This is a genomic window from Polaromonas sp. CG_9.11, assembly GCF_015752225.1.
GTDB lineage: Bacteria > Pseudomonadota > Gammaproteobacteria > Burkholderiales > Burkholderiaceae_C > Polaromonas.
The window spans coordinates 1-54874 of record NZ_JADOVE010000001.1 but is presented as its reverse complement, the minus strand read 5'-3'; the positions used below and the strand labels follow the sequence as shown (position 1 = coordinate 54874).

The 54874-nt window shown below is 61.2% G+C and carries 61 protein-coding genes, 2 pseudogenes and 1 riboswitch (1 of these 64 cut by a window edge); of the genes and pseudogenes, 41 read left to right on the top strand and 22 right to left on the bottom strand.

Annotated features, from left to right (window positions below; all coding sequences use genetic code 11):
* From IWX85_RS00305 to IWX85_RS00250, 12 genes are all read right to left on the bottom strand, one after another.
* Positions 1-544, bottom strand: partial view of an NAD(P)H-quinone oxidoreductase gene (locus IWX85_RS00305; RefSeq protein ID WP_036810360.1) — the 5' portion only. Its footprint begins 443 nt before the window's first position; 544 of the gene's 987 nt are visible here — the first part of the coding sequence; it begins with the start codon at positions 542-544; its stop codon lies beyond the left edge, outside the window.
* A 78-nt stretch (positions 545-622) separates the two neighbouring features.
* Positions 623-2731, bottom strand: a complete 2109-nt coding sequence (gene pnp / locus IWX85_RS00300) for a polyribonucleotide nucleotidyltransferase (protein WP_196868359.1) — start codon at positions 2729-2731, stop codon at positions 623-625.
* A 276-nt stretch (positions 2732-3007) separates the two neighbouring features.
* On the bottom strand, positions 3008-3274 hold the full coding sequence (gene rpsO / locus IWX85_RS00295) for a 30S ribosomal protein S15 (RefSeq protein WP_029524379.1): 267 nt from the start codon (positions 3272-3274) through the stop codon (positions 3008-3010).
* A gap of 139 nt (positions 3275-3413) precedes the next feature.
* A complete protein-coding gene (locus IWX85_RS00290) occupies positions 3414-4634 on the bottom strand; it encodes a pyridoxal phosphate-dependent aminotransferase (RefSeq protein ID WP_370584159.1) in 1221 nt (406 codons plus the stop codon).
* 15 nt (positions 4635-4649) lie between these two features.
* Positions 4650-5915 (bottom strand): branched-chain amino acid ABC transporter substrate-binding protein, encoded by a 1266-nt coding sequence (locus IWX85_RS00285; RefSeq protein WP_036810354.1) that lies wholly within the window; start codon positions 5913-5915, stop codon positions 4650-4652.
* An 86-nt stretch (positions 5916-6001) separates the two neighbouring features.
* Complete coding sequence (gene tsaD / locus IWX85_RS00280) at positions 6002-7063, bottom strand: tRNA (adenosine(37)-N6)-threonylcarbamoyltransferase complex transferase subunit TsaD (protein WP_036813643.1); 1062 nt, start codon at positions 7061-7063, stop codon at positions 6002-6004.
* Between the two features lie 63 nt (positions 7064-7126).
* Entirely contained in the window at positions 7127-7924 is a 798-nt protein-coding gene (locus IWX85_RS00275) for a 3-oxoacyl-ACP reductase (protein ID WP_196868357.1), read from the bottom strand.
* Positions 7921-8964, bottom strand: a complete 1044-nt coding sequence (locus tag IWX85_RS00270) for an ABC transporter substrate-binding protein (RefSeq protein WP_196868356.1) — start codon at positions 8962-8964, stop codon at positions 7921-7923. Before IWX85_RS00270 ends, IWX85_RS00275 begins: the two co-directional genes overlap by 4 nt.
* Positions 8961-9740 carry an ABC transporter permease gene (locus tag IWX85_RS00265; RefSeq protein WP_196868355.1) on the bottom strand — a complete coding sequence of 260 codons (780 nt, stop codon included), beginning with the start codon at positions 9738-9740 and terminating at the stop codon, positions 8961-8963. The genes IWX85_RS00270 and IWX85_RS00265 overlap by 4 nt, the downstream gene beginning before the upstream one ends.
* Positions 9737-10489 (bottom strand): ABC transporter ATP-binding protein, encoded by a 753-nt coding sequence (locus IWX85_RS00260; RefSeq protein WP_196868354.1) that lies wholly within the window; start codon positions 10487-10489, stop codon positions 9737-9739. Before IWX85_RS00260 ends, IWX85_RS00265 begins: the two co-directional genes overlap by 4 nt.
* 48 nt (positions 10490-10537) lie before the next feature.
* Entirely contained in the window at positions 10538-11998 is a 1461-nt protein-coding gene (locus IWX85_RS00255) for an acyl-CoA reductase (RefSeq protein WP_196868353.1), read from the bottom strand.
* Positions 11995-13113 (bottom strand): long-chain fatty acid--CoA ligase, encoded by a 1119-nt coding sequence (locus tag IWX85_RS00250; protein WP_196868352.1) that lies wholly within the window; start codon positions 13111-13113, stop codon positions 11995-11997. Before IWX85_RS00250 ends, IWX85_RS00255 begins: the two co-directional genes overlap by 4 nt.
* 67 nt (positions 13114-13180) lie before the next feature.
* Positions 13181-13295, bottom strand: a riboswitch (TPP riboswitch).
* A 199-nt stretch (positions 13296-13494) separates the two neighbouring features.
* On the opposite strand from IWX85_RS00250, the gene IWX85_RS00245 reads away from it, so the two are divergent.
* From IWX85_RS00245 to IWX85_RS00230, 4 genes are all read left to right on the top strand, one after another.
* Positions 13495-14127, top strand: a complete 633-nt coding sequence (locus IWX85_RS00245; RefSeq protein ID WP_196868351.1) for an ANTAR domain-containing response regulator — start codon at positions 13495-13497, stop codon at positions 14125-14127.
* Between the two features lie 340 nt (positions 14128-14467).
* Complete coding sequence (locus IWX85_RS00240) at positions 14468-15712, top strand: CmpA/NrtA family ABC transporter substrate-binding protein (protein ID WP_196868350.1); 1245 nt, start codon at positions 14468-14470, stop codon at positions 15710-15712.
* Positions 15713-15759: 47 nt separating this feature from the next.
* On the top strand, positions 15760-16716 hold the full coding sequence (gene ntrB / locus IWX85_RS00235) for a nitrate ABC transporter permease (RefSeq protein ID WP_196868349.1): 957 nt from the start codon (positions 15760-15762) through the stop codon (positions 16714-16716).
* 28 nt (positions 16717-16744) lie between these two features.
* On the top strand, positions 16745-17569 hold the full coding sequence (locus tag IWX85_RS00230) for an ABC transporter ATP-binding protein (RefSeq protein ID WP_196868348.1): 825 nt from the start codon (positions 16745-16747) through the stop codon (positions 17567-17569).
* 129 nt (positions 17570-17698) lie between these two features.
* Here the strand turns inward: IWX85_RS00230 and IWX85_RS00225 are convergent, their stop codons facing one another.
* Positions 17699-18139 (bottom strand): CBS domain-containing protein, encoded by a 441-nt coding sequence (locus tag IWX85_RS00225; RefSeq protein WP_036810339.1) that lies wholly within the window; start codon positions 18137-18139, stop codon positions 17699-17701.
* Positions 18140-18289: 150 nt separating this feature from the next.
* On the opposite strand from IWX85_RS00225, the gene IWX85_RS00220 reads away from it, so the two are divergent.
* The 9 genes from IWX85_RS00220 to IWX85_RS00180 all read left to right on the top strand — a co-directional run bounded on the left by IWX85_RS00220 (position 18290) and on the right by IWX85_RS00180 (position 28783).
* A complete protein-coding gene (locus tag IWX85_RS00220; protein WP_036810336.1) occupies positions 18290-18484 on the top strand; it encodes a hypothetical protein in 195 nt (64 codons plus the stop codon).
* A gap of 180 nt (positions 18485-18664) precedes the next feature.
* Positions 18665-21136, top strand: a complete 2472-nt coding sequence (gene nirB, locus IWX85_RS00215) for a nitrite reductase large subunit NirB (RefSeq protein ID WP_196868347.1) — start codon at positions 18665-18667, stop codon at positions 21134-21136.
* Positions 21137-21301: 165 nt separating this feature from the next.
* Positions 21302-21724, top strand: coding sequence for a nitrite reductase small subunit NirD (gene nirD, locus IWX85_RS00210; RefSeq protein WP_036810330.1), 423 nt, complete (start codon positions 21302-21304; stop codon positions 21722-21724).
* A 37-nt stretch (positions 21725-21761) separates the two neighbouring features.
* Positions 21762-24782, top strand: coding sequence for a nitrate reductase (locus tag IWX85_RS00205; RefSeq protein WP_196868346.1), 3021 nt, complete (start codon positions 21762-21764; stop codon positions 24780-24782).
* Positions 24783-24825: 43 nt separating this feature from the next.
* Complete coding sequence (ybiB, locus tag IWX85_RS00200; RefSeq protein ID WP_036810324.1) at positions 24826-25731, top strand: DNA-binding protein YbiB; 906 nt, start codon at positions 24826-24828, stop codon at positions 25729-25731.
* A complete protein-coding gene (cobA, locus tag IWX85_RS00195) occupies positions 25728-26495 on the top strand; it encodes a uroporphyrinogen-III C-methyltransferase (protein WP_196868345.1) in 768 nt (255 codons plus the stop codon). Before ybiB ends, cobA begins: the two co-directional genes overlap by 4 nt.
* A 132-nt stretch (positions 26496-26627) precedes the next feature.
* On the top strand, positions 26628-27878 hold the full coding sequence (locus tag IWX85_RS00190) for an NAD(P)/FAD-dependent oxidoreductase (protein ID WP_196868344.1): 1251 nt from the start codon (positions 26628-26630) through the stop codon (positions 27876-27878).
* 117 nt (positions 27879-27995) lie between these two features.
* Entirely contained in the window at positions 27996-28208 is a 213-nt protein-coding gene (gene rpsU, locus IWX85_RS00185; protein WP_011484193.1) for a 30S ribosomal protein S21, read from the top strand.
* 113 nt (positions 28209-28321) lie between these two features.
* Positions 28322-28783, top strand: coding sequence for a GatB/YqeY domain-containing protein (locus IWX85_RS00180; protein WP_036810315.1), 462 nt, complete (start codon positions 28322-28324; stop codon positions 28781-28783).
* Between the two features lie 202 nt (positions 28784-28985).
* Here IWX85_RS00180 and pmbA read toward each other — a convergent pair whose 3' ends face one another.
* Entirely contained in the window at positions 28986-30395 is a 1410-nt protein-coding gene (gene pmbA / locus IWX85_RS00175; RefSeq protein ID WP_036810312.1) for a metalloprotease PmbA, read from the bottom strand.
* Positions 30396-30416: 21 nt separating this feature from the next.
* Between pmbA and yjgA the strand changes: the two genes are divergently transcribed.
* The 3 genes from yjgA (at position 30417) to IWX85_RS00160 (ending at position 32082) form a co-directional block, all read left to right on the top strand.
* Positions 30417-31010: a ribosome biogenesis factor YjgA gene (gene yjgA / locus IWX85_RS00170; RefSeq protein WP_231379430.1), complete on the top strand. Its 594-nt coding sequence runs from the start codon at positions 30417-30419 to the stop codon at positions 31008-31010.
* On the top strand, positions 31007-31597 hold the full coding sequence (gene mog, locus IWX85_RS00165) for a molybdopterin adenylyltransferase (protein ID WP_196868342.1): 591 nt from the start codon (positions 31007-31009) through the stop codon (positions 31595-31597). The genes yjgA and mog overlap by 4 nt, the downstream gene beginning before the upstream one ends.
* 98 nt (positions 31598-31695) lie before the next feature.
* Complete coding sequence (locus IWX85_RS00160) at positions 31696-32082, top strand: ABC transporter substrate-binding protein (protein WP_196868341.1); 387 nt, start codon at positions 31696-31698, stop codon at positions 32080-32082.
* Positions 32083-32110: 28 nt separating this feature from the next.
* On the opposite strand, the gene cysE is transcribed toward IWX85_RS00160, so the two are convergent.
* Together cysE and IWX85_RS00150 are read right to left on the bottom strand one after the other, a co-directional pair.
* Positions 32111-32893: a serine O-acetyltransferase gene (cysE, locus tag IWX85_RS00155; protein WP_196868340.1), complete on the bottom strand. Its 783-nt coding sequence runs from the start codon at positions 32891-32893 to the stop codon at positions 32111-32113.
* Positions 32894-32903: 10 nt separating this feature from the next.
* A complete protein-coding gene (locus IWX85_RS00150; RefSeq protein WP_196868339.1) occupies positions 32904-33731 on the bottom strand; it encodes an RNA methyltransferase in 828 nt (275 codons plus the stop codon).
* A 148-nt stretch (positions 33732-33879) separates the two neighbouring features.
* On the opposite strand from IWX85_RS00150, the gene IWX85_RS00145 reads away from it, so the two are divergent.
* Positions 33880-34866 carry an inositol monophosphatase family protein gene (locus IWX85_RS00145; protein WP_036810295.1) on the top strand — a complete coding sequence of 329 codons (987 nt, stop codon included), beginning with the start codon at positions 33880-33882 and terminating at the stop codon, positions 34864-34866.
* An 83-nt stretch (positions 34867-34949) separates the two neighbouring features.
* A complete protein-coding gene (locus IWX85_RS00140; RefSeq protein WP_196868338.1) occupies positions 34950-37184 on the top strand; it encodes an FUSC family membrane protein in 2235 nt (744 codons plus the stop codon).
* Positions 37185-37688: 504 nt separating this feature from the next.
* Here IWX85_RS00140 and IWX85_RS00135 read toward each other — a convergent pair.
* Entirely contained in the window at positions 37689-38375 is a 687-nt protein-coding gene (locus tag IWX85_RS00135) for an NUDIX domain-containing protein (protein WP_196868337.1), read from the bottom strand.
* A 273-nt stretch (positions 38376-38648) separates the two neighbouring features.
* On the opposite strand from IWX85_RS00135, the gene IWX85_RS00130 reads away from it, so the two are divergent.
* From IWX85_RS00130 to IWX85_RS00100, 8 genes are all read left to right on the top strand, one after another.
* Positions 38649-38909: a hypothetical protein gene (locus IWX85_RS00130; RefSeq protein ID WP_196868336.1), complete on the top strand. Its 261-nt coding sequence runs from the start codon at positions 38649-38651 to the stop codon at positions 38907-38909.
* 126 nt (positions 38910-39035) lie between these two features.
* Positions 39036-39410, top strand: coding sequence for a hypothetical protein (locus IWX85_RS00125; RefSeq protein WP_196868335.1), 375 nt, complete (start codon positions 39036-39038; stop codon positions 39408-39410).
* A complete protein-coding gene (locus tag IWX85_RS00120; protein ID WP_196868334.1) occupies positions 39407-39607 on the top strand; it encodes a hypothetical protein in 201 nt (66 codons plus the stop codon). The genes IWX85_RS00125 and IWX85_RS00120 overlap by 4 nt, the downstream gene beginning before the upstream one ends.
* Positions 39604-39774: a hypothetical protein gene (locus IWX85_RS00115; protein ID WP_196868333.1), complete on the top strand. Its 171-nt coding sequence runs from the start codon at positions 39604-39606 to the stop codon at positions 39772-39774. Before IWX85_RS00120 ends, IWX85_RS00115 begins: the two co-directional genes overlap by 4 nt.
* A 23-nt stretch (positions 39775-39797) precedes the next feature.
* A complete protein-coding gene (locus IWX85_RS00110) occupies positions 39798-39992 on the top strand; it encodes a hypothetical protein (protein ID WP_196868332.1) in 195 nt (64 codons plus the stop codon).
* Entirely contained in the window at positions 39989-40423 is a 435-nt protein-coding gene (locus IWX85_RS00105; protein WP_196868331.1) for a hypothetical protein, read from the top strand. Before IWX85_RS00110 ends, IWX85_RS00105 begins: the two co-directional genes overlap by 4 nt.
* Positions 40420-40545 (top strand): hypothetical protein, encoded by a 126-nt coding sequence (locus IWX85_RS20685; protein ID WP_255529357.1) that lies wholly within the window; start codon positions 40420-40422, stop codon positions 40543-40545. The genes IWX85_RS00105 and IWX85_RS20685 overlap by 4 nt, the downstream gene beginning before the upstream one ends.
* A 10-nt stretch (positions 40546-40555) precedes the next feature.
* Positions 40556-40870 carry a hypothetical protein gene (locus IWX85_RS00100; protein ID WP_196868330.1) on the top strand — a complete coding sequence of 105 codons (315 nt, stop codon included), beginning with the start codon at positions 40556-40558 and terminating at the stop codon, positions 40868-40870.
* 42 nt (positions 40871-40912) lie between these two features.
* Here the strand turns inward: IWX85_RS00100 and IWX85_RS00095 are convergent, their stop codons facing one another.
* Complete coding sequence (locus tag IWX85_RS00095; protein WP_196868329.1) at positions 40913-41128, bottom strand: hypothetical protein; 216 nt, start codon at positions 41126-41128, stop codon at positions 40913-40915.
* A gap of 122 nt (positions 41129-41250) precedes the next feature.
* Here IWX85_RS00095 and IWX85_RS00090 point away from each other — a divergent pair, with 122 nt between their 5' ends.
* The 11 genes from IWX85_RS00090 (at position 41251) to IWX85_RS00040 (ending at position 46742) form a co-directional block, all read left to right on the top strand.
* Positions 41251-41745, top strand: a complete 495-nt coding sequence (locus IWX85_RS00090; RefSeq protein WP_196868328.1) for a hypothetical protein — start codon at positions 41251-41253, stop codon at positions 41743-41745.
* A gap of 33 nt (positions 41746-41778) precedes the next feature.
* Positions 41779-42054, top strand: coding sequence for a hypothetical protein (locus tag IWX85_RS00085; RefSeq protein ID WP_231379429.1), 276 nt, complete (start codon positions 41779-41781; stop codon positions 42052-42054).
* A 127-nt stretch (positions 42055-42181) separates the two neighbouring features.
* Positions 42182-42460, top strand: coding sequence for a hypothetical protein (locus tag IWX85_RS00080; protein ID WP_196868326.1), 279 nt, complete (start codon positions 42182-42184; stop codon positions 42458-42460).
* A gap of 301 nt (positions 42461-42761) precedes the next feature.
* Positions 42762-43025: a hypothetical protein gene (locus tag IWX85_RS00075; RefSeq protein WP_196868325.1), complete on the top strand. Its 264-nt coding sequence runs from the start codon at positions 42762-42764 to the stop codon at positions 43023-43025.
* A 401-nt stretch (positions 43026-43426) separates the two neighbouring features.
* Positions 43427-43744 (top strand): hypothetical protein, encoded by a 318-nt coding sequence (locus tag IWX85_RS00070; protein WP_196868324.1) that lies wholly within the window; start codon positions 43427-43429, stop codon positions 43742-43744.
* Entirely contained in the window at positions 43741-43974 is a 234-nt protein-coding gene (locus IWX85_RS00065) for a hypothetical protein (RefSeq protein ID WP_196868323.1), read from the top strand. The genes IWX85_RS00070 and IWX85_RS00065 overlap by 4 nt, the downstream gene beginning before the upstream one ends.
* Before the next feature lie 136 nt (positions 43975-44110).
* Positions 44111-44677 carry a hypothetical protein gene (locus IWX85_RS00060; RefSeq protein WP_196868322.1) on the top strand — a complete coding sequence of 189 codons (567 nt, stop codon included), beginning with the start codon at positions 44111-44113 and terminating at the stop codon, positions 44675-44677.
* A 222-nt stretch (positions 44678-44899) separates the two neighbouring features.
* A complete protein-coding gene (locus tag IWX85_RS00055) occupies positions 44900-45325 on the top strand; it encodes a hypothetical protein (RefSeq protein ID WP_196868321.1) in 426 nt (141 codons plus the stop codon).
* The gene (locus IWX85_RS00050; protein ID WP_196868320.1) at positions 45208-45852 is read left to right on the top strand and encodes an IS630 family transposase; all 645 of its coding nucleotides are present in this window, start codon (positions 45208-45210) and stop codon (positions 45850-45852) included. Before IWX85_RS00055 ends, IWX85_RS00050 begins: the two co-directional genes overlap by 118 nt.
* Positions 45853-46071: 219 nt before the next feature.
* Positions 46072-46377 carry a hypothetical protein gene (locus IWX85_RS00045; RefSeq protein ID WP_196868319.1) on the top strand — a complete coding sequence of 102 codons (306 nt, stop codon included), beginning with the start codon at positions 46072-46074 and terminating at the stop codon, positions 46375-46377.
* Between the two features lie 11 nt (positions 46378-46388).
* On the top strand, positions 46389-46742 hold the full coding sequence (locus IWX85_RS00040; protein WP_196868318.1) for a hypothetical protein: 354 nt from the start codon (positions 46389-46391) through the stop codon (positions 46740-46742).
* An 83-nt stretch (positions 46743-46825) separates the two neighbouring features.
* On the opposite strand, the pseudogene IWX85_RS00035 reads toward IWX85_RS00040, so the two are convergent.
* The 3 genes and pseudogenes from IWX85_RS00035 to IWX85_RS20680 form a co-directional block, all read right to left on the bottom strand.
* Positions 46826-47419 (bottom strand): annotated as a pseudogene (locus IWX85_RS00035) (IS21 family transposase); the annotation flags it as partial.
* Between the two features lie 369 nt (positions 47420-47788).
* Positions 47789-49186: a hypothetical protein gene (locus IWX85_RS00030; RefSeq protein WP_196868316.1), complete on the bottom strand. Its 1398-nt coding sequence runs from the start codon at positions 49184-49186 to the stop codon at positions 47789-47791.
* Positions 49183-49317 carry a hypothetical protein gene (locus IWX85_RS20680; RefSeq protein ID WP_255529356.1) on the bottom strand — a complete coding sequence of 45 codons (135 nt, stop codon included), beginning with the start codon at positions 49315-49317 and terminating at the stop codon, positions 49183-49185. Before IWX85_RS20680 ends, IWX85_RS00030 begins: the two co-directional genes overlap by 4 nt.
* A gap of 401 nt (positions 49318-49718) precedes the next feature.
* Between IWX85_RS20680 and IWX85_RS00025 the strand changes: the two are divergent.
* The 4 genes and pseudogenes from IWX85_RS00025 to IWX85_RS00010 all read left to right on the top strand — a co-directional run.
* Positions 49719-49979, top strand: a pseudogene (locus tag IWX85_RS00025) (tripartite tricarboxylate transporter substrate-binding protein); the annotation flags it as partial.
* A gap of 175 nt (positions 49980-50154) precedes the next feature.
* Entirely contained in the window at positions 50155-51636 is a 1482-nt protein-coding gene (locus IWX85_RS00020) for an amidase (RefSeq protein ID WP_196868315.1), read from the top strand.
* 69 nt (positions 51637-51705) lie between these two features.
* Positions 51706-51960: a tripartite tricarboxylate transporter substrate-binding protein gene (locus IWX85_RS00015; protein WP_196868314.1), complete on the top strand. Its 255-nt coding sequence runs from the start codon at positions 51706-51708 to the stop codon at positions 51958-51960.
* 47 nt (positions 51961-52007) lie between these two features.
* Positions 52008-54155 (top strand): AsmA family protein, encoded by a 2148-nt coding sequence (locus tag IWX85_RS00010; protein ID WP_196868313.1) that lies wholly within the window; start codon positions 52008-52010, stop codon positions 54153-54155.
* A 323-nt stretch (positions 54156-54478) separates the two neighbouring features.
* On the opposite strand, the gene IWX85_RS00005 is transcribed toward IWX85_RS00010, so the two are convergent.
* On the bottom strand, positions 54479-54865 hold the full coding sequence (locus IWX85_RS00005; RefSeq protein ID WP_370584158.1) for an integrase core domain-containing protein: 387 nt from the start codon (positions 54863-54865) through the stop codon (positions 54479-54481).
* Between the last annotated feature and the right edge of the window lie 9 nt (positions 54866-54874).

Below are 54874 nucleotides of genomic sequence, written 5' to 3'. Positions count from 1 at the left end.
CGGCGCATTTTTCGTCAGTGCCCGCTGTCACCAGCACCATTGCGCCCATGGATTTGGCGATCTGGATCGCCGTCACGCCGATGCCGCTGGAGCCGCCCTGCACCAGCAGGGTTTCGCCTTTTTGCAGACGCGCGCGTTCAAACACATTGCTCCACACGGTGAAGAATGTCTCAGGCAGGGATGCTGCCTCTATATCGCTCAGTCCCTCGGGCACCGACAGGCATTGCCCGACAGGTGCCACGCACAGTTCCGCATAACCGCCGCCCGCCACCAGGGCGCACACCCGGTCGCCGATTTTCAGATCGGCCGCCGACATCGCGGATGCATCGCCGCCGACGATCTCTCCGGCGACTTCCAGTCCAGGAATGTCAGACGCGCCTGGTGGCACGGGATAGTTTCCCGTACGCTGCAACACGTCAGGGCGGTTGACACCACTGGCACGCACGCGGATCAGCACTTCGCCGGCAGCCGGCTCAGGGTCGGGACGCGTGCCCGCTTGCAGCACCTCGGGCGCGCCAAAAGAAGTGATTTCAATGACTCTCATGATGTTTCTTGGTCATTTGTGCCGCCAGCGCATATTCCATATGCACTGGCGGCTACAAAATCGATAGCAGATTACGAATCAACCCTGATGAACGGGACGGTCCAGCAACGCCTTCATCGACAGCTTGACACGCCCTTTTTCATCGGTCTCCAGAACCTTGACCTTGATGATCTGGCCTTCTTTCAGGTAGTCGGTAACCTTCTCGACCCGCTCGTGGGCGATCTGGCTGATGTGCAGCAGGCCGTCCTTGCCGGGCATCAGGTTGACCAGCGCACCGAAGTCCAGGATCTTGGTGATCGCGCCTTCGTAGACCTTGCCGATTTCGACTTCGGCGGTGATCTCGGCAATGCGGCGCTTGGCTTCGTCAGCCTTGGCGCTGTCGTTCGAGGCGATGGTGATGGTGCCGTCTTCCTCGATGTTGATCTGGGTACCAGTTTCTTCGGTCAGCGCGCGAATCACGGCGCCGCCCTTGCCGATCACGTCGCGGATCTTTTCGGGGTTGATTTTCATGACATACAGGCGAGGTGCGAAGTCGGACACTTCGGCATTCGCCTGACCCATGGCTTCCTGCATCTTGCCCAGGATGTGCATGCGGGCTTCCTTGGCCTGGGCCAGCGCGACCTGCATGATTTCCTTGGTGATGCCCTGGATCTTGATGTCCATCTGCAGCGCGGTGATGCCGAACGTGGTGCCGGCCACCTTGAAGTCCATGTCGCCCAGGTGATCTTCGTCGCCCAGGATGTCGGTAAGCACGGCAAAGCGGTTGTCTTCCTTGATCAGGCCCATGGCGATACCGGCCACGTGCGCTTTCATGGGAACGCCAGCGTCCATCAGCGACAGGCAGCCGCCGCAGACCGACGCCATCGACGACGAGCCGTTGGACTCGGTGATCTCGCTGACCACGCGCATGGTGTAGGGGAATTCTTCCTTGCTCGGCAGCACGGCGATCAGCGCGCGCTTCGCAAGCCGTCCATGGCCAATCTCGCGGCGTTTCGGGCTGCCCACGCGGCCGGTTTCGCCGGTGGCGAACGGAGGCATGTTGTAGTGCAGCATGAAGCGGTCTTCGTAGTCGCCGCTCAGCGCGTCGATACGCTGCGCATCGCGCTCGGTGCCCAGCGTGGTCACGACCAGCGCCTGGGTTTCGCCGCGCGTGAACAGGGCGGAACCGTGGGTGCGCGGCAGCACGCTGTTGCGGATTTCAATCGGGCGTACGGTGCGCGTGTCGCGGCCGTCGATGCGCGGATCGCCGGCCAGGATCTGGCTGCGGACGATCTTGGCTTCGATGTCGAACAGCATGCCTTCAACGGTCACGCCGTCGAATTCAACGCCTTCGGCCTTCAGGCCCATCTTGGTCCAGGTGGTCACTTCGCGCGTGGCATGCGTGCGGGCCTGCTTGTTGCGGATCTGGTAGGCAGCGCGCAGCTTTTCCTCGGCCAGTGCACCAACCTTGGCGATCAGCACGTCGTCCTTGGCGGGCGCCTGCCAGTCCCAGACCGGCTTGCCGGCGTCACGCACCAGTTCGTGGATCGCATTGATGGCGATGTTGCCCTGCTCATGGCCGAACACGATGGCGGCCAGCATGATTTCTTCGGACAGTTGCTTGGCTTCGGACTCAACCATCAGCACGGCGGATTCGGTACCAGCCACCACCAGGTCCATCGTCGAATCTTTCAGCTGAGTCTTGCCGGGGTTCAGCACGAATTCGCCGCCAATATAGGCGACGCGGGCGGCACCGATCGGGCCATTGAACGGAATACCGGAAATCGCCAGCGCGGCGCTCGACGCGATCAGCGCAGGAATGTCGCCTTCGACTTCAGGGTTGAGCGACAGCACATGGATGACGACCTGCACTTCGTTGAAGAAGCCTTCGGGGAACAGCGGGCGGATCGGGCGGTCGATCAGGCGCGAGGTCAGCGTTTCGAATTCACTCGGGCGGCCTTCGCGCTTGAAGAAGCTGCCGGGAATGCGGCCGGCGGCATAGGTTTTTTCCAGGTAGTCAACGGTCAGCGGGAAAAAATCCTGACCGGGCTTGGCATCCTTCTTGGCAACCACGGTGGCCAGCACGACAGTGCCATCCATGTCCAACAACACAGCGCCGCCGGACTGGCGCGCCATTTCGCCGGTTTCCATCGTGACCTTGTGCTGGCCCCACTGGAAGGACTTGGTGACTTTATTGAAAATGCTCATGTGTTTTCTCCATTTTTTCAAGGCACGCCAGGCGGTGCCAAAAGCCCGGAGCGGCGGCTGGCCGAACACGATGCCATTCCATAAAACGCCTGGCAGCGGGAATCCGCAGGGCTTGTCTTGTGGAATGACACAGCGCGTGCTCGCTGGGCCTGGCTCCGAAATCATCAGCCATGCCATGGACACGACTGAAAGTTGAACAGCTAATTTTTGCAGTTTTAAAGTGCAAAACGCCTGAGCTAGTGAACTAACTCAGGCGCTTTTTGGTAGGTTTACCGATTATTTGCGCAGGCCAAGCTTGGCAATCAGCGCGATATAACGGGCGGCGTCGCGGGACTTCAGGTAGTCCAGCAGCTTGCGGCGGCGGCTCACCATGCGCAGCAGTCCGCGGCGGCCGTGGTGGTCCTTGGCATGGGTCTTGAAATGGGGCATCAATTCGTTGATGCGGCCGGTCAGCAAGCCGACCTGGACTTCAGGACTGCCGGTGTCGGTGGCGGAACGGGCATTGTCCTTGACAATCTCGGCTTTGATTGATTTTGCGATCATGGGTTTTCCTCTTGCAACGGTGTTGCGACTGGCGAGCGAGGCAGTGTTCCCGCGATTGGGACTTGACCGCTTTTGTCGTGATCTCCGGCATGTTGCTTACTGCCTTTTCAAGCAGCCGCATACAGCGCAGAACCTCGGATTATAGCGCAAGCCAGCGCTGCAAACGCTCCACGCCCTGCTCCAGCCTGGCCACATCCCGGCTGGCAAAACACCAGCGCAGCCAGCCTTGGGCATCCTGCCCGGGATTGACCATGAAGGCATTGCCCGGCGCCAGGCCGAGTCCGGCCTCGACCACCAGGCGCTTGGCGGTTTCCAGCGAGTCGCCGAATCGGTCCTGGTCGGACAGCCTGAAAAAGGCGTACATGCCGCCCTTGGCCGGCGCCACTTCCACGCCGGGCAACGCCTGTAGCAGCGGCACCAAAGTGTCACGGCAGGTCTTGAGGTGCGCCACCAGTTGTGGCGTGACGTCATTCGTCCCCTGCAGCGCGACCAGCCCGGCGCGCTGGATGAACACCGGCGCGCACGAGGTGTTGAACTCCACCAGTTTGCCCATGTGCACCGTCATCGACGCCGGCATCACCAGCCAGCCCAGGCGCCAGCCGGTCATCAGGAAACTCTTGGAAAAGCTGTGCGCCACGACCAGCTGGTCTTCGGGGCCGGCGATGTCCAGAAAGCTGGGCGCGCAGCCATTGGGCGTGGGATCAAAGTAAAGGCGTTCATAGACCTCATCGGCCAGAATCCAGGTGCCGGTCTGGCGGCAATGCGCCAGGATCATTGTTTGCTCCGCCCGGCTCAGCGTCCAGCCAGTGGGATTGTTCGGCGCATTGACAATCAGCAGTTTGGTGGCCGGCGTGATGGCAGCGAGCAGTTCGGCCATGTCGAGCTGCCATTCGCCGGCTACCGGCTTGAGGCTGACGCAGTGCAGCCGGGCGCCCATGATCAGCGGCTGCGCCGTCAGGTTGGGCCAGACCGGCGTCACCGCCACGACTACGTCGCCGGCATCGACCAGCGCCTGCACCGCCAGCATCAGCGCATTGACGCCGCCCGAGGTCACGGCAATACGGCCGGCGCCAATCGGCGCGGCACCTGGGCAACGCAGGCCGGTGGAATACGCTGCAATGGCATCGCGCAATTCGGGCAAGCCAAGGTTGTGCGCATAAAACGTCTCGCCCAGCTGAAGCGAGGCAATGGCGGCATCGCGGATAAAGGCTGGCGTTCCCTCGTCGCTCTCGCCAAACCAGAATTTCAGCACATCGCTGCGGCCCATGCCGGCATTGGCCACTTGTCGGATCATGGATTCTTCAAGATTCAGGACGGTCTGTCGCATGCGTTTCTTTTTTTGGGGTTGAACGTGTGAGATCGGCTGGATAAAAGTTCAGGGACGAATCATCGTGCAACTGGTCGGCTGCTCAGCCCGTTGCGCGGAAATGGCCTTGATGACGCGAAAACCGTAGCCCGAGCCTTCGACATCGAACCGCGTGCCCGGCGCCCCCTGCCTGTCCATCATGGCGACGGCCAGCGGCTGCTGGAACTGGTGGTCGCTGGCGCGCATGCTGCCCTTGAAGCCGGAGAAATTCACCGCTGCCTTTTCCATCTGCGCAGCCACGGCGGCGGCTTCGCTGCTGCCAGCTTTCTCCAGGCTCTGGGCCAGCGTTTCCACCATCAGCTGCATGCGCATGTGGACATAGTCGTCCTGCGGCCTGGGAAAGCGCTGTCGAAAGGACTGATAAAACGCTTCGGATGCCGCACCCGGCGTGTTGGGAAACCAGTCGGCCACTGCGATCACCTTGCCGACACCCGCATCGCCCAGCGCGGCGGGCACGCCCAGCGCATTGCCGTAGAAGGTGTAGAACTTGCCGTCGTAACCGACTTCCCTGGCCGCCTTGATGAGCAGCGTCAGGTCATTGCCCCAGTTGCCGGTGAGCACCGCCTGCGCGCCGCTGGACTTGATCTTGACCGCATAGGGAATGAAATCCTTGACGCGGCCAATCGGATGCAGCTCGTCGCCGACGATCTGGACATCGGGCCGCTGCGCCGCCATCTGCTTGCGCCCTTCGCGCAGCACGGCCTGGCCAAAACTGTAGTCCTGGCCGATCAGGTAAACCTTTTTGACGGCCTTGTCTTCCTTGAACACATCCATCAGCGCGGCCATGCGCATATCAGCATGGGCGTCGAAGCGGAAATGCCAGTAGCTGCACTTCTCGTTTGTCAAAATGGGATCGACCGCCGAATAGTTCAGGAACAGCACCCGTTTGCCCGGCTCACGTTCGTTGTGCTTGTTGATGGCATCAATCAGCGCCGCCGCCACCGCCGATGAATTGCCCTGCGCGATGACGGTCACACCGTCATCAATCGCCGAACGCAGGGCAGCCAGCGATTCCTCGTTCTGGCCCTTGTTGTCATAGCGCTCAATCACCAGATTGTGCCGGCCGTCGGCCAGCTTGACGCCGCCGCGCGCATTGACGCGTTCGGTGGCCCAGACCAGGTTGCGGAACACGGCCTCCCCGGTGTTGCCAAAAGCGCCGGACAGGCTTTCGATCAGCGCAATGCGCACGGGCGGCTGGGAAACGGGTTGCGCCTGGGCCAGCAATGAAAGGCCCAGCCCCAGGGCTGCAGCGGTGCGCTTGAAAATAATTTGCATAAGAAAAGAGAAAAAATTCCTGTGTTGTTGGCATCTGAATCCGGCGCCAGCCGGACGTGGTCGAGCCCGGAGAAATGATCAGGCGTTCAGCCTGCCGGGACGGGTACGGGCTGGATCTCGGAAAGGTTCCAGCGCGGTTTCACGTCAAAGGTATAACCGCCCTGGAGCTTCTGCAAATCGACCAGTCCGGCCTGCAGCCGCATGCCAGCCGCCATGGCGATCATGGCGCCGTTGTCAGTACAAAACTCCAGCTCGGGGTAATGCACGCGAATGCCGCGCTGCCGGCAGGCGGCATTGAGCTGGCTGCGCAGCGAGGCGTTGGCGCCGACGCCGCCCGCTACCACCAGCCGCTTGAGCGCGGTTTGAGACAGGGCGGACAGCGTTTTTTTCACCAGCACGTCGACAATGGCTGCCTGCGTGGACGCGGCCAGATCGGCCTTGTGGCTTTCCAAGTCGTTGCCCAACTTTTTCGCTTGCGTCAGCACGGCGGTCTTCAGGCCGGCGAATGAAAAGTCCAGGTTGCCGCTGTGCAGCAAGGGCCGGGGCAATTTGAAAGCCGTGCCGTCGCCTTCAAGCGCGAGTTTTGCCAGATGCGGTCCACCGGGATACGGCATGCCCATCAGCTTGGCCGACTTGTCGAAAGCCTCACCGGCTGCATCGTCAATCGTTTCACCAAGCAACTCGTAACTGCCGACGCCATCAACCCGCATCAACTGGGTATGCCCGCCCGAGACCAGCAGCGCCACGAAGGGGAATTCGGGCGGATCAGCACTCAGGAAAGGCGACAGCAGATGGCCTTCCAAGTGGTGTACGCCCATCGCCGGCTTGCCCAGAGCGGCAGCCAGCGAGCTGGCCACGCCAGCACCGACCAGCAGCGCGCCAGCCAGGCCCGGGCCGCGCGTGTAGGCGACCACATCGACATCGGCCAGCGTGCGTTGCGCGCCCTGCATGACTTCCTGCGTCAACGGCAGCACACGGCGGATGTGGTCACGGCTGGCCAGTTCAGGCACCACGCCGCCAAAGGGCTGGTGCATGGCAATCTGGCTGAACAGGGCATGCGACAGCAGGCGCGGCACGCCGCTGCCGCTGGCATCGACCAGCGCCACGCCGGTTTCATCACAACTCGACTCAATTCCAAGAACCAGCATTTTTTCAAACATGGCGGCTAGTTTAGGCGACGCGCTTAAGCCACAAGGCCCGCATTGTCAGCGCTACTTCATCACCAGCCCGCCATCGACAAACAGCACCTGCCCCGTCATAAAGCGGCTCCAGTCCGAGGCCAGGAACAGCACCGGCCCGGCTACATCGTCGGGCGTGGCCACCCGCCGCAGCGGGGTTTGACCGACGATCATCGCCCTCACCTCTTCAGGCGTGCCCTGGCTGGCCGACGTGGGGTAGACCAGGCCTGGCGCGACGCAGTTGACACGAATGCCGAGCGGCCCCAGCTCGACGGCCAGGTTGCGGCTGAAGCCGACCAGCGCGGACTTGGCCGTGGTGTAGTCGTGGTAAGGAATGGACGGCCGCTCGATCAGATCGCTCACCATGTTGATGATGCTGCCCCGGGCGCGTTGCCTGAAATGCGGCAGCACGGCCTGGCAGACGTTGTAGGCGGCGTGAACCGCGCCGTCCACCTGCGCCTCGTAGTCGCTCCAGGCCAGTTCCCAGAACATCTTGCGCTGGTCCGGGTCGAAGGTGAAACCCTTGAAAGCGTTGTTGACCACTACGTCGATGCGGCCGACTTCGTCCAGAACCTGAACCACCATGGCCTGAACCGCAGCTTCGGAACAGACATCTGCCTGAATCGCCAGGCCATCGCCGCCCACCTCCTGGCAGCGCGCCACCACCGCGTTGGCGGCCGCCTCGTTGCGCAAGTAGTTGACAACCACCAGCGCACCCTCGCGGGCAAAGGCCAGCGCAATGGCCGCACCGATGCCCCGGCTGGCGCCGGTGACCAGCACCACCTGGCCCTGAAACTTCAAGGCACTTGCACCATGGGCTGCGGTGCTCATGGCGCGGGCAGCAAGTCCTGGCTTACCACCTCCGAAATCTTGATGGGGCGTTGCACCAGCCCCAGCGCAAGGTAGGTGTCAGCGGCTTTTTGCAGCACCGCCAGGTCAAAGGCGCCGAGCCCGTTTTTGCGCGTCGTGGCCGACACACTGGCCAGGTTGCGCAGGCCGATGATTTCACGATTGACGGCGACATCCTTGCCGTCGATCGCATAGTTGACCGCCAGCGCCGCCGCCTCGTCAGGCTGCTTGATCATCCAGCCGGCGCTGTCGCGGTAAGCCGCTAAAAATTGGCGCAGCAGCGGTTTTTTCCGCTGGTAGGTTTCCTCGCGCACGACAAACATGTCGCTGGAGACATTCAGGTAATCCTTCACCTCCATGACATTGACATCGGCCAGGCCTTTTTGCCGGCCGACCAGCAAGCCGGTGTCAGTGGCGGCAGTGGCGTCCACCTGGCCCTGCATCAGCGGCGCGAAATTGAGCAGGCCGGTCACCACGATGGTCACATCCGATTCGCGCAGGCCGGCCTGGTGCAGCAGCACCAGCAGGTTTTGCCGCGTGCCGCTGGACAGGCTATACACGCCAATCTTCTTGCCTTTGAGGTCCGCCGGCTTGCCGATGTTGCTGCCCTTGAGCGACACCACGTTGAAAACATTTTGTGGATAAATGTCGTAGATGGCACGCAGCTTTTCCCCTTTTTCCAGCGCCGAGAAAAAGGAACCCGGGTCGGTGAAGGCGATATCGGCCTGCCCGGTCAGCAAGTTGCGCAGCGCGTCACCGCCGCCCGCGCCCGGCACGTAGCGCAGTTCAATGCCCCTGGCCTTGAAAAAGCCTTTGTCTTCATCGACCAGCAAGTGGGTAATTTCCGTGATCGGCTTGCTCCAGCCAGCGACGACGAATTTCTCCAGGCTGGCGGGCGGCGCAGCTGACGCCGCCAAGGCGGTGCCTGCCAGACCGGGGCTCAGCAGTACGACCACCGTGGCAGCCGCAGCCAGCCGGGCAAATGAGCGGCGGGAAAATGAAGAATTCAAGCTTTTTTTCATGATGGTGTTTCCTTGGGGAACGGGGTGACGCGGGACGCCAGCAGGCGTTTTTCCAGCACGAGGGACAACTGGTACAGCAGCAGGCCCAGCAAGGTGATGAGCACCAGCACGGCAAACATCAGCGGCGTGTCCATCATGCCCTGCGAGGCGATGATCAGAGCGCCCAGACCGGAACTGCCTCCAATGAACTCGCCGACGACGGCGCCGACCAGCGCCAGCACCACGGCCACGCGAAAGCCGCCCAGGATGCCGGGCAAGGCCGAGGGCAGCTTGAGCCGCAGCAGCGTCTGCCAGCGCGTGGCGCCCAGCATGCGAAACAGTTCCAGCCGCTGCCGGTCCACCTGCGCCAGGCCGGTCATGGTGTTTTCCATCAGCGGAAAAAAACAGACCAGCGCCGTGATCACCACCGTCGAGGTCATGCCAAAGCCAAACCAGACAATGAACAGCGGCGCCAGCGCCAGCTTGGGAACGACCTGGCTGGTGATGACATAAGGCATCAACAGGCGCCGCAGGCTGGGCGATTCGCCCAGCGCCACGCCGCCGACCAGGCCCAGCACGCAGCCGGCTGCCAGCCCCAGCACCAGTTCCAGCACCGTCTGCCCGATATGCGGCCACAAGTAGCCCGACAGCAAGCCTTTGTATAGCGCGTCGAACACCAGCGACGGCGGCGGCAGCACCAGCGCCGACAGCTTGAGCTGGCGCGCCAGCACTTCCCAGCCCAGCAGCCCGGCGGCAAACAGCAGCCAGGCAAAAAAGTGCGCTCGGCGTGCGCTCATGACGTGCCCTCGCCACCATCCATGCCCGCCCTGAGCTGCGCGCACAGCGCATTGAAGGCCGGGCTGTAGCGCACGTCGCGTCCGCGCGGCCGGGGCAGCGCCACCTGCAGGTCCTGGCAGATGCGCCCGCCCGCCATCACGGCCACCCGGTCGGCCAGATACACCGCTTCACTGATGTCATGCGTGACGAAAAACACCGTGGTCTGGCGCAGGCGGCACAGCGCCAGCAAGTCGTCCTGCAGGTCTTCGCGGGTGATGGCGTCAAGCGCGGCAAACGGCTCGTCCAGCAACAGCATGGCGGGCTCGCCGACCAGCGCGCGGGCAATCGCCACCCGGCTTTGCTGGCCGCCTGACAGATGGCGCGGGTAATGGTTTTGCAGGGCCAGCAAGCCCATCAGCGACAGCAGTTCACGCGCCCGGGTTACTTCCTGCGGCGTGGGCAGATGGCGCAGCGACAGTGGCAGCAGCACGTTGTCGAGCACGGTGCGCCATTCCAGCAGCGTCGGCGACTGAAAGACAAAGCCCAGCGCGGGGCCGGGCCGGGTGTGCGCCACGCCTTGCAGGCGTATTTCCCCGGCACTCGGCTGCAGCAGGCCGGCAGCCAGCTTGAGCAGCGTGGTTTTGCCGCAGCCGCTGCGGCCGACCAGGCAATGAAACTCGCCCTGCGCAATGCGCCAGTCCACCCGGTCGACCACGGCCGGCCAGCCCGGATAGGTGTAGCTCACCTGCGCCATGTCCAGAAAACTCATGGCTGGCGCCCATCTGTTCGGCCGGTGCAACCGGTGCGGCACAGGGCACTAATCGACATAGGGAGCAAAGCTTTCAGCGGCAAGTTCTGCCGATTGTTCAATCTCGACCATCTGAACCAGGTCCAGCAGATTGAAGCGTCCGTCGTGGTGCCAGCCGGCCTCGGGCGCGGTCATGCTGCCCAGCGCGCAGATGCGGGTCACGCCAGCCTGCCCCAGTTGCTCGGCCAGCGCAAACAGCTCGGCGGGCGCGGCCGCCAGCCCCACGGTCTGCAGATAAATGCGGCTGCGGGCAATTTCAGGAAGCACCTGCGCCAGGTCGTCCACCGCCACCACCAGCACGGTGCGGTTCAGCGCGCTGGGCGCCAGCCCCTGCACGCCATCGGCATAGGCCACGCGCCAGGGCGTGTCCGCATCGCCCATCAGGCTGGCGCCGGGCTGGGTCATCAGCCGCAGCTCCTGCGCCTGGTTCCAGCGCGCCACTTCGCTGGCCTCGTTTAGCGGCAGCGTGCGGCGTGGAAACCGAGGCTCAAGGCTGGCAATGGCTTGCGCCAGGTAGTGCGCAAATGCCTGCGGCGACACCTTGCCGCCACGCTCGACGTAGAACAGCTGCGGCGAATAGCAGCCCTGCTGGTCATAGCGCACCACGTCGCAAGCCGCCTGCTGCGCCGTGGCCGGGGCCTTGCGCGCATCCAGCGCGGCACGGGCCACCATGCCAAAACTGAGCTTGTGGCCAAAGCCCAGAAAGCGGGTGGTAATGGGCACCTGCGCGCGCAGCGCCTGCAGCGCGCCATTGCCGCCATAGGCCAGCACCAGATCGGCCTGCGCAAACAGCGCCTGCTCCAGCGGCGCGTCGCCACCCTTCCACCAGCCCACCGCCAGGCAATCAGCCAGCGCCGGGTCCAGCTCCACCAGCAGGTGGGCGAACCAGCCGGCAAACAGCGGCTCGGCGCTGGGCAACTTGCCAATGCTGCCCGACTTGACCAGCAGGCTTGAGATCAAACTCCACAGCGGCAAACCCGGCACATTGCCGGCCCAGACGTGAATCAGCAGTTCCGGGCCCACGGCCCTGGCAAAGCCGCCCTTGGGGCGCGGCTGGAATTCATCGAGCAGCTTGGGATTGGAAAAATCCTCGGCCACGAAGCGCTGCAGCTGTGGCTGGCGAAAGGTTTTCAGGTAACTGGTCAGCCCCAGCCGCACCATCTCGGCGTCGTAGCCGGTGACCAGCGGGAGCAGCCGGTCGGCCTGCTGACGATACGGGTCGCTGCGGTCCAACAGGCGCGCGATGGCGCGATCGACCAGCGTGATGATCTGCGACACGCTGCGCGTCTTGAGGTACGCCCGGCTGCCCTGCTTGACGCGCTCGGCCAGCGCCGCCCATTGCGCCTGGCTCAGGACCGGCACGGCCACTTCCAGCCGGTCGCTGCCGGTCCCAAAATGCAGCGTCTGCCATGCCAGTTCCTCGGCCTTGAAGCCCGGCAGGTAGCCGGCCACGGCGTATAGCGTCGTCATGCGCGTGCGGCCTGCAAAAATTCTTCCACCGCCAGCGAGCAACCCTTGGCCTGCGTGCCTTGCGCGCGGCCGAGCAGCAAAAACCCGCCCGACACCGCCACGCCCACGTCTTCCGTCAGAATGGTCGTCACCGAGTTGAAATTGGCCAGGTCGCAGTGCGCCAGCACGCCCTGCTCGCCGTGTGCCACCTCCGCGCCGCTCAAGGGGTTGACCAGCCGCGAACGTATCCAGTGCGGGCCCGACTTGACCGCCGGCAGCACCGCATTGCCGTTGTCGTAGAACTGCGTGCTGAGCTCGGTCATGCCGTACATGTTGATGCAATGCTCCGGCGGCACGCCCAGCAGCGCCGTCAATTGCGCATAAAACTGCACCATGGGAATCTCGCGCGACTGGCCCTTGAAACCGCCGGTGTCCAGTACCCGGCTGCCCGCTGGCAGGGCAAACTTTTGCCCCTGCTGCGCCAGCGCATCCATCAGGTGCACCAGGCTGTAGGAGGCACCCAGCAGCGCATAAGGCTGCGCCGTGGCCTCGGCCTGCGCCAGCGCCGCACACACGCCCGCCGTGTCAAGTCCGGCGGCGTCGATGAAGTAGCGGCTGCCGTCCGCGCCAAAGGTTTGCAGCGCCAGCGCCAGGTAATGCGCCAGCGATGAGTTGGCCATCACCTCTTCGGTCGGAAACAAGATGCCCATGGCGATGCTGCTCTGGCCGCGCATGAAGCGCCGGGCAAAGTTGGCGCGCATCGAGGCGTCGTACACCGCCAGCGTAGGGTGATGGTGCTTGCCCTTGACGTCACCCTGCGTGGTGCCGCTGGTCATGAATACGCGGTCAGTGCTTGAAGGCGGCTGGCAGGTAAGACTCAAGGCCTTGAAGGCAGTGATGGGAACGGCCGGAATATCCTGCCAGGTCTTGACCGTGCGCGGCGTCTTGCCGCGCTGCCGGCAAAAGCGCTGGAACGGTGTGTTGTGGGCAAACTGGTAGGCAAACAGCGCCAAAGCCTGGGCGTTGAAGGCTTCGTCAGTGACGCCATCCTGCGCCATGAAGGCCAGCACGCCGTCAACGATTTGGGCGGTAAGCGCAGGCGGGCTGGCGGGTGTTGCGGTGTCAAGGGCATCCATGGTCGTCATTCCTTCAAGAGTCCGCGTTGGCAGGGTGCTCCGAAAGTCGCGATGGCAAGGTTATGAACCCTTTCCTGACAGCTCTTCTTACGTCGGCATGACCCGATTCAAGTTCGCGGGTTTGGTAGAACCATCTCAGCCGTCCTGCCATCGCTGGCCGGAGTGCACCCCGAAGCGCAGCCGATTCTACGCGCAGAGGCCTGTTGCTTCATGCGGCGCAATGCTCTCCATCAGCCCCGTCCACGAACCGCGCCTGCGCTGTGACCATACCCGGGATGGCCGACTCAGCGCAGCGTGGCGTTATGCCGCGCCAGCACGCCCGACATGCTGCTGCCCCCTTGATAGCGCATCGCAACGGCATGAATTTTGCTTATAAAACGCATGACATTGCCCCATACCCTGCGCCTGGTGGTCATTGCGCCGGATCTGGTCGTTGCCGATGCCGACGACGAGGCGGCCGTGGCGCTGGCCGAGCGCTCGCGCCAGCTGCGCATCGGCCTGCTGGAAGGCGGCTTCAACCTGGTGGCCACGCTGCCGGCCGACACCTTTTTGCGCGAGCGCCTGGCCCAGTTACAGCCCGACATGATCATCGTCGATGCCGAAAGCGATGCCCGCGATTCGCTCGAGCACGTCGTCATGGCCACGCGCGAAGAACGCCGGCCGATCGTGCTGTTCACCAACGACGACGACACCCGGCATGTGAAGGATGCGGTGGCCGCAGGCGTTTGCGCCTATATCGTTGCCGGCCTGGCGCCTTCGCGCATCCGGCCGATCCTGGACGTGGCAATGGCGCGCTTCGAGCACGAACAAGGTCTGCGCCGCGAACTGGCCGATGCGCGCACCGAACTGAAAGACCGCAAGGTCATCGACCGGGCCAAGGGCCTGCTGATGCAGCGCCAGAGCCTCTCGGAGCAGGCCGCTTATGAAAAATTGCGCAAGGCGGCCATGGACAAGGGCCTGCGGCTGGGCGAGGTGGCGCAGCGCATGCTGGATGTGGCTGACCTGCTCGGCTAGGCCGCCAACGCCGAAATGGTGCGGCGCACAACAGCAGTGCACCTCCAGAAAAATTGGTTTTTGATACGCCAGCAGCCAATATGCTACTTATTTAATAGCAACTTGCATAAGCAGGATAAGCGCCAAAGCCCGATTAGCTTGAAATTTTCAGTTCTGGCCGAGCCCTCGGCTCCAGCTGGCACAGCTTTTGCAGTAAACATGACACAGGGCTTTCCACTTCAACGGCGAAGCCGAAAGTCCAAGAACAAAGGCGTTCGAACCCTGCCCTCACACCACGGTGTGAAGGCTTCGGTCGAACGCCTTTTTTTGTTTTATTTTTTCATTTCCAGGAGTTGCTGACATGACCGACCTGCTCAAACCTTCCCTGACCCGCCGCAGTGTGCTGCTAGCCGCCGCCGTGGGCGCCGTGGGCATCAGCCCGGCCTTGCGCGCTGCCGTGTATGCCCAGGGCTCGGACGCGCCGGAAAAGAAGGAAGTCAAGATCGGCTTCATTCCGCTGACCGATTGCGCCTCGGTGGTGATGGCGTCGGTGCTGGGCATTGACAAGAAATACGGCGTCACCATCATCCCGTCCAAGGAAGCCAGCTGGGCCGGCGTGCGTGACAAGCTGGTCAACGGCGAACTCGACTTTGCCCATGTGCTGTATGGCCTGGTCTACGGCGTGCATCTCGGCACCGCCGGCCCCAAGAAGGACATGGCCGTGCTGATGACGCTGAACAACAACGGTCAGGCTATCTCACTGAGCAAAAAACTGGCCGACAAAGGCGCAGTGGACGGTCCTGGCCTGGCCAAGTTGATGGCCAGCGAGAAGCGCGAATACACCTTCGCCCAGACCTTTCCGACCGGCACGCACGCCATGTGGCTGTACTACTGGCTGGCGGCCAATGGCATCAATCCGATGACGGACGCCAAGGTGATCACCGTGCCGCCGCCGCAGATGGTGGCCAACATGCGCATCGGCAACATGGACGGCTTTTGCGTCGGCGAGCCGTGGAACCACCGCGCCATCATGGACGGCATTGGCGTCACCGCTGTCACCACGCAGGACATCTGGAAGGACCACCCCGAAAAAGTGCTGGGCACCACGGCCGAGTTCACCCAGAAATACCCCAACACGGCGCGCGCCGTGACCGCTGCCATTCTGGAAGCCAGCCAGTGGATCGACGCCAGCCTGGCGAACAAAAACAAGATGGCCGAAACCATTGCCGGCAAGGCCTATGTCAACACCAGCGTGGACGTCATCAACCAGCGCATCCTGGGCCGCTACCAGAACGGCATGGGCAAAACCTGGGACGACCCGAACCACATGAAGTTCTTCAACGACGGCGCGGTGAACTTTCCCTACCTGTCCGACGGCATGTGGTTTTTGACGCAGCACAAGCGCTGGGGCCTGCTCAAGGAGCACCCGGACTACCTGGCCGTGGCCAGGCAGATCAACAAGATCGACATCTACAAGCAGGCGGCATCTGCCGCCAAGGTGAATGTTCCGAAAGACGTGATGCGCACCAGCAAGCTGATCGACGGCACGGTCTGGGACGGCAAGGACCCTAAAAAGTATGCCGACAGCTTCAAGGTTCGTGCCTGAAGCCGCTCCCGATATTTCATTGAAATCCTACTTGAAGAGGTAACGCCATGGTCAGTGCCGTATTTCACAGCCCGCTTGAAAGCGTACCGCCGGTGGCTTCCGGCGCAGAACGGAGCGCTACGCATTCAATAGCTTCCAATGCAGACAGGACAAGCGATAAGGCCGTAAAAGTCCTTGAAAAGACCAGTGCGACGGCCACCCTGGCAGCCAGGACGCAGCGGGACTTCTCGGCACTGTGGCTGCGCGTATTGCCGCCGCTGCTCGGCTTGGGCCTGCTGGCGGTGATCTGGGAGGTGGTGTCGATTGCCACCAAGGCCAGCATTCCGTCGCCCAAGGACACGTTCTTGCAGGCCGTCGTGCTGTTCAGCGACCCGTTCTACCGCAACGGCCCGAACGACCAGGGCGTCGGCTGGAACGTGCTGTCGTCGCTCAAGCGCGTCGCCATGGGCTTTGGCCTGGCGGCGATCGTCGGCATTCCGGTCGGTTTCCTGATTGGGCGCTTCACCTTCTTGAGCAACATGTTCAACCCGCTGATCAGCCTGATGCGGCCGGTGTCACCGCTGGCCTGGCTGCCGATTGGTTTGCTGGTGTTCAAGGGCGCCGACCCGGCTGCCATCTGGACGATTTTTATCTGTTCCATCTGGCCGATGGTCATCAACACCGCTGTCGGCGTGCAGCGCGTGCCGCAGGACTACATGAACGTGGCCCGGGTGCTGAACCTGTCGGAATGGAAGATTGTCACCAAGATCTTGTTCCCGTCGGTGTTGCCCTACATGCTGACCGGCGTGCGGCTGGCCGTGGGCACCGCCTGGCTGGTGATCGTGGCCGCTGAAATGCTGACCGGCGGCGTGGGCATCGGCTTCTGGGTCTGGGACGAGTGGAACAACCTGAACGTCAAGAACATCATCATCGCGATTTTCGTGATCGGCATCGTCGGCCTGATGCTGGAATATGCGCTGATCAAGCTGGCCACGGCCTTCACCTTTGAAGAAGTCAAGAGCTGATTTTCCGACCCACCCCAGGAGCATGACCATGAACACCCCCGTCAACACCGTCAATCCCCAGTACATCGACATCCAGGGCGTCGAACAGGTTTTCAAGACCAAGAAAGGCCCGTTCTGTGCGCTGCAAAACGTCAACCTGAAAGTGGCCAAGGGCGAATTCGTCGCGCTCATCGGCCATTCGGGCTGCGGCAAATCGACCTTGCTCAACCTGATCGCCGGGCTGACGATGCCGAGCCAGGGCGTGCTGCTGTGCGCCAACCGCGAGATCGCCGGTCCCGGCCCCGAGCGCGCCGTGGTGTTCCAGAACCATTCGCTGCTGCCCTGGCTGACCTGCTTTGAAAACGTTTACCTGGCGGTCGAACGGGTGTTTTCGGCGACTGAAAGCAAGGCGCAGCTCAAGGCGCGCACCGATGCGGTGCTGGCCATGGTCGGCTTGACCGCAGCAAGCCAGAAGCGGCCAGGCGAAATCTCCGGCGGCATGAAGCAGCGCGTCGGCATTGCGCGCGCACTGTCGATGGAGCCCAAGGTGCTGCTGCTCGACGAGCCCTTTGGCGCGCTCGATGCGCTGACCCGCGCCAAGCTGCAGGACGAGTTGCTGCTGATCGTCGCCAACACACACAGCACGGTGGTCATGGTGACGCACGATGTTGATGAAGCCGTGCTGCTGAGCGACAAGATCGTGATGATGACCAACGGGCCATCGGCGACGATTGGCGAGGTGCTGAGCGTTGACCTCCCGCGCCCACGCAGTCGGGTCGAACTGGCCGAGAGCACGCAGTACCTGCACTACCGCAAGGCGGTGATCGATTTCTTGTATACGCGCCAAGCGCATGTGGAAAAAATCACGGCCTGAGCCGATACATCGAATTTGCCAGGCAGGTTCTGCGTCACTGCCCTGCCCGCATTCAAATACCCAGCGCGGGCACCGTGCCATGCCATGCACGCGGGCAGGAAAGCCGCGGCATCAGCCCCTCGGGCCCCTTCAGCTACGCTGGCCGGAAATGTAGTGTTCCAGCTGCTCGATGACGAATTTCTGCTCGGAGATGATGTCCTTGACCAGGTCGCCGATGGAAATCAGGCCGATCAGCTTGTCGCCCTGCACGACCGGCAGGTGACGCAGTCGGTTGTCGGTCATCAACGCCATGCATTCCTCGCTGGTCTGGGTGGGCTTGACGAACATCACCGACGTGGTCATGACGTCACGCACCAGCGTCAGCGCGGAAGTACGGCCCTTCAGGGCAATCTTGCGGGCATAGTCGCGCTCGGTGACGATGCCGACAATCCGCTCGCCTTGCATGACGAGCAAGGCGCCAATGCCCTTGTCGGCCATGCGCTGCAGAGCATCGAAGACCGAGTCGTCCGGCCCGATGGAGTGGACGACGGCGTCGCCCTTGGCTTTGAGAATGTCGGAAACAACGGTCATGGCGATCTCCCTCTTGAAACAATGAACAGGCGCATGCTAGTTTCAGGCCAGACGGGCAGGCAATGCAAGCGGCCTGAAACCTGCGACGCCTGATTGTGGTGTTGAAAACTTGCAAGCCACTTGCAATCGGGATGAACGCACAAGATCGGCATGGAAAACCCCGGCATGCGCCCGGCTGGCCTCGCACGCCTTCACCGACAGAATGCAACGCACAACTTCAAGGCGTGGATGCACCAGCCCAAGGTGTTGGCCATGTCTGATAGACGCTATTTATTTGATAGCTTCCTGTACTTGTCTGGTATGCGCAAACAGCCTTTTTTGTTCGTTAATCATGGAATGAAATAGGCATGGCACAACCCTTGCATCAGCAACCTCGCTGCCAAGGTTGGCGGCGTTGTAGGCCCGGTGCAATGGCGGATTGGGCAGACAGGACGATGGCGTCCCCACGGAGAAGCTGGCTCAGGCCCTGGCGACCCGTGCGGACGCTTTTTTTTGCGAACTGCCAAATAGGGTAAAGGGCTCACGATGAAAAAATCCAGACTGGTAATGATTGGCAACGGCATGGCCGGCGTGCGTGCGCTGGAAGAACTGCTGAAGATCGCGCCCGAGCTGTACGACATCACGGTGTTCGGTGCCGAGCCGCACCCCAACTACAACCGCATCCTGCTGTCGCCGGTGCTGGCCGGCGAGCAGACGCTTGAAGAGATCGTGCTGAACGACTGGTCCTGGTACACGGACAACCACATCACGCTGCACGCCGGCTGGACCGTGACTGATGTGGACCGGGTGCGCCGCGTGGTGCATGCCGTCAATGCCGCCGGCGAAACCGTCCACGCCGAATACGACCGGCTGATCATGGCAACCGGCTCCAACCCCTTTATTTTGCCAATTCCGGGCAAGGACCTCAAGGGCGTAGTGGCCTACCGCGACATCGCCGATACACAGGCCATGATCGACGCTGCGGTCTTGTACAAGCATGCGGTCGTCATCGGCGGCGGACTGCTCGGCCTGGAAGCGGCCAACGGCCTGATGAAGCGCGGCATGCAGGTCACCGTGGTGCATGTCGGTGACTGGCTGATGGAGCGACAGCTCGATGACATGGCCGGCAAGCTGCTGCAAAAGTCGCTGGCCGAGCGCGGCATGAAATTCCTGATCGGTGCCCACACCCAGGAACTGGTCGGCGGAAGCGACGGCCGCGTCAAGTCGGTCAAGTTCAAGCCTGTCCCGGGCGCCGACCCGGGAGACGGACTGGAAATACCCGCCGACCTCGTCTGCATGGCCGTCGGCATCCGACCCAACACGCTGCTTGCGGAAAAGATGCGCCTGCACGTGAACCGCGGCATCGTGGTCAATGACACGCTGCAAACCACCACCGACGCGCGCATCTACGCTGTCGGGGAATGCGCTGCGCACCGGGGCATTGCCTACGGCCTGGTCGCGCCGCTGTTCGAGCAGGGCAAGGTGCTGGCCAACCACCTGGCGCAGTTGGGCATTGGCCGCTACACCGGGTCTCTCACCTCGACCAAGCTGAAAGTCACCGGCATCGACCTGTTCAGCGCCGGCAACTTCATGGGCGGCGACGGCGCCGAAGAAATCATCATGTCCGACCCGTTTGGCGGCGTGTACAAGAAGCTGGTCATCAAGGACGACAAGCTGATCGGCGCCTGCCTGTACGGCGACACGGTCGATGGCAGCTACTACTTCAAGCTGCTGCGCGACGGCCGCAGCATCGAAGGCATCCGCGACAGGCTGATGTTCGGCGAATCGAACATCGGCGACACCGGCCACGAAGGCCACAGCAAGGCCGCCGCCATGGCGGACACCGACGAAGTGTGCGGCTGCAACGGCGTGAACAAGGGCGCAATCTGCAAGGCGATCAAGGAAAAAGGCCTGTTCACGCTCGATGAAGTGCGCAAGCACACCAAGGCCAGCGCCAGCTGCGGCTCATGCACCGGGCTGGTCGAGCAGATCCTGATGTCCACCGCCGGCGGCGACTATTCCGCCACGCCCCGGCTCAAGGCGATGTGCGGCTGCACCGATCTGGGCCACCAGGCGGTACGCGACGCCATCCGCGCCAACAAGCTGCTGTCGGTGGTTGATGTCTATCAGTTCCTGGACTGGCGCACGCCCAACGGCTGCGCCAGCTGCCGCCCGGCGGTCAACTACTACGTCACCAGCACCTGGCCCAAGGAAGGCAAGGATGACCCGCAAAGCCGCTTCATCAACGAGCGCAGCCATGCCAACATCCAGAAAGACGGCACCTACAGCGTGATTCCGCGCATGTGGGGCGGCGAAACCAATTCCAGCGAACTGCGCCGCATCGCCGACGCGGTGGACAAGTACAAGATTCCGACGGTCAAGGTCACCGGCGGCCAGCGCATCGACCTGCTGGGCGTCAAGAAGGAGGACCTGGTCAATGTCTGGAAGGACATCGGCATGCCCAGCGGCCATGCCTACGCCAAGGCGCTGCGCACGGTGAAGACCTGCGTGGGCAGTGAATGGTGCCGCATGGGCACGCAGGATTCGACCGAAATGGGCAAGATGCTGGAGCGCGCCATGTGGCGCATGTACGCGCCGCACAAGGTGAAGTTTGCCGTCAGCGGCTGCCCGCGCAACTGCGCCGAATCGGGCATCAAGGACGTCGGCATCATCGGCGTCGATTCGGGCTGGGAAATGTATGTCGCCGGCAACGGCGGCATCAAGACCGAAGTGGCGCACTTCTTCACCAAGCTGAAAACGGCCGCCGAAGTGCTCGAATACACCGGCGCGTTTTGCGAGCTGTACCGCCAGGAAGGCTGGTACCTGGAGCGCACGGTGCATTACGTCAACCGCGTTGGCCTGGACTACGTGAAGAAAAAAATCCTCGACGACCACGAGGGCCGCAAGGCGCTCTGGGAGCAGCTGCAGTTCGCGCTCGACGGTGAACCCGATCCGTGGTTCGACTTCAAGGAAGCATCGGTGGACACGCGCCAGTTCAACGCGATTGCAGCAATTTGATTTCGTAGGTCGGGTTAGCCGCAGGCGTAACCCGACGTCTCCAAAAGTGACGGTTGCTTGTCGGGTTACGCCTGCGGCAAACCCGACCTACTTGACAAAGATTTTTAACGAAATATGCCTCCAGAGCTTATCCCCTATGCGCTAGCAGCTACAAAAGGAATAGCAATGACCGAATGGAAAACGATTTGCCGCATAGACGACATCCCGGTGCTCGGTGCGCGCCGGGTATCACGCCCACAGGGCATGGATGTGGCCGTGTTCCGGAGCAGCGAGGACAAGGTCTTCGCCCTGCTCGACCGCTGCCCGCACAAGGGCGGTCCGCTGAGCCAGGGCATCGTCTTCGGCGAAACCGTCGCCTGCCCGCTGCACAACATGACCATCGGCCTGGCCGACGGCTGCGCCCGCGCGCCCGACGAAGGCTGCACGCCGAAGTTCGCCTGCAAGGTCGATGCCGGCGAGGTGTTCCTTGATGCAGCCGAACTGGCCACGCTGGCGATCGACCTGCTGGCGCCCCGGGCCGGGCCGGGCGCCTCGACCGGCGCGGTCGGCGACCAGACCTTTGCCGTGCAGGCCCCGCACAGCGCCTGAACACGCCCTTTTTTGACTGAAGCCTGCCGGAGCTGCCATGACTGAAACGCGATCAACCTGTCCCTATTGCGGCGTCGGCTGTGGCGTGATCATCGAATCCCAAGGCCCGGAGATCACCGGCGTGCGGGGCGACCCGGAGCATCCGGCCAATTTCGGGCGACTGTGCACCAAGGGCTCGACCCTGCACCTGACGGCGTCCAGTGCGGTCACGCGCCAGACGCGCCTGCTGTACCCGATGCGGCGCGAGCATCGGGGCGAAGCGCCCAAACGCGTCTCATGGGACAGCGCGCTGGACTTTGCCAGCGAAAGCTTTGCGCAGATCATCCGTGAGCACGGCCCCGACGCTGTCGGCTTCTACATCTCGGGCCAGTTGCTGACCGAAGACTATTACGCCTTCAACAAGCTGGCCAAGGGCCTGATCGGCACCAACAACATCGACAGCAATTCGCGCCTGTGCATGAGCAGCGCCGTGGCCGGCTACAAGCAGACGCTGGGGGCCGACGCGCCGCCGGCCAGCTACGACGACGTGCACCATGCGCAGTGCATCTTCATCGTCGGGAGCAACACCGCCTTTGCCCATCCGATCCTGTTCCGCCGCATTGAGGATGCCAAAGCCGCCAATCCAGCGCTGAAGATCATTTATGTGGACCCGCGCCGCACCGACACCGCCGAAATCGCCGACCTCTTCCTGCCGCTGCAGCCCGGCACCGACGTCATGCTGTTCAACGGCATGCTGCACATCATGCTGTGGGAAGGCTGGATCGATGCGGCCTGGATTGCCGCCCACACCAGCGGCTTCGAGGCGCTGAAGGCATTGGCGCGCGACTGCACGCCCGACCTGGTGGCGCAGATTTGCGGCATCAGGAAGGAAGACCTGTTTACCGCAGCCCGGCTGTTCGCCACCTCGGGCGCCACGCTGAGCCTGTATTGCCAGGGCCTGAACCAGTCGAGCAGCGGCACGGCCAAGAATGCCGCACTCATCAACCTGCACCTGGCGACCGCGCAGATCGGCAAGCCAGGCGCCGGGCCTTTTTCGCTCACTGGCCAGCCCAATGCGATGGGCGGGCGCGAGGTCGGCGGCATGGCCAACCTGATGAGCGGGCACCGCGACCTGTCGAACGCCGAACACCGCGCGGAAGTCGCCGCGCTGTGGGGCGTGCATTCCGTGCCCGAAAAACCGGGCAAGACCGCCGTCGAGATGTTCCAGGCGGCCGCCGATGGCGAGATCAAGGCGCTGTGGATTGCCTGCACCAATCCGGCGCAGTCCATGCCCGACCAGGCCACCGTGCGTCGCGCCTTGGCGCGCGCCGAGCTGGTCATCGTGCAGGAAGCGTTTGCCACCACGGCGACCTGCGATTACGCCGACCTGCTGCTGCCGGCCACCACCTGGGGCGAAAAGACCGGCACCGTGACCAACAGCGAACGCCGCATCAGCCGCGTGCGGCCCGCCGTGGCGGCGCCCGGCGAGACGCGGCATGACTGGTTGATTGCCGTGGATTTTGCACAGCGGCTCGAAAAGCTGCTGGGTGCGCAGAGCCCTCACCCCAACCCTCTCCCAGAGGGAGAGGGAGAGGTAGCAAGAATCAAAACAGCAACTCAGTCCCCGATTGAACTCCCTCCCCCCCTGGGGGAGGGCTGGGGTGGAAGCCGCACGGTTAACTCGTCCAGCCAGCCCCCATCCCAACCTTCCCCCAGGGAGGTAAGGAGCCCTACCCTATTCAACTACCCAACAGCAAAATCGCTCTGGAACGAGCACCGCGAATCGACGCGCGGCCGCGACCTGGACATCACCGGCATGAGCTACGCCCTGCTGGAGCAGGCGCCGCTGCAATGGCCGATGCGGGAAGGTGAAACGGCTGGAAAAATAAGGCTGTATGAAGACGGCATTTTCCCCACGCCCGATGGCCGGGCCAATTTCGTCAGCACCGTGTACCGGCCCGTCGCCGAAGCGCGCGAATCACGCTTTCCGTTCTCGCTGACCACCGGCCGGCTGCGCGACCAGTGGCACGGCATGAGCCGCACCGGCACGCTCGGCCGGCTGTTCGGCCATGTGGCCGAACCCAGCGTGCAGATGAACATGCAGGACATGGCGCGCCGACTGCTCATGGAAGGCGACCTGGTGCATGTGACGTCCAGGCGCGGTTCCATTGTGGTGCCGGTGCAGGCTTCGCCGGAAGTTGCGGTCAGCCAGGCCTTCATGGCAATGCACTGGGGCAGCGAATACCTGAGCGGCCTGTCGAGCACCGGCCAGCCCCTGGCGGGCGTCAATGCCCTGACTACCTCGGCATACTGCCCCAGCTCAAAACAGCCCGAACTCAAGCATGCTGCCGTCAAGATATTGAAGGCTGAACTGCCGTGGTCGCTGCTGGCCATGGCCTGGTTTGACGAAGGCGATGCGCTGCAGGCCCACGAGCAGCTCAAACCCCTGCTGACGTCTTTTGCGTTTGCCAGCTGCGTGCCGTTTTCCAACAACACGCCGCTGGCCGGTCCCCAGCCTGAGCGCAGCGGCCTGCTGTTTCGCGCTGCGGCCCCCGAGGCGCCCGGCGACGAAACCCTGGCGCTGCTGGAGAAAATTTTCGGCCTCGATGGCGCAGACATCCTGCGCTATGCCGACCGCAGGAAAGGCCAGCGCCGGACCATCCGGCTGACGCGCACCCGTGAAGAGGCCGAGCTGACCGGTTTCGTGCTGGCCGGCGACACCAGCGCCCAGGCCTGGATCACTACCCTGCTCAGGGACGAACTGCCCGCGCAGGCCTATGGCCGGCTGCTGCTGCTGCCGGGCGCCAAGGCGCCGGTGGCCGTGCAGTCGCGTGGCAGGGTCGTGTGCAGTTGCCTGAACGTCACCGACACCGCCATCGACCACCACCTGAGGCTGCTGGCACAGGGTGCGGCCGTTCCGCAAACCGACGAGGCGCGGCTGGCATCGCTACAGGATGCCCTGAAATGCGGCACCAGCTGCGGCTCCTGCATTCCCGAGCTCAAGCGCAGGCTGCGCTCGGCCCGCAGCGACCTGGCAACGCCGCCGCGCAGCGTGATTCCGATCCGGCAGCTGGCTTAAGCTCATAACGGCAAGTTATCTGTATTCACGCACAATCGCGGCCATGAGCATTAGTCACTACATCAAGGAAATCGGGCGCGGCAAAGACGGCGCCCGTCCCCTGTCGCGCGAACAGGCCGCCGACCTGCTCGGCCAGGTGCTCGACGGCGTCGTCACCGACCTGGAAATCGGCGGCTTTTGCCTGGCCATGCGCATCAAGGGCGAGACGCCCGAGGAAATGGCCGGTTTTCTCGACGCCGCGCACCAGCGACTGAACCGGCTGCCGGCCAGCGACGGCCCGGTCGTGGTGCTGCCCAGCTACAACGGCGCGCGCAAGCTGCCGGTGCTCACGCCGCTGCTGGCGCTGCTGCTGGCGCGCGAAGGCGTGGCCGTGCTGGTGCATGGCACGCCCACCGAATCCAGCCGCGTTTTTTCATCAGAAGTGCTCGCTGCGCTTGATGTGCCTGCGCTTACAGCTATTAAAAAAATAGCATCGGGCGGCGTAGCGTTTGCGCCCACCGAACTGCTCAGCCCGGCGCTCAAGCGCCTGCTCGACGTGCGGCGCGCCGTCGGCCTGCGCAACCCGGCGCACAGCCTGGTCAAGCTGATGAACCCGGTGGCCGGCAAGGCGCTGGTGGTCAGCAGCTACACGCACCCCGAATACGCGCTGTCCATGGCGGCTACCTTCGCACTGGTCAAGGCCGATGCGCTGCTGCTGCGCGGCACCGAGGGCGAAGGCGTTGCCGACCCGCGCCGCTCGCCGCAGATGCAGGGCTTTATCCGGGGCGAGCGCGTGCTGGCGCACGAAGGCGTGAAGGGAACGCTGCCATCGGTACCGGACTTGCCCAAAGCCATCGACGCCGACAGCACGGCGGCCTATATACGCTCGGTGCTGGCCGGCGACAGCCCGCTGCCGCCGTCGATTGCGCAGCAAGTGGCGCATATCTTGCAACTCCTCAAGCAACTATGAACAACCCAAAAGTAACCCTCGTCGGGGCGGGACCGGGCGATCCGGAATTGCTCACCCTCAAGGCCCTCAAGGCCATCCAGCAAGCCAGCGTGCTGTTCGTCGATGACCTGGTCAGCGAAGAAATCGTCGCGTACGCCGCCCCCGGCGCCCGCATCGTGTATGTCGGCAAGCGCGGCGGCTGCAAGTCGACGCCGCAGGCCTTCATCGAAAAACTCATGGTCATCGCCGCCCAGGAAGGCGAAAACGTCGTCAGGCTCAAGGGCGGCGACCCCTTCATTTTTGGCCGGGGCGGCGAAGAGCTGGAACACCTGCAGGCCGCCGGCATCCGCGTCGAGGTGGTCAACGGCATCACCGCCGGACTGGCGGCCGTTACGTCGCTCGGCGTGCCGCTGACGCACCGTCAGCATGCGCACGGCGTGGTGTTTGTCACCGGCCATGCCAAGCCCGGCGACAGCGGCACCGACTGGCGCGCGCTGGCCGCCACCGCCCACAGCGCCCGGCTGACGCTGGTGATCTACATGGGCGTCAGCGGCGCCGAGCACATCCAGCATGAACTGCTAACCGGCCTGCCCGCCGACACGCCGGTGGCCGTGATCCAGAATGCATCGCTGCCGATGCAGCGCCACATCGCCACCACGCTGGCCCGGTTGTCCAGCGACCTCAAGCAGTCCGGGCTGGTCAGCCCGTCGGTCATCGTCGTTGGCGACGTCATCAGCGCCCTGGCACAGGCCGCCGACCACCCCGAAGTGCGACGCAGCGCCTGAGGCACCAGATTCGGCTCGCCCGCCCTGGCGCGGCTACACTCCCGTGTTTCATGAAACGCAGCCACAGTGCGCGCCATGTTGCTATGCTTTCCATAGCTGCTTGCGCCCACCCTTCCTGCGCAAGAGGCTGATTTGACATATAAATTCGATGTGGTGGTGATTGGCGCTGGAGCAGCCGGCCTGTTTTGCGCCGGCCAAGCGGGGCAGCAGGGCCTGAAGGTCTTGCTGGTGGACCACAGCGACAAGGTCGCCGAGAAAATCCGCATCTCGGGCGGCGGCCGCTGCAACTTCACCAACCGGGACGCCACCCCGGCGCAGTTCTTGAGCGACAACCCGCACTTTTGCCGCTCCGCCCTGTCGCGCTACACGCCGCAGGATTTCATCGAACTGCTGCAGCGCCATCAGGTTCCGTTTCACGAAAAGCACAAGGGCCAGCTGTTTTGCGACCGCTCGGCCGAGGACATCATCAACCTGCTGCTGGCCGAATGCGCTACCGGCCAGGTCACGCACTGGCAGTCTTGCGGTATTAAAAGCGTGGTTTGCGCAGAACAGGCCGTCACCACCAGCTATCAAATCCAGAGCGACCGGGGGCTGATCGAAGCGGATCAGGTGGTGATTGCCACCGGCGGCCTGTCAATCCCGAAAATCGGCGCGACCGATTTCGGTTACCGAATTGCCCAACAGTTCGGCCTGCGCCTGGTCGAGCCCCGGGCCGCGCTGGTGCCGCTGACCTTCGACGGTGAGGCTTGGGCGCCTTATGCCCAGCTCGCCGGCCTGGCGCTGCCGGTGCTGATTGAAACCGGCGCGTTGGACACCAGCCCCAGGCAGCGCAAAAAAGCCGTGGTGTTTGCCGAAGACCTGCTGTTCACCCACCGGGGGCTGAGCGGCCCGGCGGTGCTGCAGGTGTCCAGCTTCTGGCGCGAAGGCCAGCCGGTGCGCATCAACCTGGCACCGGGCGCGGACGTGGCCGACCTGCTGCTGCGCGCCAAGGCCAGTTCGAAAAAACTGATTGCCAATGAACTGTCCAGCCTGGTGCCGGGCCGCCTGGCCGACGCCTGGGTCAGCGAAGATGCGGCCCTGCAGCGCCCGATCAGCGACGCCACCGACAAGGCGCTGCTAACCCTGGCGCAGCGCCTTGCCGACTGGCAGCTCACGCCAAACGGATCGGAAGGCTACAAAAAAGCCGAAGTCACGATGGGCGGCGTCGACACCCGTGACCTGTCGTCGCAAACCCTGGAATCGAAGCAGCCGGGGCTGTATTTCATCGGCGAAGTGGTGGATGTGACCGGCTGGCTGGGGGGCTACAACTTCCAGTGGGCCTGGGCCAGCGGTTTTGCCTGCGCGCAGGCGCTGGCGGCGCGGCAGGCGGAACGGGCGCTATGATGGTTAGTTCTGGCCGATTTATAGACTTGCTATAATCGCAGGCTTTGCTAGCAAACCCGCACCTGGCCTGATCCTGATCAGATCAATTAAGGTGCAATTTATCGGATCAATTCATTAATGACCACCATTCGCGTAAAAGACAACGAACCCTTTGACGTGGCTCTGCGCCGCTTCAAGCGAACCATCGAAAAACTCGGCCTGCTGACCGACTTGCGTGCCCGCGAGTTCTATGAAAAGCCAACCGCCGAGCGCAAGCGCAAGAAGGCAGCCGCCGTCAAGCGCAACTACAAGCGCATTCGCGCCATGCAGTTGCCCAAGAAGCTGTACTGATCCATCATTAGTACTTGCCTTACGGCAGCACAAGCCCGCAAGAGGACGCTCTGCGGGCTTTTTTGTTTTCAAAACCACCCTTAATCTCTACTCGCACCCTTCAGGAGCCTGCCATGACCCTCAAAGAACAAATCACCGAAGACATGAAGACCGCTATGCGCGCCAAGGACAGCGAGCGCTTGGGCACGATCCGGCTGCTGCTGTCGGCGATCAAGCAAAAGGAAGTGGACGAGCGCGTGGTGGTCGATGACGTCATGGCCGTGGCCATCGTGGACAAGCTGATCAAGCAGCGCAAGGATTCGATCGAGGCGTTTGAAAAAGCCCAGCGCCAGGACCTGGCCGACAAGGAAAAGGCAGAAATGCTGGTGCTGCAAGCCTACCTGCCCGCCCGCCTGAGCGCTGACGAGGTCACAGCCGAAGTCAAGAGCATCATCGCCACCCTGGCCGCCGAACTGGGCCGCGCCGTTGGTCCCGGCGACATGGGCAAGGTCATGGGCGCGGTAAAAACCCAGCTCGCCGGCAAGGCCGACATGGGCCAGGTGTCAGCAGCGGTGAAGGCTGCGCTGGCCGGCTGACCAGACAAGACCAGCCGCTTCAAAGCCACCTCCCCTGCCCATCTCCACCAGCAGGGGCCGCAGGCGCAGCGGCCCCCTCTGGGGGGCAGGAAGCCACACGAAGTGGGCAACCGTGGGGGCAACATCCTCGGCTTTGCCGGACTGCAGGCGCAGCGCCCCCTCGGGGGGCAGCGAACCACACGAAGTGGGAAGCGTGGGGGCTCTAGCTCCCCGCCACCTTCATCCGGTTGACCAGGATTGAACCGACGGTCTTGGCGCCGTAGTTGTAGGTGTCGGCGCCCACGGCCTGGATGCCCATCAGCATGTCTTTCAGGTTGCCGGCAATCGTGATTTCCTCGACCGGAAAAGCGATTTCGCCGTTCTCGACCCAGAACCCCGAAGCGCCGCGCGAATAGTCGCCGGTCACGTAGTTGACGCCCTGCCCCATCAGCTCGGTGACGAAGAGGCCTGTGCCGAGCTTGCGCAGCATGGCGTCGAGGTCGTCGCCCGCCTTAGTCTTGCGGCTGGTCAGCGTCAGGTTGTGCGAGCCGCCGGCATTGCCGGTGGTGCGCATGCCCAGCTTGCGGGCCGAGTAGGTGCTCAGGAAATACCCCTCGACCCGTCCGCCGTCCACCACCTGCCGCGCGCTGGTCATGACGCCTTCGTCATCAAACGGCGCGCTGCCCTTGCCCTTGGGCTGGTGCGGGTCTTCGTGGATGTCGATGTGCTTGGGAAAAGCCATCTTGCCCAGGCTGTTCGCCAGGAATGTGCTCTTGCGGTACAGCGCGCCGCCGCTGACGGCCTGCACAAAACCGCCCAGCAGGCCGGCTGCAAGCGGCGACTCGAACAGCACCGGGCATTCAATGGTCGGGATCTTGCGGCCTTTCAGGCGTGCCAGCGCGCGTTCGGCGGCATAGCGGCCCACTGCTTCAGGAGGGGCCAGCTGGCTCGCATCGCGCATCGAGCTGTACCAGGCGTCGCGCTGCATCTGCTTGCCCTTGCCGGCAATTGGAGCCACCGAAATGCTGTGACGCGAACTCGCATAGCCGCCGCGAAAGCCCTTGGTGTGGGCGCTGAAGAAATGGCTTTGCTGCGCGGACACTCCTGCGCCTTCGCTGTTGGTGATCAGGCGCGAGGTGGCGAAAGCGGCGGCTTCGCACTGCAAGGACAGATGGGCGGCTTCCTCGGACGTGATGACCCACGGGTGGAACAGGTCGAGCGCCGGATGTTCGCGGGCGATGTCCTGCTCGTCGGGCAGGCCCGAGGTCTCGTCTTCCGCCGTGAAGCGGGCGATGTCGTAGGCGGCGCTCACGGTCTGCTGGATCGCCACTTTTGAAAAATCGCTGGTCGAGGCATTGCCGCGCTTCTTGCCGACATACACGGTGATGCCGAGCGATTTGTCGCGGTTGCGCTCGACCGATTCGAGTTCGCCCTTGCGCACGCTGACCGACAGGCCGCAGCCTTCCGACGCTTCGGCGGCCGCATCGGTGGCACCGAGTTTTTTGGCATGGCCCAGCGCGGTATCGACCAGGTCTTCAAAAAAGTCCCGGTGGTAGCTGAAACCCGCCTCGGGTTGGCGGGTTTTGGTGCGGGAAACGCTGCGAGGTGAACGGGAGGGAGTTTTTTGGGTCATGTATCTATGATACTAAGCGCTATGAACAACAAGACTCCCAAGGCCATCAAAGGCTACTGGTCCAACGGCCGTTTCGTGAAACCCGAAGAAATTGCACTCGAAGAAGTGGGCCCGCCCAGCAAGACCCAACTGAAAGCAGAGGCCGATGAAAAGCAGGCGCTCGGTGAGGCGCTGCTGACGCTGCGCACCGACCTGATGGTGCGGCTCGACCTGCCCGACAAACTGCTCGACGCGCTGAAGGAAGCCAAGCGCATCACCAACTTCGAGGGCCGACGCCGCCAGATGCAGTTCATTGGCAAGCTGATGCGCACGCTCGACATGACGCCCATCCGTGCGGCGATTGACGAGCAGGCCAACGGCTCGGCCGACCTGACGCTGGCGCTGCACCTGGCCGAGCAGTGGCGCGACAAGTTGATGGACTCGGACGATGCGCTCAGCCAGTGGCTGACCGACTACCCGGCGACCGACTCGCAGCAGCTGCGCGCGCTGATACGCCAGGCCCGGAAAGACATGGCCAAGCCCGAAACGCCGGGTGAGGCACCACGCCACGCCAAGTCCTACCGCGAGATTTTCCAGCTGGTCAAGCTGGCCATGGCCCAGGAAGCCAAGCCATGAGTGCGCATTTTGATGCGGTAAAGATCGGCATCGTGTCGGTCAGCGACCGGGCTTCGAGCGGCGTCTATGTTGACAAGGGCCTGCCCGCCCTGAAGGACTGGCTGACGCGCGCGCTGCACAACCCGATCACCTTTGAAGAGCGCCTGATTCCTGACGAACAGGCCGGCATCAGCAGCGCGCTGATCGACCTGGTCGATGCCGGCTGCTGCCTGGTGCTGACCACCGGCGGCACCGGCCCGGCGCTGCGCGACGTGACGCCCGAGGCCACGCTGGCCGTGGCGCACAAGGAAATGCCCGGCTTTGGCGAGCAGATGCGCCAGATCAGCCTGAAATTCGTGCCAACGGCCATTTTGTCGCGCCAGGTGGCGGTGATTCGCGGCCAGAGCCTGATCCTGAACCTGCCCGGCCAGCCGAAAGCGATTGCCGAAACGCTCGAAGGCCTGAAGAACGAGGGCGGCGAATCAATCGTGCCGGGTATTTTTGCCGCCATTCCCTATTGCATCGACCTGATCGGCGGGCCTTATCTGGAAACCGACCCGGCAGTTTGCAAGGCCTTTAGGCCCAAGAACGCCCTTCGCGCGGTATAAAAGCCAACACCTCTGCGTGTGCAACCCATGCATGCAGCGGGAAAAGCCGGGCCACAGCGGCCTGGCATTTTTGTCTGATTTTTTACCCGAGTAACGCCATGAACGCTTCCTTTCGCACCAGCCTTTCCATCGTGGCCCTGGCTGTGGCTTCCCTGACACTGCCATCTCTGGCCCATGCCAAGCGCATGGGCGGCGGCATGAAATCGGCACCGCGCGCCGCAGCCCCTGCGCCCGTTAAAGCCCCTGCAGCAGCGCCAGCCCCGGCGGCTGCAGCACCGGCCCCTGCGGCAGCCGCAGCGCCTGCCGCCGCCCCTGCAGCAGCGGGCTCCGGCATGATGGGCACCATGGGTTCCATGGCCGTGGGTGCGGTGGTGGGGTCAATGGCCGGCAGCGCCATCGCCGGGACGATGAACCCGGAAGAAAAACAAAAAGCCGCAGCAGAAAAAGCAGCGGCAGCGGCATCGGCGCCTGCCGCCGCCAAATAAACTTTTTCAGGGCCGGCGCCGCCGCCGGCTATTTGCCGACCAGCTGGTTCAGCTTGTCGGCTTCAAAGTTTTCTTCGAGCGCTGCATCCTTGGGAACGCAATCGCGGTGCGGCGTAGTCTCCGACAGATTTGACAACTTTTCAATCGCCTGCCAGAGCAGCGAAATCTGGTATTCCTGGCCTGAGGCGTTGTCAATCAGCCCGCGCAAGGCCTGACTCAACGGGTCGTCACTTTGTGTCACGCCGTAGGCTGAAAAACCCATCTGGCTGGCGGCCTCCTCGCGCTTGAGGTCGGCGCCGGGCTGAATGATGCGGGCGGGATTGCCCACGGCCGTCGCCCCGGCCGGAACGGGCTTGACCACCACGGCGTTCGAGCCGATGCGCGCGCCGTCGCCGACGGTGAAGCCTCCGAGCACCTGCGCGCCGGCGCCCACGACCACGTTCTTGCCGAGGGTCGGATGGCGCTTGGCGCCCTTGTAGAGAGAAGTGCCGCCCAGCGTGACGCCGTGGTAGATGGTGCAACCCGAACCGATTTCAGCGGTTTCGCCAATCACCACGCCCATGCCGTGGTCGATGAATACGCAGCCGGCAATCCGCGCGCCGGGATGGATCTCGATGCCGGTCAGCCAGCGCGAAATGTGGGAGGTGAAGCGCCCCAGCCATTTGAAGCCGTGCGTCCAGCACCAGTGCGCGCGCCGGTGCAGCACCAGCGCATGCAGGCCGGGGTAGCAGGTCAGCACCTCCCAGCGGGTGCGGGCGGCCGGGTCGCGTTCAAGGATGCACTGGATGTCGGAGCGGAGTCTGGAAAACATGGCAAGGAGTTTAGAGGCTGGCGGACGTGTCCGCTGGCGCGGGCGCCTTGTCCTGTGCCGGCCGGGCTTGATCGGCCGCCTGCCGCATCATCGCCTTGGCCACGCCGCGCAGGATGTGTATTTCTTCGGGACTCAGCTGCGCGCGGTTGAACAGCTGGTTCAGGCGCGGCATGAGCTTCTTGGGCGACGCCGGATCGAGAAAGCCGATATGAACCAGCGCTTCTTCCCAGTGCCTGAGCATGCCGCCCACGGCGGCGGCGTCGGCCAGCCGGGGCGTTTCAGGCGCGGCCTGGATGCCAAAGCCGCCCAGCGCTTCGCGCCAGTCGTAGGCCACCAGCTGCACCGCCGCACCAAGGTTGAGCGAGCCGAATTTTGGATCGGTCGGAATGCTCAGGGCCACATGACAGCGGTAGACGTCGTCGTTTTGCATGCCAAAACGCTCGGAGCCAAACAAAAAAGCAACCGAATCGGGCTTTTGCGCAATATACACGGGTGCTGTCAGCTCATCTTTTGATAGCAAATCAGTCGCCCCCAGCAGTTCGGCGAAATGCGCGCGCGGCGCCCGGGTGGGCGGGCCGAAGTCGCGCGGCGTCATGGCGGTGGCGCAGAGGTGCGCCATGCCGTCCAGTGCTTCATCGAGCGTTTCAACGATGCGCGCGTTGTTGAGCACGTCGAGCGCGCCGCTGGCCCGCTGGATGGTTTCCTCGCGCCGCAGCACATTGGCCCAGCGCGGGGCGACCAGCACCAGGTCGTCAAAGCCCATGGTTTTCATGGCGCGGGCGGTGGCGCCCACATTGCCGGCGTGGCTGGTGTTGATCAGGATGAAGCGGGTTTTCATGGGGATAGAAAGAGGCCGAAGAGCCGCTGTGAAAAACCCGGCGGTCGGGATGATTTCGGGCCAGGCGGGCGAAGCCGGTAAAATCCGCTATTGTCGCTTGCCACCGGTTCCCGGTTTTGCAGTTCTTGCCCGCTCTTTCTTACAATTTATGTCCAGCAATCTACACCCCATGCTCAACGTGGCCGTCAAGGCTGCGCGCGCCGCCGGCGCCCTCATCAACCGCGCCGCCCTTGACGTCGAGGCAGTCCGCGTGTCGCTCAAGCAGACCAACGACTTCGTCACCGAAGTCGACAAGGCCGCTGAAGCCGTGATCATCGAAACCCTGCTGACCGCCTACCCTGGCCACGGCATCCTGGCCGAGGAATCGGGCAGCGAGCATGGCGCGAAAGACTCAGAATTCGTCTGGATCATCGATCCGCTGGACGGCACCACCAATTTCATCCACGGCTTTCCGTTCTACTGCGTCAGCATTGCGCTGTCGGTGCGCGGCAAGGTCGAGCAGGCGGTGGTCTATGACCCGAACCGCAACGATATCTACAGCGCCAGCAAAGGCCGCGGCTCCTACGTCAACGACCGCCGCATCCGCGTCGGCAAGCGCACGCGCCTGCAGGAATGCCTGATCTCGACCGGCTTTCCCTACCGCCCGGGCGACAAGCTCAAGCCTTACCTGAACATGCTGGGCGAAGTCATGAGCCAGTGCGCCGGCGTGCGCCGCCCGGGCGCTGCCGCGCTGGACCTGGCACATGTCGCGGCCGGCTACACCGATGGCTTTTTCGAAACCGGCCTGCAGCCCTGGGATGTGGCAGCGGGCTCGCTGCTGATCACCGAGGCAGGCGGCCTGATCGGCAACTTCACCGGCGAGTCGGACTTCATCGACCACGGCGAATGCGTCGCCGGCAACCCGCGCATCTACGGTCAGCTGATCGGTACGCTGGGCAAGTACAGCAAGTTTGCCGGTGCCGGCGACAAGGCCAGTGTTCGCCAGGCCGTGCTGGGCGGTGCCGAGGCAACAACCGACGGCAGTGAGCAAGCCGCACCGGCCGCCAAGCCGACGCTCAAGGCCAAGCGCGTCAAGGCCGGCAGCGCCGCCGCGCCCGAGGTTGAGGCGGCCCAGGTGCCCGACGCGCCTTTCTGAGCCCCAACTGTCCTGCTCCGCTCAGCCAGCGCGCAGGACGGCGCACCTGACCCGGCAGGTTTCGGTACAGTGGTGCCCACACCATGAACCGCCACCCGAGTGATCCGCCCCTCTTGACCACGCTGGCAGGCCGGCTTCGCCGCAAGGCGCAAGAGTTTCTGCGCGTGGCGCTGAGCCACTACGTCACCAACGGCCTGACAGTATCCCTGGGCTTGGTACTGATCATGCTGGCGCTGTTCGAATCGGCCGGACTTGGGGCCGCCGCCAGCGCCGCCGTCGGCGTGATCATCACCAGCCTGCCCGATGTTCCCTCGCCACGACGGCGCAAGATCATGCAGGTGCTGCCCGCGCCGCTGCTGGGCACGCCGCTGTTCATGCTGGTGCAGCTGACGCGCCAGGACGACCTGCTGCTGGGCTGCGTTCTGGTGGGCGGGACCTTTCTGGCGGTGATGCTGATGGCCTGGGGCAAGCGTGGCGGGCCGATCTGCTTTTCACTGCTGTTCTCGATGCTGTTTTCCATGGCCGCGCCGCCGATGACTTCGCTCAACCAGGTGCTGGCGCACACCGGCTGGTTTGTCGCCGGTTCGGTGCTTTACCTGCTGTGGGCGGTGCTGACCACCCACCTGCTCAACCAACGTTACCGGCGGCAGCTGCTGGCCGAATGCCTGCACAGCTTTGCCGGCATCTTGCGCACCCAGGCGCAGCGTTTTGACGACGAGCCCGACCACCAGGCGCTGCTCGAAGCCATGCTGGTGCAGCAGGCCAACTTTGCCGACCAGTTGCAGGACACGCGCAACGTGGTGCTGGAGTCGCCCACCACCCGGCCGCGCCAGCAGGTGGCCGCCATGCTGCTGAGCCTGCTGGAAGCGCGTGACCACCAGCTGGCCTGCGACCTGGACCTGGACGTGCTGCTGGACCGGCAGGCCATCGCGCCGCACCTGCCCAGGCTGCAGCAGGCGCTGAACGCCACGGCCGATGAACTGCAGGCACTTGGCATGGCGCTGCTGCGGGGCCGGCGCCAGACGTCGATCCGGCCGATTCCCGACCTGCGGCCGAAGCTGGTGGGCACACTGCCGCCCCGCGCCACCGCCAACCCGTCGCTGGCACCCGAGCCGGTGCGCACCGACCCGCCCGATACCGCCGCCCTGCTGCGCAACATGGCCGACCGCATCGGCCACATTAATGACGAGGCGGTGAAGATCGCGGCGCTGGCACGCGGCGACGTGACGCCCGAGCTGAGCCTGGTTCGCAACCAGTGGCAGCTGTTCGTGAGCACCACCCAATGGAGCGTCAAGCCGCTGCTCGGGCAGCTCGGCTGGCGCGCGCCGACCCTGCGCTATGCACTGCGCGCCACGCTGGCCGTGGCCGCGGGCTACGCCGTCGCCCTGCACCTGCCGTGGGCCACGCACGACTACTGGATATTGATCACCATCGTCGTCGTGATGCGCGGCAACCTGGCGCAAACCGTGCAGCGGCGCAATGCGCGCGTCGCCGGCACCGTGCTCGGCTGCCTGCTGGTGATGGGCCTCCTGATGGCCCATCCGGGCGCCAAGGTGTTGTTCCTGATCGTCGCGCTCAGCACCGGCCTGGCGCATGCCTTTGCGCTGCGCCGCTACCTCTATACGACGATTGCCGGTACGGTGACCGGCCTGCTGCAGGCGCACCTGATGCTGGTCGGCCTGCAGCCCACCTTTGCCATCGGCGAGCGGCTGGCCGACACGCTGCTCGGCGCGCTGCTGGCCTGGCTGTTCAGCTATGTGCTGCCGTCATGGGAACGCAGCCAGATTCCTGGCCTGGTCAAGCGAAGCATCCAGGCGCAAAGCCAGCATGCCAGGCTGGCGCTGGCGCTGCTGGACACCGCCCAGACGGCCGACGTGAACTGGCGGCTGGCGCGCCGCGATGCCTACGACAGCCTGTCGGCGCTGACGCTGGCCACCCAGCGCAGCCTGGCCGAGCCGCGCCAGGTGCGTCCGCCGCTGGAGCCGCTCGAAGCGCTGCAGGCGCGCAGCTACCAGTTGCTGGCGCAGCTGACGGCGGTCAAGTCGCTGCTGCTGCTCAGGCGCGGCCAGCTTGACCTGGCGCAGGCCACGCCGGCACTGGAGCAAGCCGCCCGCTGCATCGAAGCCGAGCTCTCGGGCCAGGCGCCCGCCGCCTCGGGGGTGAATTCGCCCGGTTTCAGCCTCTCGGGGCAACCCTACCTGGCGCGTCCGGATGTGCTGCTGGCGGCCGACCTGACGCCCTGGCTGCTGCGCCGCCTGCAACTGGCCTGCGCCATTGCCGGCGAACTGCGGCTGGCGACCAGCCGGGTCCGCGTCTGAAGGCATGCACAGCCGGCCGCATGCGCCCCCGTCGAAGGTGGTTTCATCCGGCTTGCCGTCGGCAGCGACAATCAAGGGTTAGATGCGTCACCGGGAATGCCCTTTGTTCAGCCCACCGGCCTGCCCGGCAGAACAGCGAAAATCAGCCCTCGCCCAAGAACCCTGAAACCTGAACCCACCTAACGGCTGCCCGAAAAAGCCAGCGAACTGAATGCAAAGAGAAAAAGCCCAAGCCTTTCAACCACCGGACAAGGCCGCCGTGCACACCCCCATGATGGCCCAGCATTCAGGCTATCCTGCGAAACCCTTTTAAATTAAGGAGTTTTTACCGCTGTTTTTATATTTGGCGGTTTTTTGGCGGAGTAAGACCTTCTAGTTTTATAGCAACTACGAATTTAGACGGTGATGTGATCATTTGCACTCAAAAAAAGGCGTTCAAGCACTCCTTATGTCCGTGCTTGCCTTGTAAAAGTCCGCCAAAACTGCGGCAGAAATAGGCGAATTTTAAGTAGCAGGGATACGCCACCGAAATAGCTGTGCCGGCCTGAAAGCCCCGCCTTTCATTGCCCCCTCCACGGCTTCGACCATCCCTCGATCAGTTAGTTTTCTCCGAAAGCTGGACTTGTCAATGGGACGCCCCAGCACCTGCTCACAGGTCACTTGAAGCTCGGTCAGCGTGAAATGTTCGGCCAGTAAGCCTCGCGGCATTCCCATGCCATCCACCTGTTTCCGCGTGACGTCGACCGCGCGCTCTATGAGATCAGCATGATCAAAAGCTAGTGGCCCCAATATGACCGATTCAACTGGCCGCCATTCCAAAGCATCAATCTGTTTCTCCGCAATGACCTCCACAGACTCAATCGAAATTAGGGCCCGATAAACCACACTCAAAGCCCACGGCGCAGGCGAATAGCGCTTGGCACCGCCCACAGCGCAAAGCTGTTCAAAATCCAGCAGCTCAATCCCAAGCCTTTCGTGCATCACTCGGCGTGCACCTGCGTCCAGAGTCTGATCTAAATCAATCCTCAGAGCTCCGCCGGGCAATGCCCACTTCCCAGCGTAGGGCGCATCCGCTCGCTTGGCCAGCAGGACATTCAGCCCACCACCGAACACAGTCAAAACAACTACCTCCAGCCTCGTAAACGGCATCGGACGATTTTTGTTATTCAGCATCTCACTGTTGTTTTTCACGCAGTCGCTCTCAATCTTAGTAGCACGATACCACCAAGTATCGTACAGTTACTTATAAGTAAAATGCCACGAAGGTAAGACAAGATGGAATACGGCGTCATTAGTGAGATCCACGGCCACACTGGAATCTCGAATCCACGCTCAGGGCTAACCCTCGGGACAGCAAGTGGATTTCGTCGAGGACCTCATCGTCTGCGCCCCTGAACGGATCCGTGTTGTCGACCCCGTTCCCAGAATTATCAACGTCGCCGCCCAATGAACAAAGGACCAAAAATGAGCGTCACTGCGGACACACCACAAGAGACTGCGCTGAATATCATTTGGTGCCTGAGCTCCAAGTTCGCCGGCGGGATATTTGCGCTCACGCCGTCCGACGAAGAAACCGCTGACGCAATCGAAGCGAGCCCTGAGCTCGCAGCAAAACTTCAACGGATGCGCGAATACCACGACGTCGCGCAAGCTGTTTGCAGAAAAGCGCAGCCGCTTCTAGACGCGCGTGCGGCAATGCGCGCAGTTGAGTCTGCTATCAGCTGAACCCGACCACATGAACAAAAGCCACGGCCTCGCCAAAAGCCCATCCTTGAAGCCGACCACCTAGCCTGGACTTGCCCCGTACTCCCAACGATCCCGCCAACAGCACTAACGAACCCGCCAGAAACAATGACCCGACGCAGCGAGCATTTGCGGTGTGAATGTGATTCACACCGAACCTCAAACCCCGCCACAGAGGGGACTGAACACTGCTGCGCGGCAGAAAACGGCGCTCAATTGCAGGAAATTACACCAGGGATTCCACATGCCTCATTGGGTCCGCCGACAATTTGGGATATCCGAATTTTTGATGCGCTTATCAAACTAAATAGCATGTACGGCGTCGAGGACATGGCCTTCCTGCTGCTGAACAACTCGCTTTTTTTAACGTGTGCGAAAAATAGCCGCGGCTGGCGTCACCTTCGCACCGATGAGGAAAGCCAAGTGCTGGCCCTTGTCGACGCCGAGCTTGCCATGCGCGCAATTGCGGAGATTTTTCCGTGAACGACGACGAGGCAAGCCAGGCGCTGCTGGCTTGGGAAGTCGCAAGAAACAACGATATTGTAAAAACCCTTGTGGGCGACCCGGCCCTACTTGCCCGAGTTCGCAAAATGCCGGGGCCGCTTGTGCGATGCCAAGATCTGATCGGCCGCGCGGACGCTGAGATTGCCCGATTGGCCATTTTGGAGATTCTTAAATGATTGACGCAGCAAGCCAGGCGTTTATTGCCTGGGAAATAGCAAGAAATGAAAACATCGTGCAAAACCTGGTCAACAACCCAGACATGCTGGCCCGCTTGCGCGACAGGCCAGGGCCGTCCGCGCGCCCGAGGAACCTCGTCGCAATGGCCGACTCCGAAATTGCTTGATTAGCTATTTTAAAGCTTCTTAAATGATGGACACAGAACGCCAGGACCCGCGAGGCTGGCAAATAGCAAGGCAGGAAAGTATCGTTGAAAACTTAATCGGCAACCCGGCCCTGCTCGCCCTTGCGCACAGCATGCCGATCAATTTCGCGCGATGGTCCGAGCTTATCGCCCGAGCTGACGCCGAGCTGGCACAGCGGGCAATGGACGAGCTTCCGTGAGCTACATAACACTAGCACTGGACCTGCCGGCAAAAAGTTTTGACGACTGCGTGCAGCTGCTCGCCGGCGACCCCGAACTGCTGTCCGTCACCCGAAGGCACGGCGGCTGGCTGCTTACAAACGCGGGCGAAAAAAACTTGGTTGCGCGAGCTGAGGCGCTACTTGCCGAGCAGACCATTTGCCAGCTACTGCAAGGCGACAGCTACTGCCCGACGGAAATGGGGTCGACGTCCGGCTCCACGCTTGTTTTAAAAATCCACACCGATGGCGGGTGCGACCGACAGCTTTGTGCGGTTTGTATGAGATACCAAGGCCGCAAAACATTTGGCCTGATGCCGGAAAATTGCTATGCAATGCGCCTGGTTCGCGAAAATCCCGAGCTTCTGGCGTGCTTTTATGCGTGCCCCAATGACCACAAAGGGAAGCTATGACAAAAATTCTTTGGCAGCCGCTGCTTGTGCCAATTTTGGTTGGTATTAGCCTTTTCAGCCTGAGCGCCATGGGCATGTATTTGGCGTTCAGAAACGGCACTTCGATTCGCCTTCGCGGCTGATGGCGAAATAATGCTGACTGAACCAATTTTCAAACCTGATGTGTGTGGACCACCGAATCAAAACAGGGCAATCGGCGCAATCGTGAATTTTCGAGATCGAGATTGGCATTCGCTTTGCCTTCTTAGCAATACCTCTCGCGCAGAAATCATGTCGGCTTTTCGGTCTGTCCCTGAGCTGCTGCGTTTCGCAACATCCGCGCCACTTGCAGAAATCGCTGCCGAGCTAGAGGCCGAGGCTGCGATGCAAGCCATGAACGAAATCGCCCCATATCGCCCCTACGCTTCCAGCGCACAAGAAGATGCGCCGGCTAATCCGGACGCTTAAAATTTCGGACACGCAAACCGCGGCTCATGTTTTGCTACTAAATCAGGAGCTGATTGAATGCGCGGAGAAGTTGGGAATGCAGTGTTTTTCAGAAATTGAGCGGTACGTTATTTCGCTTGCCCAAACACAGCTGGCGATGCAGACAATTAACGAAATCGCCCCAAGCACTTGACCGATCACGAACTCAACTTCAAAACCGACGCCGAAATTGGCCTGCCAAACATGCTCGCTACCACCGATGCAATCCTGTGCTGGCATGAAATTGGGATTTGAAGGTGATCATCATGGTTTGGCGAAGTGGTTAGGCGTATTCGCAGGATCTGCGCGATCAGGTATTGAAGTCAACGGGGTTGCTTCGGGAAGTCGCTGCGCGCGTTGACGTGAGCTCTTCCTATGTGTCACGAGCGCGTTCGCGTAGACAGTGGCTGGGCCAAGCCAGCCTGGGCGCGCAGTGCAATTATGTGCTGCTGTGCATAGCAGCACTGAAGACACCGCTGCTGGCGCAAGTGGCCTTGGCGCCCGAGCAGACGGTCGTTCAGTTGTGCCAGTGGGCGCAGGCCGAGCACGGCATTGCGGTGGTTCCGACGACGATGGGCAAGACCCTGGCTCGGTTCGGGCTGACGCTAAAAAATAAGACGCTTTATGCCAGCGAGCAGCAGCACCCCGATGTCGCCCAGACGCGGACGGATTGGAAAGCCGAACAACCCTGGATGGCCGCCGGGCGGCTGATTTTTCTCGATGAGACCTGGGCCAGGTCCAACATGACGCCTACCCAAGGCCGCTCATCCAATTATGTTGTCGACAACCGCCTTGTTGTTTTTCAGTCGAGCCACTTCAATCTTCGTAGCAACTTACAACTAAGTGGAGTACATTAACTTCTTCGTACAAAGCAACTAAGTGGGGTTTGAATGGAAAACGATATGAACCGCATGCAATCGAAGGTGATGCAAATTAGAGAAATTGTCGAAGAGCCGAATGTAGAGTTCTGTTACATGGAACTCTGTAGTGCAGAGGAAATGGCGCGGGCATGCGAGCAGTATCCCGAGGTCATGAACTGGTGGACAGAAAAGATCGAGAGTGGTAACAACTGGCGGTGGGGCTACCTGAAGGAAAAATGGGGACGGATCCGGGCTCACCTGGAGAGTCGAGCCGCCGTAGACGCCGTTGACTCAATCCTCGCTTGACTAATTCCGGAACCGAGGAATTTATGCCCACCGCTTAAATCCCCTCCCCGCAGCCGACCGCCTCGATCTGACCTTATTTCAAGTCCCATCGACCCCGACAACTACGCCAACGAACCCGACCAAAACCATGGCACGAATTCATCTGTATTTGCCGCTCGAAGGCTTGCCGATCAACATCCCAAATGGTCGCGAAGCCGTGCTTGCGTGGATAAATAAAGAACCACACGCTTATTTGCAAGTGGAGTTCACCCGCAACGAAAACGTAAAAGCCGCATTGGAAGCGGATTCGACACTTCTCGATGCCTTGCGACTCGCCTCCTGTGAATCGTTCAACGACATCGTGGCTGAAATCGACGCCGATATTGCCCGCCGTGCAGTTGACTCGGTGTACCCCAGCAAGGGCTGAACGAAATGTTCAAAACGGCAGCGCAAATGCTTATCGTCATCGTATTGGTTGCGGTGTGGCTCGTAACTCTTGCCGGTGTTGGGGTCTCAGTAGATTTTGATAATGGAACACACATGCGACTTCGCGGCTGGTGGAAAGAATAATGGCTACGTTGATCTTTCCTCCCCCAGACCTCGCCCATCCTACCTGCCCACTGTCTGGCGCCCGTCTGTGCGCAGCTGCCTGGAGGATTTATACACATCATGAACCAAGTTTGGCCACCCATTTCAATTTGATCCAAGCTAACCAAGGAAGTCGAATGATGAGCACCAATCAAATCATGCGAACACCATCCGAAATTGCGAGGCTTGTGCTTCTCACGATGGCACGCACTGGTGGAGAGCTTTGGCTTTACTCCTTTGAACCTCGAGAAATGGCGGACGCCATTGAGTTTCGCCCGGAGATTGCAACGAAACTGCAAATCATGGCGATGCGCTCAGAAGCAATAGCTGTCGTATGGTCGGCAGCAAAAGCCATTTTGGACACTCGCGCAGCCTCTCAAGCAGTCGAGGAAATGCTCGGGTAAAAAATGCCGTCGCATCACACCCGCATCACACTCGCATCACACTTTTTAAAAGTTATTATGTAAATCAATGACTTACAGCAGTCATTTTGATCGGCCGATTTTTTATCAATTTTCGATCGGCTTAAAAATGACTTTTTTTTGCACGGAGTGTTTGCGCCGGCATCGTTTCATCCCAGATGCCGATCTTGACTGAAATACGAGCACCAACAGCGTGGCCACAATCCTACCAATATAACCATCGAAACTGCCCAAATCATTGAGGCGAATCCGTATGCAATTGCAGTGTGAATGCAGTTTTGGTGGCCGCGGCCATGGCCTTTCAGAGCGGGCGCGTCATCCAGACCCCCGCAAAACAGCCCTGAACTGCCGCAAATTACACCAGCATTTACACCAGAAAAATTATGAAAACCCTGACCCTTGAGCTTGTAAAAAACCTGCTGTGCGTTGCTGTGGATTCGCTTGAGATGGACGGGTCTGAATATTGCTCGCGCGCTGAGCTTAAGCAGATGTGGCTTGATCTTGCGGAGGCGCTGTATTTGTTGGATGCAAGCGAGGGGGTTGCGCGAATAATTGGGCGTCCAGAGCTGCTGTTGATTCTGGAGGGGGTCCGCGGGTACGGGATTTTCAAGAACTGTGGCGAGCGCCTGGCAATGATAGCCTCCGAACTCGCCAGGCGTGAAATGGATCAGGTTTTTGCCGATCCGGCGAGGAACACATGACAGATCCGTTTAGTAGCTGGGCGCAGTTAATGCACGCAGTAAGTTTGGAAGATTCCGAAAAAGCAGTTTTATTTATTGCAACCAAGCCATCCCTCGCCGAATTTGCAAACAAGTTCAGCGACCAGATTTTCGAGTTGCACGATGAACGACAGCTACTTGCCAGGGTGAATTGCGAAATCGTCAGGCTGGAAATTGAGGCCATTTGCCCAAGGGAAATCCGCGTATGCTAAAAATTCTTTGGCAGCTGCTGCTTGTGCCCATTTTTGTGTGCATTTGGCTTTTTAGCGCCGCGTCGGTTGGCGTGGACGTTAGTTTTGAAAACGGCACGGCGCTGCGGCTGCGCGGCTTGTGGAAGGACTGAACCCAATGCATCGCCAGCCCAACCTATATCGCCAGCCGCACCTTACTCGGCCCACGCTGCCCCTGGCGTGGCACCCGCGCATCCGCATCTTTTGCGAGGACGTCGACACGCTGTCCGCCGTGCTCGACATCGAAATTCGCGTGCTGATCGTAGAGAGCGAAACCGGCGAGCTGTCAGTTTCCGCTCTTGCACAGAAGGGCGACGACGAAACCCGGAATCTTTTGCGGAAAATGTGCGATCGAGTGATGGACGCCATGGCATATGTGTGCGTAGTTTGTGGAGAGCTTGGAGAGTGCTACCAAATTCACCGAAGCGCCCTTCTGCTGGTTTGCTGCGTCGCGCATCTGGAGAGTCACACGATTTCCATTCGTCGAGGCCCCATGAGTCCAGTAATTTCGCCATGGCGCAGGCATCAAAAAATGAGCTCGCTGACGCGAATTGCGACAAACAAACGCGCCGCAAGCGCGGCACTCAGTTTTTATGATCGCCACAATGCGCCGTTTTTTGGTCAGATCCTAGCTGAGGCCGAGGCTGCGCGGGCAAGAATCGCTGTGGATTCGGTGTGCAAATGAGGATGTTCAGCTACCACGCAAGGCACAATTTTTCGTGCCTGCTGGATCAAAAATTCGAGGTCCAGGTTGACGACGAAGCAAAAACGGTGACGATTTTTGCGAAAACCTTTGACTCGCACTTGATTAGCCGCGTGCTAGAGCATATCCGCTCTAACTATCAAAGACTGTGAAGGAACCGGGCCGAAGAAAGTGGGATCGAAGCCAAATTTGGAGGTGCAAATCATGCCCTGGCGACGAGGAAAAGCGTATGCGCAGGATCTGCGCGAGCGGGTATTGGCGGCAACGGGCACCCTTGGGCAAGTGGCCATGCGATTTGGCGTGAGTGCGTCGTATGTGTCGCGAGTGCGCTCGCGGCACAGCCGCCTGGGCCAAGCCAGCCCAGGGGTTCAAGGCAACCATATGCCGCTGCGTCTGGGGCCGCTCGAGCCCGAGTTGCTCAAACAAGTTGCCCTGGCGCCCGAGCAGACGCTGGCTCAACTGTGCCAGTGGGTCAAAGTCGAGCACGGCATTGCCGTGGGAACGACGACGATGTGCAAGACGCTGGCCCGGTTCGGGCTGACGCTAAAAAAAAGACGCTCTATGCCAGCGAGCAGCAGCGCCCTGACGTTGCACAGGCGCGAGCGGCCTGGAAGTCCGAGCAGCCCGTGATGGCGGCGGGGCGGCTGATCTTTCTTGATGAAACGTGGGCCACTACCAACATGACGCCTACCCGGGGCCGCTCGCCTAAGGGCGAGCGTTGCCTGGGGTATGCGCCTTTTGGTCACTGGCACACGACGACGTTTGTCTGCGCGCTGAGTGCGCAAGGCTTGCTCGCGCCCTTGGTGCTTGACGGGCCCATCAACGGCAATGCCTTTGTGGCCTGGATTGAGCAATTCCTCGCCCCCGAGCTGCGGGCCGGCGACACCGTGGTGATGGATAACCTGGGCTCTCACAAAGTCGTTGGCGTCCAGGCAGCTATTGAAGCGGCGGGTGCGACGCTGCGCTACCTGCCGCCCTACAGCCCGGACCTCAACCCGATCGAGCAAAGCTTTTCCAAGCTCAAGACCTTGCTGCGCAAAGCCCAGGCCCGCACGCTCGAAGCACTGTGGAGCGCCGTTGGCACCTTGCTGGACCTTTTTGGCCCCAGCGAATGCGAGCGCTATATTCGCCATTGCGGCTATTGCCAGTTAGGGTGAAACCGCTCTAGTCGACCACCTCCCGGCTGAGGGCGTTGTCGCTTTTTTAGACGACGACACCCGCGGCGAGCACGTCCTTGGCCCGCCGTATGTCCTGCAAATCCGCATTGGTGGTGGCAGCGGTGTTATTTTAACGCGCGTGCGGTGCGACTGGCGACAGCAGCGCACAAAGGGAATGGCCTGGCAATTACGCTGCAACAAACACAAGGAGATTGATCTATGAACATTATTCAATCAGAGAAAACGCCGGAATTCCTTGCGCGGAGAATCGGAAATGTTTCAACCGATTTGAGGTCCTTTAGCAGCACCATGTTGTTGTTCGGGATGACCTCGTCCGAACTTGTTGACGCAATTTCATTCCGGCCTGAAATCGCACAAGAGCTCGAGCAGGAGTCCCACGAATCCGACGCCATTGCGCTGGTCTGGTCTCGCGCAAAAGCAGGTCTCGACGCCCAAGCCGCCGCGAAAGCATTTGACGATGTGTTGTCGCATCACTCTCGCATCACTCTCGCATCACACTTTTAAAAAAAATTGTTGTGAATCAATGGGTTGCAGGCACCGATTTGATCGACAACGATCCGGTCGATTTTAAAAACAATTTCGAATCAAACAAAAGAGAAATCGAAATGCGCTACGAACTTGATTTTAAAAACGACGCCGAGATTGGCCCGCCTAACATTCACGCGGCTGCGGACGCGATTTTGTGCTGGCGCGGTGATGACAAGCTTTCTCGCCACTGCATCAGCAAAATATCCCGCGAAGATGTTGTCGCCGCTTTTCAAAAATACCCCGAGCTGCGGTACAGGGTTACGGCTGGGCCGCTTGCGAACATAGCGGCTGAGATTTCGGCCGATGAAGCAATGCAGTCGCTGTACGACATGGGGCCCTAAACTCATGTTATTACCAGATCTCGCGCCTGACGTGAGCGGCCCTCCGGACAAACGGCGCGGCGTTAAAACGCTGAGAGTGTGGTCAACGCACAAGTGGTGCCATTGAGCCAGTCGGCCGCTGTTTGGCGCGGTGTGGCCAGCGCAAAGCTGTAGCCCGACGCGGCCATGGCGGCCACGAAGATGTTGGTACGCCCCACCTCCGCGCCGTGCTCAAACAGGGCAATGGTGGGGCCGGCATAGTCGATGAACATCTTCTCGCCGGCGCGGTGGTTCTGGCGCATGGAGCGCTTGAGCCGTTTGGCAAACTGGCGGTAGTTCTCGCTGAACTGGGAGTAGCGCAGGGCTTTGAGGGGAAATTGCTCGCAGTGCTCCTCGCCCACCTGGGCGCTGTACTCCTGCCACAGCAGCATGACGGTGACGCCTTTGCGGCGCAGCTCCTGATGTATGCGCCCGTAGTCCGGACGGGCGAAGGTGCAGGCCTTGGATGACCCGAACAATCGGTGTTCCAAATCGGTCTCGCTCATGGCGTCGATGGCGCTCCAGTCAAGACCGACCGTCGCTGCCAGGGCGCAGTATTTGGTGACGCTGCCTTTGGCGATGCCAAGGGCGGTGGCTATTTGTTGGTGGCTTTGCTCACCAACGAGTATGAGACGCAGGGCGTCTTTGAGTTTGCGCATGTTGATCCTGGGGGTGGGCATGTGGCTCCTGACAAACTGCCAGAGGCTACAGACCCACCAAGTTGATTTACATGCGCAACACCATGCCTACTGGGGCATCGGTCACGATCGCCGGAATGTGCGGTCACGATGCCGGAATCTGTGATTTAACCCCCGGTCACGATGACCGGAATCCCTGGTCACGTTGCCGGAATGTGCGGTCACGATGAAACGGAATATGCACCAATCTTTAGGTGATTCTCAACAAGCCCTAGGCCCGTGCAGCAGGGTATGTGATAGAGGCCGTTTCAACGGATACGTTGGATCAGCGGGTCGGTCGCCACGGCGGTCGATGCCGAGACTTCAAGGTCCTGAATTCGACAACGCTGATCAGTCCCTGTTTATCAAGGCTGCGTGAAAATCGGCCTTGAGAGGGCTACTCACCGAAATCTTTAATGAGTATCCTGTGGCTTTAAAAATGGCGTCTTCAATCAAAGCCAAATTCAGGTCGGGAGTAGTCGCCGTGAAGCCATCGTGCTGAAGTAGAACAATGCGCTCCGCACAAACGTTGTGCGCGGCCTCCAGCGCCACCGACTCAACGCCTTGGAGCAAGTGTGCCAACTTGTGCCGCGCCTCTTTACCAGCCTCGCGCATGACCAATCCGCGCAAATTTCGGAGGCCTCCACGGAAAGAGCGATGATTTTTCAAGACGACGGTTCGCGCTTTGGCAATGTCTGCCGCTAACGCTTTGAAAAAAAGATGCTCATAGAGGGAACGCGCAGGCTCGACGCCAATAAGGGACGGAATAGCGGTAGTGGGATCCTCGGACAATGAGGCTCCATAAATCATTGCCAACAACACTTTTTTAACCTGGCGGGGTGTCAACCCCAGATCGGTTGCCAGTCCATTTCGGATGCTGGTTTTATTGTTCAGATATTGCTCGATCACGGGGCATTGAAGTCCGGCCAAAGCGGCCATTTGGTGAAGGATCGAATAGTGACAATTTTCAATGTCGTAGTCCCATAGACCGTGAAGAGCTGCATATCTGACTTGGCGGTTGACTGACTGAAGATTGATGCCCTGCCCGTACATTCGGCCGCTAGATGACTGCTGATATTTGTGAATCAAACACCCCGGCGAGATGGTGTTGTTCGCATGGTGCAACACCGTTCGTATAGCGTACAGAAAATAACCCGCAGTGACCGGATCCACTTGAACCGTGGAATTCCTTATCTCGGTTTGGGTAACAGTTTCCTGCTGAATTTGATGCTCAAGTCGTTTCAGCTCATCAACGTTGACGGGCACTTGCGATTGAACGGGTTTTTCGCTCCACCCGGCCCTTGTAACTTCAGTGCCAGTGTCCGTGGTCCTTTTTGCAATCAGGGCATTTGTCGGCGGCTTGTGACGAATTTCACCGTCGCCAGCCAGCAATTTTGTAGGGGCAGTTGGAAGGTTGGAATAGAAGGCCATGCGCGACGCCTCTACATGGGCTGCAAGCTTGTAAGGCTTGGTCCGGCCTTGCACCTTTGACCAATCATCAACAACGTCAAAGATTTTCAATTGTGCGTTCAGCTGGTTAAATTTTTCACGGCCGAATTGCTTTGCCAAATCAAGATACGAAAAGGAAGCCCAGCCCGGCATGTGCGAATGCTGCCGGAACCTCGCTGCTGACTGCGTAACCATGCTGGCTAATTGGGATTGCATTTTCAAGTCGAGAGCTGGAAACCCAACAAGGGTAGACGCCAGGTGATTGCGAAAGGCATCAGAAATATATGCATCACGGGTCATGTGTTTGATTGATCAGTCTGGATTTCTTGCTGGGTGGGATGCTCACGAGCACTGGATTTTTGAACTTCGGTTTTCTGGATGGTTTGATCGTATTTCAAAGCACCTGCATCGATGCTCGAAACGAGGCGCATTCCATCACTTTGGTTTAGCTGGAATAAGTTGATTGGTGAGACGAATAGTTGGCTCGGTCGGCTTTCATTTTTGATTGCGATGCATCAATAACCTTTGGCCGGCCCTGGTGCCACGCTGTTCAATATACGGTGGACGAATCGTCGGCATGCGGCGCGGCAATTTCCAAGAGTTCGCGGATCTTCAATTCCAACTCAAAACGCCCGTTGCAGCGCTTTTAATGCATGTCTTCGCGAATTGCATGTGAGTTATAGAAGTGGTGGGGTTGTTGTGCCTGTGCCTGTGCATGTGCATGTGCATGTGCATGTGCATGTGCTTGTGCTTGTGCTTGTGCTTGTGCTTGTGCTCTTCAGGCCATTTTCGCGAACATCATTGGCGTTGCATCTAGCCAAAAACCGTTAAGGAACTGATCGCCCTGGCCGGCAAGACGCCGTTGACCTTCGGATCTTCTGGCAGTGGCACATCGATTCACCTGTCGGGAGAGCTGTTCAACACCCTGGCCGGTGTCAAGATGCAGCACATTGCCTACAAGGACCGTGCGCAGGCCGTACCTGATTTTCTGGGCCGGCATATCACCATGATTTTCGACAACACACCTTTGGCTTTGCCGTCGGTCAAGTCGGGCGATGTCCGTGTCATCGCCGTCACCAGCGCTACCCGATAGGCCGCAGCACCCGCTATTTCAACGATCACCGAGTCCGGCCTGCCGGGCATTTCAGTCTCGGTCCGGCGTTCCCTAATGGTTGCCAAACACTGCGCGAACACGGAGCAGTCGAACGTTCATTGCCTCATTAAGAAACACCTGAGGTATTTTTGTGGGTTGACTTATCCTCGGTTGGATGATTACCACCCCTCCCACCGCCGCCGCTGGTGCCACCGCCAACCCCACCAACGACATTACCGAACTCGATGCGGTCAGTCTCTCGCGTGCCATCCAGACACGACAGCTGTCGTGCGTGGAAACGCTAAACGCATTTTTAGACCAGGTGGCCTGGCTTAATCCGCAGGTCAATGCGCTGGTTGCCTTGCAGCCCGCAAAAGGACTGCGCCAGCAGGCTCAACAACTGGATGCAGAGCTTGCGCGGGGCGACTGGCGGGGACCGTTGCATGGCTTTCCGCAGGCGCCCAAGGACATCATGCCGGCCAAAGGCCTGGTCACCACCAAGGGTTCGCCAATCTTCGAGGGCCAAGTGAGCAGCACCGACGCGGCAGTGTTCGAACGCATGCGCCAAGGCGGTGCGGTGTTCATTGGCCGCAGCAATTCCCCCGAGTTCGGCCTGGGCGGCCATACCTTCAACAGCGTCTACGGCACCACCGCAAACGCCTTCAACCCTGGCAAGACGGCGGGCGGCAGCAGCGGGGGCGCTGCCGTGGCAGTGGCGCTGCGCATGCTGCCGGTGGCAGACGGCACGGACATGATGGGTTCGCTGCGCACGCCGGCCGCGTTCAACAACGTCTATGGCATGCGCACCACGCCGGGCTGCGTGCCGCACGGGCCGGCCGAGGAGGTGTTCTTCCAGCAGTTCAGTGTGGCTGGGCCGATGGCGCGCAACATTCCGGATCTGGCGCTGCTGCTGTCCGTGCAGGCTGGCTTCGATGCACGCTTGCCGCTCACGCGCCGCGATAAAACCGTCGACTTCACCGCGCCGTTGCAGCGCAATTTCAAAGGCAGCCGTATCGGCTGGCTAGGCGACTTGGGCGGTCACCTCGCCATGGAGCCCGAGCTGTTGGCCCTGTGCGAACAAACATGTAAAACCTTTGAAACGATCGGCTGCCAGGTCGAGCCGGTGCTGCCGGCCTTCAACTTGGAGCGCCTGTGGCGCGCCTGGCTCACGCTGCGCAGCTTCAATGTGGCGGGCAACAACGCGGCTCTGTACAACGACGTGGCCCAGCGCGCCCTGCTCAAGCCCGAGGCGGTGTGGGAGATCGAGCGCGGCCTGGCGCTCAGCGGGCCAGATGTGTTCAACGCGGCGCGCGACCGCTCAGCTTGGTACCAAGTACTACGCGGCCTGTTCGAGACCTACGACTACCTGATTCTGCCGGCTACCCAAGTGCTGCCGTTCGACGCCACGCTGCACTGGCCCGCCCAGGTGAACGGCCGCACCATGGACACTTATCACCGCTGGATGGAGGTAGTGGTGCCCGCCACCATGGCCGGCCTGCCCGCTCTAAGCGTGCCAGCTGGCTTTAGCGTCAATGGCCTTCCCGCAGGCCTGCAAATCCTGGGGCCGACGCAGGCCGACTGGTCGGTACTGCAAATTGGCCACGCCTATGACCAGGCCAGCGGGCACGCGCGCGTGCGCAGCACGCTGCTGGGTTGAAACCTGTACATCATTCATCGTCTTTTTGTCTTTGATTCAGTCCCCGCTACCTGACCGAGAAAGTCCATCATGATCCTGCGTCGCGCCTTTCTGATGTCTTGCGTTCTGGCTACCTCTACGCTGAGCAGCAACGCGCTGGCGCAAGGCTACCCCGACCGCCCGGTCAAGCTGATCGTGCCGTTTTCACCCGGTGGCGCGACCGACATCCTGGGCCGGTTGCTGGCCACGGCGCTCACCGATAAGCTGGGCCAGTCAGTGATTGTGGAAAACAAGCCGGGCGCCGGCACCGCGCTGGCCGTCTCCGCCGTGGCTCTTGTCCTTTGAGATTGGCGCAGTTGTAGCTGGCCAATCAACCAAACCCTTCTTCGCTCATGACCCTCAGCACACGCCTGATCGCTTTACCCAATCGCCACCCTATCTGGACAGGTCTTCTCGTCGGGCTGGTGGTGCTGGTGTTGCTGTTTGACTGGAACTGGTTCCGCCATCCGCTTGAGCGTTACATCAGCGATAAGACTCAGCGAACGTTCACCATCTCAGACCTGAACGTCAAGCTGGGGTGGAAGCTCACGCCCACTATCCGCATGAAAGACCTTCAGTTCGCCAATGCGAAATGGTCCAAGGATGGTGAAATCATGGCCAAAGCCGAGGCAGTCGAATTCTCGATCTCACTTCGTGATCTGCCTGAAAAAATTCTATTACCGCGCGTGGCACTTACCAAGGCTGATCTTCTGTTCGAACGCATGGCCGACGACCGCAAGAATTGGGTGCTTTCGGCGCCGACAGACAAGTCGCCCAGCAAACTGCGTGTCAGTACGTTGTCGGTCGATCAGGGTCGATTTCGTTATCTCGACCACGGCCAGCCTTTTGACATTGACGTCGTCGCCAGCACATTTGATCCGTTAAAACAGGAAAAGGTCAAAGACGCCAATGCAGCTCCGGTCAACAATCGCTATTCGACGCAGTACACGTTCAGCGGTAAATACCACGATGCGGCCTATTCTGGCAATGCGCTGACAGGCGAAGTGCTGAGCTTTCAGGAGTCGGAAGTACCCTTTCCCATCAAAGGCGACCTTGTGGCCGGAACAACCCGTGTGTCGGTCGAAGGCACGATTGCAGATGCGGCCAATATCAGCGGCATCGATACGCAACTGCGGATACAAGGTCAGACACTGGCTAACCTCTATCCTTTCCTGTTGCTGCCGCTTCCCGCTACGCCGCCCTACAAGCTCAGCGGCCACCTGATCCTCAAGGGAGATAAGTACACGATGGATGACCTGATCGGCAAGATCGGCTCCACCGACGTCAGTGGCCGTGCCGCCTATCTCAACCGTAAACCTCGCCCACTGCTTACCGCCGACCTTCACAGCAAGCTGATGGACATGGCCGACCTCGGCCCCGTCGTCGGTGTACAGACCAAGGGCACAGACGGCAAACCAAAGATCAGCCAGTCGCAAACAAGTACCAAAACCGGTGCGGCTGCTGCGGAGAAAGCGGCGGATCCTAATCACATTCTTCCAGCCGGAAGCTTCGACGGCAGCCGTCTTCAGAAGATTGACGCCGAGGTGAATTTGGAAGCGACCAAACTTAAGGTGCCAGTGAAGCTGCCATTCGAGAGCCTGCGTGCTTCATTTGATTTGAAAAACTCGGTTCTCAAAATGCAGCCGCTGGAGTTTGGCTTCGCTGGCGGCATCATCAACTCGCAGATCACGCTGGACGCACGCAAACCCGTCATCAACGCCGATGTGATGATGAACATGCGCCGTATTCAGGTGGCGCAACTTGTGCCTGGCAACGAAGCGTTTGCCAAAGGCGCGGGACTCATGGGTGCCACTATCCAACTAAGGGGCAACGGCAACTCGATTGCCGATGTTGCAGGCAAATCCAATGGACGCATCTCTGCGGCCATTGCCAATGGACGCCTGTCGAACTTGCTTGACGCCGCCAGCGGCCTGAACGGCGGTAAAGTCATCACACTTCTGGCTGGCGGGGACAAAACCATCGCCGTCAATTGCGGCGGGATGGCCTTCGACGTGAAGGACGGCGTCGGTAAGTCCTCGCTGTTCGTGGTCGACACGGAGCAGACCCAAATCCTCGGCGAAGGCGGCTTCAACCTGGCCAGCGAGCAGTTTGACTTCAAGATTTCACCTAAACCCAAGCGCGTCGGTATTTTGTCGCTCCGCACGCCAGTCCGTGTTTTCGGAAGCTTCAAAAAACCCGACTATGCTCTGGAAAAAGGCCCGCTGCTTGCGCGCGCCGGCGGCGCTGTTGCACTGGCGATCATTGCGCCGCTGGCTGCGCTGATTCCGCTGCTGGAAACGGGTCCTGGCGAGAGTACAAATTGCGCGCGGGTAGCCAGTGAAGTGGGCGGCGCCGAAAAGCAGGCGGTGGCCTCGGCAAAGAAAACGCCTGCGAAGGTATCGGTAACCGATCCAAAGCCGGAACCGACCGCTGTGCTCACACCAGAAAAGTCAAAGGCACTTTCCACCGCTAATCCGCCGAAACGCAGGGCATCCGAATGATCTTTCACTTCTGCGTGCCCATGCGCGCGGATATCAAATTGATCGTTTGCAGCTGGATATGACCCACTTTAAAGGACTGCTGAACGCTCAAATGTGATCTTCGTACGTGTGCATGAACCACCTCCAAATAGTCCAAGTTTTCGTCCGCACCCCCAGTGGGTCAGTTTTAAGTCGGCGCCGACACGGTGTACGCCGTTGAGCATCGTCGGCCTGGCGAATTCGATCACGCAGGCACAATATCTCCAACTTAAGAACATCTGACAAGCGATGATGACTCCAGAACCGGTGGCTGTCAAGGAAGTTGTCGCCTGAAGTGAAGTGAGTCAGGCTACTTTTTGCGTGTTTCGAAGCTCCTTGATTTGTGGGGTTTCTGGGTTGAGGTGAACGACATCGACATGCGTCCACTGGCGAGCCTGTCCTGACCAGCGCTGGGGATTTTCCTGGCGGGCCCGTTCATAGACGAGCGCGCGCTCCTCAAGCAGGGCCCGGTCCAGGCCGGCATGGCGCTGCGCCGGCGTCACGAAGCCAATGGCGCTGTGGCGATGCTCCTGGTTATACCAATGGGCCAGCTCGGTGACCCAGCGCCTTGCGGCCAGCAGGTTCTCGAACGGCTTGACCGGCAGTTCGGGGCGGTACTTCAGGGTTCTGAACGCTGATTCGATGTACGGATTGTCATTACTCACGGATGGCCGGCTTCGCGTGTGTGCCACCCCTAGGCG

Coding starts and splice junctions, on each gene's coding strand:
- IWX85_RS00245 (WP_196868351.1), top strand. CDS start 13,495: ATGACATTGCCCCATACCCTGCGCCTGGTGGTCATTGCGCCGGATCTG.
- IWX85_RS00075 (WP_196868325.1), top strand. CDS start 42,762: ATGAGCACCAATCAAATCATGCGAACACCATCCGAAATTGCGAGGCTT.
- IWX85_RS00240 (WP_196868350.1), top strand. CDS start 14,468: ATGACCGACCTGCTCAAACCTTCCCTGACCCGCCGCAGTGTGCTGCTA.
- IWX85_RS00140 (WP_196868338.1), top strand. CDS start 34,950: ATGAACCGCCACCCGAGTGATCCGCCCCTCTTGACCACGCTGGCAGGC.
- IWX85_RS00285 (WP_036810354.1), bottom strand. CDS start 5,915: ATGCAAATTATTTTCAAGCGCACCGCTGCAGCCCTGGGGCTGGGCCTT.
- nirD (WP_036810330.1), top strand. CDS start 21,302: ATGACCGAATGGAAAACGATTTGCCGCATAGACGACATCCCGGTGCTC.
- rpsU (WP_011484193.1), top strand. CDS start 27,996: ATGACCACCATTCGCGTAAAAGACAACGAACCCTTTGACGTGGCTCTG.
- IWX85_RS00085 (WP_231379429.1), top strand. CDS start 41,779: ATGGAAAACGATATGAACCGCATGCAATCGAAGGTGATGCAAATTAGA.
- yjgA (WP_231379430.1), top strand. CDS start 30,417: ATGAACAACAAGACTCCCAAGGCCATCAAAGGCTACTGGTCCAACGGC.
- pmbA (WP_036810312.1), bottom strand. CDS start 30,395: ATGACCCAAAAAACTCCCTCCCGTTCACCTCGCAGCGTTTCCCGCACC.
- cobA (WP_196868345.1), top strand. CDS start 25,728: ATGAACAACCCAAAAGTAACCCTCGTCGGGGCGGGACCGGGCGATCCG.
- IWX85_RS00030 (WP_196868316.1), bottom strand. CDS start 49,186: ATGACCCGTGATGCATATATTTCTGATGCCTTTCGCAATCACCTGGCG.
- IWX85_RS00205 (WP_196868346.1), top strand. CDS start 21,762: ATGACTGAAACGCGATCAACCTGTCCCTATTGCGGCGTCGGCTGTGGC.
- IWX85_RS00110 (WP_196868332.1), top strand. CDS start 39,798: ATGATGGACACAGAACGCCAGGACCCGCGAGGCTGGCAAATAGCAAGG.
- IWX85_RS00115 (WP_196868333.1), top strand. CDS start 39,604: ATGATTGACGCAGCAAGCCAGGCGTTTATTGCCTGGGAAATAGCAAGA.
- IWX85_RS20680 (WP_255529356.1), bottom strand. CDS start 49,317: ATGCGCCTCGTTTCGAGCATCGATGCAGGTGCTTTGAAATACGATCAA.
- mog (WP_196868342.1), top strand. CDS start 31,007: ATGAGTGCGCATTTTGATGCGGTAAAGATCGGCATCGTGTCGGTCAGC.
- IWX85_RS00060 (WP_196868322.1), top strand. CDS start 44,111: ATGCATCGCCAGCCCAACCTATATCGCCAGCCGCACCTTACTCGGCCC.
- IWX85_RS00250 (WP_196868352.1), bottom strand. CDS start 13,113: ATGGATGCCCTTGACACCGCAACACCCGCCAGCCCGCCTGCGCTTACC.
- IWX85_RS00065 (WP_196868323.1), top strand. CDS start 43,741: ATGACAGATCCGTTTAGTAGCTGGGCGCAGTTAATGCACGCAGTAAGT.
- IWX85_RS00070 (WP_196868324.1), top strand. CDS start 43,427: ATGAAAACCCTGACCCTTGAGCTTGTAAAAAACCTGCTGTGCGTTGCT.
- IWX85_RS00010 (WP_196868313.1), top strand. CDS start 52,008: ATGACCCTCAGCACACGCCTGATCGCTTTACCCAATCGCCACCCTATC.
- IWX85_RS00045 (WP_196868319.1), top strand. CDS start 46,072: ATGAACATTATTCAATCAGAGAAAACGCCGGAATTCCTTGCGCGGAGA.
- IWX85_RS00260 (WP_196868354.1), bottom strand. CDS start 10,489: ATGAGTTTTCTGGACATGGCGCAGGTGAGCTACACCTATCCGGGCTGG.
- IWX85_RS00015 (WP_196868314.1), top strand. CDS start 51,706: ATGATCCTGCGTCGCGCCTTTCTGATGTCTTGCGTTCTGGCTACCTCT.
- IWX85_RS00275 (WP_196868357.1), bottom strand. CDS start 7,924: ATGAGCACCGCAGCCCATGGTGCAAGTGCCTTGAAGTTTCAGGGCCAG.
- IWX85_RS00080 (WP_196868326.1), top strand. CDS start 42,182: ATGGCACGAATTCATCTGTATTTGCCGCTCGAAGGCTTGCCGATCAAC.
- IWX85_RS00160 (WP_196868341.1), top strand. CDS start 31,696: ATGAACGCTTCCTTTCGCACCAGCCTTTCCATCGTGGCCCTGGCTGTG.
- IWX85_RS00270 (WP_196868356.1), bottom strand. CDS start 8,964: ATGAAAAAAAGCTTGAATTCTTCATTTTCCCGCCGCTCATTTGCCCGG.
- rpsO (WP_029524379.1), bottom strand. CDS start 3,274: ATGATCGCAAAATCAATCAAAGCCGAGATTGTCAAGGACAATGCCCGT.
- IWX85_RS00100 (WP_196868330.1), top strand. CDS start 40,556: ATGCTGACTGAACCAATTTTCAAACCTGATGTGTGTGGACCACCGAAT.
- nirB (WP_196868347.1), top strand. CDS start 18,665: ATGAAAAAATCCAGACTGGTAATGATTGGCAACGGCATGGCCGGCGTG.
- IWX85_RS00150 (WP_196868339.1), bottom strand. CDS start 33,731: ATGAAAACCCGCTTCATCCTGATCAACACCAGCCACGCCGGCAATGTG.
- cysE (WP_196868340.1), bottom strand. CDS start 32,893: ATGTTTTCCAGACTCCGCTCCGACATCCAGTGCATCCTTGAACGCGAC.
- IWX85_RS00055 (WP_196868321.1), top strand. CDS start 44,900: ATGCCCTGGCGACGAGGAAAAGCGTATGCGCAGGATCTGCGCGAGCGG.
- IWX85_RS00145 (WP_036810295.1), top strand. CDS start 33,880: ATGTCCAGCAATCTACACCCCATGCTCAACGTGGCCGTCAAGGCTGCG.
- IWX85_RS00095 (WP_196868329.1), bottom strand. CDS start 41,128: ATGCCAGCACAGGATTGCATCGGTGGTAGCGAGCATGTTTGGCAGGCC.
- IWX85_RS00220 (WP_036810336.1), top strand. CDS start 18,290: ATGGAAAACCCCGGCATGCGCCCGGCTGGCCTCGCACGCCTTCACCGA.
- IWX85_RS00125 (WP_196868335.1), top strand. CDS start 39,036: ATGACCCGACGCAGCGAGCATTTGCGGTGTGAATGTGATTCACACCGA.
- tsaD (WP_036813643.1), bottom strand. CDS start 7,063: ATGCTGGTTCTTGGAATTGAGTCGAGTTGTGATGAAACCGGCGTGGCG.
- IWX85_RS00265 (WP_196868355.1), bottom strand. CDS start 9,740: ATGAGCGCACGCCGAGCGCACTTTTTTGCCTGGCTGCTGTTTGCCGCC.
- ntrB (WP_196868349.1), top strand. CDS start 15,760: ATGGTCAGTGCCGTATTTCACAGCCCGCTTGAAAGCGTACCGCCGGTG.
- ybiB (WP_036810324.1), top strand. CDS start 24,826: ATGAGCATTAGTCACTACATCAAGGAAATCGGGCGCGGCAAAGACGGC.
- pnp (WP_196868359.1), bottom strand. CDS start 2,731: ATGAGCATTTTCAATAAAGTCACCAAGTCCTTCCAGTGGGGCCAGCAC.
- IWX85_RS00180 (WP_036810315.1), top strand. CDS start 28,322: ATGACCCTCAAAGAACAAATCACCGAAGACATGAAGACCGCTATGCGC.
- IWX85_RS00230 (WP_196868348.1), top strand. CDS start 16,745: ATGAACACCCCCGTCAACACCGTCAATCCCCAGTACATCGACATCCAG.
- IWX85_RS00130 (WP_196868336.1), top strand. CDS start 38,649: ATGAGCGTCACTGCGGACACACCACAAGAGACTGCGCTGAATATCATT.
- IWX85_RS00225 (WP_036810339.1), bottom strand. CDS start 18,139: ATGACCGTTGTTTCCGACATTCTCAAAGCCAAGGGCGACGCCGTCGTC.
- IWX85_RS00255 (WP_196868353.1), bottom strand. CDS start 11,998: ATGACGACGCTATACGCCGTGGCCGGCTACCTGCCGGGCTTCAAGGCC.
- IWX85_RS20685 (WP_255529357.1), top strand. CDS start 40,420: ATGACAAAAATTCTTTGGCAGCCGCTGCTTGTGCCAATTTTGGTTGGT.
- IWX85_RS00020 (WP_196868315.1), top strand. CDS start 50,155: ATGATTACCACCCCTCCCACCGCCGCCGCTGGTGCCACCGCCAACCCC.